The 57671-nt window shown below is 32.1% G+C and carries 38 protein-coding genes and 2 tRNA genes (2 of these 40 only partly in view); 18 read left to right on the top strand and 22 right to left on the bottom strand.

Annotated elements, in window-relative coordinates:
* The 8 genes from AC2GW8_RS12055 to AC2GW8_RS12020 form a co-directional block, all read right to left on the bottom strand.
* Positions 1 to 898 carry the 5' portion of a 2-hydroxyacid dehydrogenase gene (locus tag AC2GW8_RS12055; protein WP_440880119.1) on the bottom strand. Its footprint begins 50 nt before the window's first position, so 898 of the gene's 948 nt are visible here — the first part of the coding sequence; its start codon is at positions 896 to 898; its stop codon lies beyond the left edge, outside the window.
* Between the two features lie 6 nt (positions 899 to 904).
* Positions 905 to 1483, bottom strand: a complete 579-nt coding sequence (locus tag AC2GW8_RS12050) for a cysteine hydrolase family protein (protein ID WP_440880118.1) — start codon at positions 1481 to 1483, stop codon at positions 905 to 907.
* Positions 1480 to 1911 (bottom strand): VOC family protein, encoded by a 432-nt coding sequence (locus AC2GW8_RS12045; protein ID WP_440880117.1) that lies wholly within the window; start codon positions 1909 to 1911, stop codon positions 1480 to 1482. The genes AC2GW8_RS12050 and AC2GW8_RS12045 overlap by 4 nt, the downstream gene beginning before the upstream one ends.
* A gap of 381 nt (positions 1912 to 2292) precedes the next feature.
* Positions 2293 to 2679: a hypothetical protein gene (locus AC2GW8_RS12040; protein WP_440880116.1), complete on the bottom strand. Its 387-nt coding sequence runs from the start codon at positions 2677 to 2679 to the stop codon at positions 2293 to 2295.
* 460 nt (positions 2680 to 3139) lie between these two features.
* Positions 3140 to 3655, bottom strand: coding sequence for a hypothetical protein (locus AC2GW8_RS12035; RefSeq protein WP_440880115.1), 516 nt, complete (start codon positions 3653 to 3655; stop codon positions 3140 to 3142).
* Positions 3656 to 3892: 237 nt separating this feature from the next.
* Entirely contained in the window at positions 3893 to 23344 is a 19452-nt protein-coding gene (locus AC2GW8_RS12030) for a non-ribosomal peptide synthase/polyketide synthase (RefSeq protein ID WP_440880114.1), read from the bottom strand.
* Between the two features lie 441 nt (positions 23345 to 23785).
* Complete coding sequence (locus AC2GW8_RS12025) at positions 23786 to 24556, bottom strand: alpha/beta fold hydrolase (protein ID WP_440880113.1); 771 nt, start codon at positions 24554 to 24556, stop codon at positions 23786 to 23788.
* Positions 24557 to 24571: 15 nt separating this feature from the next.
* Positions 24572 to 25285, bottom strand: a complete 714-nt coding sequence (locus AC2GW8_RS12020; protein WP_440880112.1) for a pyridoxine 5'-phosphate synthase — start codon at positions 25283 to 25285, stop codon at positions 24572 to 24574.
* Positions 25286 to 25367: 82 nt separating this feature from the next.
* On the opposite strand from AC2GW8_RS12020, the gene AC2GW8_RS12015 reads away from it, so the two are divergent.
* The 8 genes from AC2GW8_RS12015 (at position 25368) to murI (ending at position 33348) form a co-directional block, all read left to right on the top strand.
* Positions 25368 to 26030: a CBS domain-containing protein gene (locus tag AC2GW8_RS12015; protein ID WP_440880111.1), complete on the top strand. Its 663-nt coding sequence runs from the start codon at positions 25368 to 25370 to the stop codon at positions 26028 to 26030.
* 35 nt (positions 26031 to 26065) lie between these two features.
* Complete coding sequence (locus tag AC2GW8_RS12010) at positions 26066 to 26962, top strand: NAD kinase (RefSeq protein ID WP_440880110.1); 897 nt, start codon at positions 26066 to 26068, stop codon at positions 26960 to 26962.
* A 106-nt stretch (positions 26963 to 27068) separates the two neighbouring features.
* Positions 27069 to 27749: a type IX secretion system protein PorG gene (gene porG, locus AC2GW8_RS12005; protein WP_440880109.1), complete on the top strand. Its 681-nt coding sequence runs from the start codon at positions 27069 to 27071 to the stop codon at positions 27747 to 27749.
* Between the two features lie 5 nt (positions 27750 to 27754).
* Positions 27755 to 28507, top strand: a complete 753-nt coding sequence (uppS, locus tag AC2GW8_RS12000) for an undecaprenyl pyrophosphate synthase (RefSeq protein ID WP_440880108.1) — start codon at positions 27755 to 27757, stop codon at positions 28505 to 28507.
* Complete coding sequence (gene bamA, locus AC2GW8_RS11995; RefSeq protein ID WP_440880107.1) at positions 28500 to 31073, top strand: outer membrane protein assembly factor BamA; 2574 nt, start codon at positions 28500 to 28502, stop codon at positions 31071 to 31073. The genes uppS and bamA overlap by 8 nt, the downstream gene beginning before the upstream one ends.
* 62 nt (positions 31074 to 31135) lie before the next feature.
* Entirely contained in the window at positions 31136 to 31927 is a 792-nt protein-coding gene (locus AC2GW8_RS11990) for an OmpH/Skp family outer membrane protein (protein WP_440880106.1), read from the top strand.
* A 39-nt stretch (positions 31928 to 31966) separates the two neighbouring features.
* Positions 31967 to 32476 carry an OmpH/Skp family outer membrane protein gene (locus tag AC2GW8_RS11985; RefSeq protein WP_440880105.1) on the top strand — a complete coding sequence of 170 codons (510 nt, stop codon included), beginning with the start codon at positions 31967 to 31969 and terminating at the stop codon, positions 32474 to 32476.
* Between the two features lie 74 nt (positions 32477 to 32550).
* Positions 32551 to 33348 carry a glutamate racemase gene (gene murI / locus AC2GW8_RS11980; RefSeq protein WP_440880104.1) on the top strand — a complete coding sequence of 266 codons (798 nt, stop codon included), beginning with the start codon at positions 32551 to 32553 and terminating at the stop codon, positions 33346 to 33348.
* On the opposite strand, the gene AC2GW8_RS11975 is transcribed toward murI, so the two are convergent.
* Entirely contained in the window at positions 33345 to 34325 is a 981-nt protein-coding gene (locus AC2GW8_RS11975) for a PorP/SprF family type IX secretion system membrane protein (RefSeq protein ID WP_440880103.1), read from the bottom strand. The genes murI and AC2GW8_RS11975 overlap by 4 nt on opposite strands.
* Before the next feature lie 165 nt (positions 34326 to 34490).
* Between AC2GW8_RS11975 and AC2GW8_RS11970 the strand changes: the two genes are divergently transcribed.
* Positions 34491 to 36137 carry an aldehyde dehydrogenase (NADP(+)) gene (locus AC2GW8_RS11970; RefSeq protein WP_440880102.1) on the top strand — a complete coding sequence of 549 codons (1647 nt, stop codon included), beginning with the start codon at positions 34491 to 34493 and terminating at the stop codon, positions 36135 to 36137.
* A gap of 152 nt (positions 36138 to 36289) precedes the next feature.
* Here AC2GW8_RS11970 and AC2GW8_RS11965 read toward each other — a convergent pair whose 3' ends face one another.
* The 5 genes from AC2GW8_RS11965 to AC2GW8_RS11945 all read right to left on the bottom strand — a co-directional run bounded on the left by AC2GW8_RS11965 (position 36290) and on the right by AC2GW8_RS11945 (position 42157).
* Complete coding sequence (locus AC2GW8_RS11965; protein ID WP_440880101.1) at positions 36290 to 37177, bottom strand: PorP/SprF family type IX secretion system membrane protein; 888 nt, start codon at positions 37175 to 37177, stop codon at positions 36290 to 36292.
* A 10-nt stretch (positions 37178 to 37187) separates the two neighbouring features.
* Positions 37188 to 38483, bottom strand: a complete 1296-nt coding sequence (locus tag AC2GW8_RS11960) for a T9SS type B sorting domain-containing protein (protein ID WP_440880100.1) — start codon at positions 38481 to 38483, stop codon at positions 37188 to 37190.
* Positions 38484 to 38675: 192 nt separating this feature from the next.
* A complete protein-coding gene (locus AC2GW8_RS11955) occupies positions 38676 to 39500 on the bottom strand; it encodes a T9SS type B sorting domain-containing protein (RefSeq protein ID WP_440880099.1) in 825 nt (274 codons plus the stop codon).
* 64 nt (positions 39501 to 39564) lie between these two features.
* Entirely contained in the window at positions 39565 to 41190 is a 1626-nt protein-coding gene (locus AC2GW8_RS11950; RefSeq protein ID WP_440880098.1) for a hypothetical protein, read from the bottom strand.
* A gap of 34 nt (positions 41191 to 41224) precedes the next feature.
* Positions 41225 to 42157, bottom strand: coding sequence for a hypothetical protein (locus AC2GW8_RS11945; protein WP_440880097.1), 933 nt, complete (start codon positions 42155 to 42157; stop codon positions 41225 to 41227).
* Between the two features lie 87 nt (positions 42158 to 42244).
* Here AC2GW8_RS11945 and AC2GW8_RS11940 point away from each other — a divergent pair, with 87 nt between their 5' ends.
* From AC2GW8_RS11940 to AC2GW8_RS11915, 6 genes are all read left to right on the top strand, one after another.
* Positions 42245 to 42694 (top strand): thioredoxin family protein, encoded by a 450-nt coding sequence (locus AC2GW8_RS11940; protein WP_440880096.1) that lies wholly within the window; start codon positions 42245 to 42247, stop codon positions 42692 to 42694.
* Positions 42695 to 42779: 85 nt separating this feature from the next.
* A complete protein-coding gene (locus AC2GW8_RS11935) occupies positions 42780 to 43676 on the top strand; it encodes an FAD:protein FMN transferase (RefSeq protein WP_440880095.1) in 897 nt (298 codons plus the stop codon).
* On the top strand, positions 43676 to 43888 hold the full coding sequence (locus tag AC2GW8_RS11930) for a DUF4266 domain-containing protein (RefSeq protein WP_440880094.1): 213 nt from the start codon (positions 43676 to 43678) through the stop codon (positions 43886 to 43888). The genes AC2GW8_RS11935 and AC2GW8_RS11930 overlap by 1 nt, the downstream gene beginning before the upstream one ends.
* Complete coding sequence (locus AC2GW8_RS11925) at positions 43879 to 45366, top strand: DUF3570 domain-containing protein (RefSeq protein WP_440880093.1); 1488 nt, start codon at positions 43879 to 43881, stop codon at positions 45364 to 45366. The genes AC2GW8_RS11930 and AC2GW8_RS11925 overlap by 10 nt, the downstream gene beginning before the upstream one ends.
* A 10-nt stretch (positions 45367 to 45376) precedes the next feature.
* Positions 45377 to 45850 carry a hypothetical protein gene (locus tag AC2GW8_RS11920; RefSeq protein WP_440880092.1) on the top strand — a complete coding sequence of 158 codons (474 nt, stop codon included), beginning with the start codon at positions 45377 to 45379 and terminating at the stop codon, positions 45848 to 45850.
* A 10-nt stretch (positions 45851 to 45860) separates the two neighbouring features.
* Entirely contained in the window at positions 45861 to 46577 is a 717-nt protein-coding gene (locus tag AC2GW8_RS11915) for a hypothetical protein (protein WP_440880091.1), read from the top strand.
* 82 nt (positions 46578 to 46659) lie between these two features.
* Here AC2GW8_RS11915 and AC2GW8_RS11910 read toward each other — a convergent pair whose 3' ends face one another.
* Positions 46660 to 48225 carry a protein adenylyltransferase SelO gene (locus AC2GW8_RS11910; protein WP_440880090.1) on the bottom strand — a complete coding sequence of 522 codons (1566 nt, stop codon included), beginning with the start codon at positions 48223 to 48225 and terminating at the stop codon, positions 46660 to 46662.
* A 153-nt stretch (positions 48226 to 48378) separates the two neighbouring features.
* Between AC2GW8_RS11910 and AC2GW8_RS11905 the strand changes: the two genes are divergently transcribed.
* Entirely contained in the window at positions 48379 to 49581 is a 1203-nt protein-coding gene (locus AC2GW8_RS11905; protein WP_440880089.1) for a Pycsar system effector family protein, read from the top strand.
* A 3-nt stretch (positions 49582 to 49584) separates the two neighbouring features.
* On the opposite strand, the gene AC2GW8_RS11900 is transcribed toward AC2GW8_RS11905, so the two are convergent.
* From AC2GW8_RS11900 to era, 3 genes are all read right to left on the bottom strand, one after another.
* Positions 49585 to 51993 carry a GAF domain-containing protein gene (locus AC2GW8_RS11900; RefSeq protein ID WP_440880088.1) on the bottom strand — a complete coding sequence of 803 codons (2409 nt, stop codon included), beginning with the start codon at positions 51991 to 51993 and terminating at the stop codon, positions 49585 to 49587.
* Between the two features lie 243 nt (positions 51994 to 52236).
* Positions 52237 to 53547 carry a ribosome biogenesis GTPase Der gene (der, locus tag AC2GW8_RS11895; protein ID WP_440880087.1) on the bottom strand — a complete coding sequence of 437 codons (1311 nt, stop codon included), beginning with the start codon at positions 53545 to 53547 and terminating at the stop codon, positions 52237 to 52239.
* A gap of 703 nt (positions 53548 to 54250) precedes the next feature.
* Positions 54251 to 55132 (bottom strand): GTPase Era, encoded by an 882-nt coding sequence (gene era / locus AC2GW8_RS11890; RefSeq protein WP_440882217.1) that lies wholly within the window; start codon positions 55130 to 55132, stop codon positions 54251 to 54253.
* 139 nt (positions 55133 to 55271) lie between these two features.
* Here era and AC2GW8_RS11885 point away from each other — a divergent pair.
* Positions 55272 to 55344: transfer RNA gene (locus AC2GW8_RS11885), tRNA-Met, on the top strand.
* 49 nt (positions 55345 to 55393) lie between these two features.
* Here the strand turns inward: AC2GW8_RS11885 and msrA are convergent.
* The 3 genes from msrA to msrB all read right to left on the bottom strand — a co-directional run bounded on the left by msrA (position 55394) and on the right by msrB (position 56859).
* Entirely contained in the window at positions 55394 to 55894 is a 501-nt protein-coding gene (gene msrA, locus AC2GW8_RS11880) for a peptide-methionine (S)-S-oxide reductase MsrA (protein ID WP_440880086.1), read from the bottom strand.
* 75 nt (positions 55895 to 55969) lie between these two features.
* A complete protein-coding gene (locus tag AC2GW8_RS11875; protein WP_440880085.1) occupies positions 55970 to 56242 on the bottom strand; it encodes a GNAT family N-acetyltransferase in 273 nt (90 codons plus the stop codon).
* Positions 56243 to 56379: 137 nt separating this feature from the next.
* Positions 56380 to 56859, bottom strand: coding sequence for a peptide-methionine (R)-S-oxide reductase MsrB (gene msrB / locus AC2GW8_RS11870; protein WP_440880084.1), 480 nt, complete (start codon positions 56857 to 56859; stop codon positions 56380 to 56382).
* Between the two features lie 307 nt (positions 56860 to 57166).
* Between msrB and AC2GW8_RS11865 the strand changes: the two genes are divergently transcribed.
* Positions 57167 to 57242, top strand: a tRNA-Met gene (locus tag AC2GW8_RS11865).
* A gap of 102 nt (positions 57243 to 57344) precedes the next feature.
* Here AC2GW8_RS11865 and AC2GW8_RS11860 read toward each other — a convergent pair.
* Positions 57345 to 57671: the 3' portion of a hypothetical protein gene (locus AC2GW8_RS11860; protein WP_440880083.1), read on the bottom strand. The gene runs 48 nt beyond the window's last position; 327 of the gene's 375 nt are visible here — the last part of the coding sequence; its start codon lies off the right edge, out of view — the gene reads right to left on this strand; its stop codon occupies positions 57345 to 57347.

Genomic DNA, 57671 nt, shown 5'->3' with positions numbered 1-57671 from the left:
CAACCTTCATTATCTGCCTCATTATCAATCCACAAGAATCTTCAGGGTTATTTAGAGCCGCTAAATGCGGTGTAATTCTTATTTTTTGATGGCTCCACAAAGGGGATTTTTTAGGCAAAGGCTCATTTTGAAAAACATCTAAAGTTGCTCCTTTTAAAACACCATTATTTAATGCCCAAAGTATATCATTATCTTTTTGTACTCCTCCTCGACCACATGAAATAAAAAATGCTCCTTTAAAGAAATTATTTTTGGGTAAGTCTTCTAGTAAATCTCTATTAACTAATCCTTTTGTTTCTTGTGTTAATGGTAAAAGTGAAATCAAGATATCACTCTTTTTAACCATATTTTTAAGCCCTGTTTTCCCTGAAAAAGTAGCTATTCCTTTAATCGCTTTTTTAGTTCTACTCCAACCTAAAACATTATATTTCATAGTCCCTAAAAAACTAGCTATTTCACTACCAATAAATCCTAATCCTAATATTCCTATATTTAGGTCTTCTGCTTTTGGTTCTTGTAAAGCAATCCAATTTCGTTGTTTTTGTGCTTCCTCTAATACATACATATTCCGATGGTAGTACAATACATTAAAAAGTATATACTGCAGCATAGAATCTTTTAAACCTTCAGGGACAATTCTTATTATCGGCACTTCAGATAGCTGACTAAACTTCATCAGGTTATCAACACCTGCCCCAGTATTAAATACAACTTTTAAATTCCTTAAATCTTCAAAAAAATGTTCTTTTGGCTTCCAAACGACAGCGTAATCAATCATTTCGGGATCATACGCATCTATCTCTGCTCTGTACACTTTATAACCAGGCAAGTACTTTTCTAAATACGTTACCCAAATACTCTCGTCTTTATTAAAAAGCGAAATTAAAATACTCTTCATTTATTGTTAAAGAAATAAATTATTCGAATTAATTACTTTTATATGATACTGATCATACAGATCTAATACTGCTTTATGTTCTGTAACAGATCGATCTCCACAACAATCCTCTAAAACATATACTTCATAACCTCTTAAAAATGCAGAGTTTGCAGAAAACATAACACAAGCCTTCGTGAGTACTCCGCAGAAATACAATCGATTTATTTGATGTTTTTGGGCATAAATATCAAATTCATCCCCCACACTGGCAAATAAATCAAAAGTATGCTTAGTAAGTAGTACTTCATTTGGCAAGGGTTTCGCAAAAGGAGCTATATCACCATGTCCATCACCAAAACCTAATGGGTGTAACGTATACCACCAAGGCATCCATTTGCTTTTTTCTTTATCATCTTTCTCATTCGCATGAATGATAAACATATTTCTATCTCTTGCTCTAGAGAGTAAATTTTTAACATTATTAGATAGTTGTGGGAATTGAGCATCAATACTATTGGGAAATTTCTCGGAAGTAGTATATAGATATTCTTTTTGAAAATCTATACATACGATAGCGGAATGTTTTTCAAAATTATCTATCATCTTGCAAATAATTGGTTTGCTATATCTTGAAAAGCTTTAAACTCAATAGCATTTCCTGACGGATCTAAAAAAAACATCGTTGCCTGCTCTCCTGCCTCTCCTTCAAAACGTATGTAAGGATCAATGATAAACTTCACTTCTTTATTTTTAAGGTTTTCTGCAAGTTTCTTCCAAATGGATATAGTTAAAACTACTCCGAAATGCGGAATAGGAACATTTTTACTATCTACTAAATTAGTCGTATTCTCTTCCTTTTTATCAAGATTCTCTTTTTTGTGAAGAACCAATTGGTGTCCAAAAAAATTCAAATCTACCCAAGTACTAGAGCTCCTTCCTTCAGAGCATTCCAGAACCTCTTTGTAAAAGTTTTTAGATTTCTCTATATCTTGTACAGGAATGGCTAAATGAAATGGTAAGATTTCTTTCATAATATGTTCGATTTTTAATTAATACAAATCTATCTATATTGAAAGCCATCTTTATTTCAAAAATAAATAGAAACTTTATTTTTCCTTTATAAAAAATTCTTTTCAACACATTAATCTTTAATTTTTAAAGTCTATGGCAAAAAGGATCTTGTGTGGATTTTTTATCTGTCCAAATAAACTAATTACAAATACCTTAAAACTCAAAATATCACTATTTTAAAAACAAAATGATTATTATATAGTTATTTAAAGTTCAAATCGATTACAGGTAAAATAAATATAGATTCTAAATAAAGATTATTGTATCTAAAAGTGTTTATTCAAATGAATAACTGTAAGATTTTTATACCAAAAACACGATAGAAAATTCAAATAAAATATTTAATTTTTTAAAATTTGATTAATTTTCTTCACAAGAAAATCAGCTATTTCTTTATTTTGTAGGATAGTTTCTACAATTTTTTCTTTGATAAGGAGATTTAATTCTGGATTCTCATAACTTATGGAAGGTTCATTAACAAAATTATCCAAGTTTTTTTCCAAAAAAATTGTTCCTTTACCTGTAAGAAGCCAAGTAGGATTTATTTCAGGAAACGAAATTAGAATTTTGTTTAGTACATTACTTTTAAATGATGCTTTTCTTCGAATAGCGGTACCTATCGAGTTATTTGAAACACTAATCCTTTCTTCAAAGGATCTTATGTTCATATTGTTTATCTGAATTATTTTCAGAACTCTCTTATAAGTATCATCAGTAAAATCAATCATTTAAAATAACTTTTTTCTTTAAAATTTAGAAATATGTTTGTTTTATATAATTTTGTTTGTATATTTGTATAAACAATTACTCAATCTAGCACAAATATAAATTAAAAGTACCGTCGTTCTTTAAAATAATCGACAGTTTTGGCATATGATAATTGTCTAATTAGAAACTTTTGTCTTGATTAGATATATTACAACATGTATAAACAAAATAAACAACTGATAAACAAACCAATAAGTAAAATCATCTTTATGAACCGCTTAAAAGAAAAACAAATTTAATTTTACATGTAATCTTACTCAATAAATAAACTTTAAAATATAATTATTTGCATTTTAGGGGGTGGAAATAAATCGGGGTGGAAAATATTAATTTCTGCCTCGTTTTCTACAAAACTAACTTTTTTCTAATTTTAATAAAGATCGTTTATAAAAACGATCTTTATTCTATGTAGTAGAAAAATTAATCAGCAAATAACAATAATTGAGCTGCTGCTCCTTTTGCTCCATCACTTCCTGCTTGACCTAGAACTCCTATTTCTTTTGCGCCTTCGGGGTTCCCTCTATGATAATCACTTGTTTTTTGATAAACGTGATTATTGGAATAGAAACCTAACTCTTTTGCGCCTTCAGGATTTCCTCTGTGATAGTCACTTGTCTTCTGATAAACCCTTTTATTTTTTATGAACCCCAACTCTTTTGCACCTTCAGGATTTCCTCTGTGATAGTCACTTGTCTTCTGATAAACCCTTTCATTTTTTATGAATCCTAACTCTTCTGCACCTTCAGGATTTCCTCTATGATAATCACTAGTCTTCTTATAAACTCTATCTTTAGCGATAAAACCTAGTTCTTTCCCTCCTTCAGGATTACCTGTGTAATAAACACCTGTTTTTTGATAAATCCTACATTGTGAAACAGCTTCTAAATAAAAAGATAAAATAAAGACAATCAGCAGTATTATTTTCCTTGTACTCATTTTTATAAATTTTGGTTAATATTTTCTAAAATACCCTAAAAGAATAACAAAAAAAACAAGTATTTATACTATAATTTAAACCAGTAAAAGGTGAAAACTACATGCCCTAAAATTGTATTAACTAAAATTTTATGCCCTACCAATTTTAAAGAAAAAAGATTTAACTTATGAATAAAATGATCCCGTCAAACAAAAATTAGAGGTCTGCAGCATGGTATTACTGCAGACCTACTATTTTTATTTATCCATCAAAACTGAATTACTTAATTCTCTCTTGTACTTATTTTCTTTTAGTTGTTCTGCTATCTTATAAACATGTGGTGGATTTAAAAGATTCATATGAGAAGCTGATAATTTATAAATAGTGACTTCTTTCTCTGTCATATGACTCCATCCATAATCCTCATCTTTTACACCAATAGCTCCCTCTTCTGCTCTGAATAAGGTAACAGGAACATGATATTTTCGATTCTCATTAGGCAAATATTCCTTCCAAATACCTTGATGCTTTAAAAACATATATACAAAATTATGAAACTCCATTTTACTCATAGCATCAAATCCTAAACTTACAAGTCGATAATAAATAAAATCTAACTGCTCTGATTCATTTAAAGATTTTAATTCTTCTTCCTCGATAGTACTCGTAAAAAATGACTCTTCTATAAATGCTTCAACAAGCATCTGATAAATACTTATAAGATCTTTGATAAAAGCAACCTCGATGGAAGTCTTCTCTTCGGAGCTCATAATCCCAGCGTTCGGCAAACCATCAAAAGAAATAATTTCACTCACCTCAAAGCCTTTTTCTTGAAGCTGAAGTGTCATTTCATGTGCCACACTGGCCCCCATGGAATACCCTGCCAAACGGTACGGCCCTTCTGGATCTACAGCTTGCATATCTTTAATATTTTGGGTAGCAATTTCCTTGATATTCGTATGAGATGCTGTTATACCATCCAATCCATATGCCTGAAAACCATAAACGGTGTAATCATTTTCCAATACTTCGGCCAAAGCATAAAAAGACACAATATTGCCTCCTGCCCCTGGAGCACAAAAAATCATTTCTTTTTTAACATTATCTTGCTTACTAATCTTCACCAACCCTGAAGGAATAATTAATTCTTCTGAATTTTCTATTAGACGAGACAAATCTTTTAGTACCGGAAATTGAAAAACTTGTTGAGCAGTTACTTTATGTTCGAACGAAACTTTAATTCTTGAAAGCAACTTAATCACTAATAAAGAATGTCCACCTAAGGCAAAAAAGTTATCATAAATCCCAACTTTATCAACAGATAGCAACTCTTCCCATATACCCGCCAATGTAATCTCAGTTAGGGTTGATGGCGCTACGTAACTTTCTCCCATAAATTCAATCGACTTTTCCTCAAAGTATTTTCGATCTTTCTTACCGTTGGATGTTAAAGGAATCTCTTCAACACTAATGATAAATTTGGGAACCATATAATCTGGTAATAGTGCTGATAATTGGTTCTTTATATAATCTCGATCAAAACTTAGCTCGTCTGAAACTAAACAATAGGCCACTAATTCTTTACCTCCTAAATCTTCTTTAACAACAACAACGCTATCCTCAATAAAAGACACGCTGTTTAACAGCACCTCAATCCCCTCCAACTCTATTCGTTGACCTCTTATTTTTACTTGATGATCTTTACGCCCCATAAACTCTAGGTTACCATCCTCTCTCCATCGAGCCAAATCTCCTGTTCGATATAAAACGCCCTCACCAAATGGATTGCGTATGAACTTATCTCTTGTCAAATCAGGATTATTTAAATACCCTCTTGAAACACCTCTACCACCAACGCACAATTCTCCATAAACACCTATTGGTTGCAATTCAAATTCAGTAGTTAAAATATAAACATGATCATCACTAATTGGCCTACCAATAGGGACATCCCCTGTAACTTTATCGATGGTATAAAATGTGGTAAATGTTGTATTCTCTGTAGGTCCATAAACATTGAGAACTCGCAAATTAACATGGCGGTCCTTTAACTTTTTTATATGATAGGGTGACATTCGCTCACCACCTGTTAAAAGAGTCTCAAGACTACTAAATATAGCTATATCGGTATCTATCAATTGATTTAACCAACTGGTAGTTAAAAAACAAATAGTTACTGAATGAGATTTCAATAACTTTGAAAAAGAATCACTACTTAATAAACTCTCTTTCTTTGATAACACTAGCTTACCTCCATTTAACAAAGCTCCAAAAAACTCAAAAGTAGTTGCATCAAATGATAATGAGCCTGTTGAAAGAATAACACTTGAAGAATCCAATACTGAATACTGACTATCTATAGCTAAACGAACAATACTCTGATGCTCAACCATCACTCCTTTAGGCCTGCCCGTAGATCCTGAAGTATAAAGAACATAGGCTAAACTACTTCCTACTAAAGATTCTTTTAAATTCCCTTCTGTATTGATAATAGTGCGATTAGCTGCCCATTCCTTTTCTATGACAACACTCGTCAATTTATCTTCAAATGATAATGATGGGAGTTCTAAATCTGATTGAACTAATATCAGCTTCAGAGCTCCTTCTTTATTACCCTTGAAAATACTATCCTCTATAAGGTAACTGAGCCTTTCTTTAGGATACTCCGTATTCAAAGGAACATAAGCTCCTCCTGACTTTAATATTCCGAAAATACTAATCATTAACTCTATAGATTTATCCATAAAAACACCAACAAGAGTCTCCTGTTCTACTCCTATACGTTGTAAGTATAAAGCTAACTGAGTACTTCGTTCATCTAATTCTTGATACGTCAACTCTTCTTCTTCAAAAACAATTGCAACGGTAGCTGGATGCTTTGCTACCTGACGACGAAACAGCTCACAAACACTAACCTCTACCTCTGAATAAAGAATACCTGAAAAAGCAAAATCTTTCAATAATAATGAGCTCTCCGAAGCAGAAACAATACTAAAATCTCTTAAACTTTGATGCTCTTTAGACACAAAATGCTCTAAAACATATACCAAACCATCTAGCATTCTTTCAGCCGTTGACTCTTTGTAGATATCCGTGTTGTAATTCAATAAAATAGCCAAAGAATTACCTGGATAATCCACAAACTCTATTTCTAAATCAAACTTTGAAATATTGTAATCAATAGACTCCCCACAAACATTTGTATCTCCTAGACGAAAACCTCCATCAAAAACAAGATAGTTCACAAGAACTTGAAAAAAGGGAGTCACTGAAGTATCTCTATCTGGTTGTAAAGCCTCTACTACCTTATCAAAAGGAATGCCTTCATATTCTCGATCACTTAGCAACCCCGTCAAAACTCTTTCAAAAATAACACGTATACTTTCTGATGATGAAAAAGATAAACGACTAACAAAAGTATTTACAAAAAAACCAATAATACTCTCAAATTCCTTCCTTGATCGATTCGCTGTTGGAATACCTATACAAATGTCTTCCTGACCACTGAATTTGTGCAGTAACAAGTAAACGCTACTTAATAGAACGGTAAATAAACTACCGCCTAAACCCTGGCTATAATCTGTTAATGATGACTTCAATTCAAAACTTATCTCTCGCTGAACAGTATTACCCGAACCACTCGCCATATTGGGTCTTTTATAATCTACAGGGAGTGATAAATTTATGTGACCTGATAAACGCTCTTCCCAATAAGACAAGCCTGAAGATAAGTAACCCGAGGATACATTTAATAATTGCCAGTTAGCATATTCTAAATACTGATAACGCAAATCAGGCAATACGGGTAAGGCGGATTCAAGAAACGATTCGTAAACAGAAGCTAATTCCTTCATTAAAATCTGTAAAGACCAACCATCAAAAATAATATGGTGAACCGATAAGCAAAAGATAAAATCTTCTGCTGATATACGAACCAGCATGCTTCTTATCAAATCATCCTGCTCTAAATCAAAAGAACGCATTAGAAAATCTCTACAAACATTCTTTACAAGTACTTCTTTATCTTCACCATCTAGATGAACCATATCTTTTTCTATGACAGATAATTGTAAAGCGTCACGAACTTCTTGAAATACCACCCCCGATTCATCTTTTCTAAATGTAGTACGTAAAGACTCATGACGTGCCACTAAATAATTTAGACTCTTCTCTAAAATAACGCTATCAATAACCCCACGAACCCTTAAAGAAATAGGAATAATGTATTGATCTGATTGACCAAGTTCTGATAAAAACCAAAGCCTTTGTTGTTCTGAAGATAAAGGAACCTTTAACCTATTTTCTAAAATAGGAACCACTTCGGTAAGCACCTGATCAGAAGCTTCAATAACAGCTGATAACTCAAATAAATTACTCGCAGAAAAAACATCTGATACAGACAAGGAAACAGCAAAGGAAGCTTTTATTCTTGAAAGCAACTTAATCACTAATAAAGAATGCCCCCCTAAAGCAAAGAAGTTATCATGAATTCCTACTTTATCAACAGATAACAAATCTTCCCAAATACCTACTAATGCTACTTCGGTTGGAGTCGATGGCGCCATGTAACTTTCTGTATCGTATGCCTCTAAATCTGGAGCAGGCAATAATTGCTTTGCAACCTTTCCGTTGGGTGTTAATGGTAATTCATCTAACTCAACAAACGCACTCGGTAGCATGTAATCGGGTAGAATGTCTTGTAAAGAACTTTTTAATTCTGAAAAATCAATTACTTCCTGAGATAGCACCAAATACGCTACTAGCGCTTTGTGAGCTTTATCATCTTCTCGCAATATAACAACAGATTGAGCAATCCCTTCCTGTTGGTCTAAAGCTGTCTCAATTTCTCCTAACTCTACTCGATAGCCTCGTATTTTTACCTGATCATCTTTCCTGCCTATAAATTCAAGCGTACCATCTGAAAACCATCTCGCTAAATCGCCCGTCTTATAAAGGCGTTCACCCTCCTTAAATGGGTGGGCAACAAACTTCTCTTTCGTTAACTCTGGTTTGTATAAATAACCATTTGCTAAAGAAATTCCTGAAACACATAATTCACCAATAACACCTACAGCAACAAGATCATGAGAATCATCTAATATTAAAAGCTCCGTATTTGAAATAGGTTTTCCTATTGAAGGCAGTGAATTAGCCGTTAAAATATTAGTAATAGAATAACTACTCACAACATGAGTCTCAGATGGACCGTATTGATTGATTAACTTACATCCTATCTCATCAATAAAATCCCTAATTTCAGAATGAAGACGTAGCTGTTCTCCTGCTGTAATAATTTCTTCCAAACTCTTCGGACACAATCCATTTGATCTTGCACTCAATGCTAAACTCTCCAAGACTACAAAAGGCACAAACAAATGCGTAATAGCATGTATATTAATTACCTGTATAAGTTGCTCCATATCTTTTCGCTCCTCTGAACCAATCATAACTAACTCATGTCCAAAGCAAAGCGTACTCGCTATCTCTTGAAAACTAACATCAAAATTAATACTTGCAAACTGTAAAACTTTACGACTCAACTTATTCTCAAACTGAGATTCCTGCCATTCTAATAAATTTACCAAAGAAGTATTACACATTGTTACCCCTTTAGGGACTCCTGTAGAGCCTGAAGTATAAAGAATATAAACTGCATCTTGTTCAGAATAAGGAATCTTTAAACTCAGTGATGATAACGCTTCTGCTAATAAAATTGAATCTATAGTTACTAAAGATATAACGTTAGAGCGAAGTTCTAAATCTAACTTAGTATCAACAGAAGTTAGTACCGTACTCAATCTAGATTCTGAGATAATTGTTTGCAATCGGTTTGATGGATAAGAAGGATCTAAAGAAACATAAGCACTTCTTGTTTTTAAAATCCCTAAAATACCAACGATCAAATCGATTGAACGCTCCATATAAACACCAACAATACTACCTTCTATAATTGATTCTTGTTGTTGTAAATAACACGCAACCTTATCAGAACATTCATGCAATTCTTCATAACTCATCGACTCTTCTCCAAAGGTAATAGCTGTCCTATCTGGAAACTCTCTTACCTGATTCAAAAACATACCTATAACTGATTTATGTTGATTAGGCACCTCCAAAGTATTGGAAAATAAGCTTAACTTATCCCTTTCATGAATAGTTAAATATGACAAATCGTCTATCAATACATTTGGTACTAGCATCTGCTTCATCAATTCTTGTAAATGACCTGCAATCATTTGAACAACACTATTCGATATCAAATCTTTATGGTACATTATCTTAAAGGATAATCCTGATTCATTCTCAGAAAAACTTAATGAAAGCGTGTAATTCGTAGCTTCTTCTCCCTTGATATTCTCTATACCAAAGCCCAATAACTCTTCTGTATTCAATGCATCTATAGGGTAATTCTCAAAAACAACTAGGCTATCAAATAATTCTCCTGAAACAGGACTCTCATCTATAATATCTCTTAAAGAAACATAACCATGTTCTTCTCTACAGATCGTATGTGAACTCTGAATTGATTGTAACCACGAAACAACATCTTGATCTGAACGAATACTCATGCATAGTGGAATCGTATTAATATAAAGACCTACTCGATCTGTGATATTGCTTAGCTTTGGATCTCGTCCTGAAATTGTAACTCCAAAACAAACCGAATCTTGACCTGTATACTTTGATAATAAATAACCCCAAGCTCCCTGAACAAATGTATTAACCGTTATGCGATGCTCGTCTGTAAAAGCGTGAAGAGAATCATTTAATGATAAAGGAACACAAAACTCCTCAAAGGAATTACCTGATACCTTATTGCGCTGGTTTACATCTCGTAAAAAAGGCAAGAAAGTAGGACTGACAATTGCTCCCATATAAGAGCGCCAATATGATAAGGACTCAAAAGGATTCTTTTTCGCTAAATAACGAATATAATCACCATAATGATCCGTTGCTCGTGATGGCAAATCACCTCCCTGGTAAAGCGCTTGGTAATTCTCTACAAAACAACCAAACAAACGTGATAAAGACCAACCGTCCCATAAAATATGATGATTCGTGAAAAACATACGGAAACGATCATCTGATAACCGAACCAAACTTATGCGGAATAAAGAACCCTGATCCATACTCAAACCTATCAATGATTGCTCTTCGACAGCAAATGACCTTAGCCTATCTTCTTGAGCAACTCCTGTTAAATCACGAAAATCTAACTCGTAAACAGGTGCTGTAGTAGACTCATAAACACATTGTACAGGAATACTTAACGAATCCTTGAAAATACCCGTGCGTAAAATCGTATGATCTGAAATAATACCTCGCCAAGAACTTAAAAATAAAGGAAACGATAAAGCTCCAACAAAATCACACGCAAGCTGAACAACATAAGCATTAGAGCCTTCATCGTATAAACTGTGAAATAACATGCCTTCTTGTAAAGGACTCAATGGATATATATCTGAAATAGCATACGGATGAATCGAAGATTTCTTAAAACTTTGTAACGACTCAAATGAAATATCCAATGGCAACGAATAATCAATCCTTGTTGGTATAGCCTCTGAAATACCATGACAATGGGCTACAATACAATTTAAAGCATCCTTAAAACCATCCGCTAGTCTTACAATCGTAGCCTCTTCATAATGATCCTTACTATAGCTCCAAGAAAATTGTAAACAGCCGTTTAATAAAAAACCATTAATCGCAATCTTATGTGGATTCTGATTAGACAAACCAATTGGTGAACCAATACTTTCAGTACTTAAATGAAAATATTCTGAGGAATCTGAGCTCATAGAAGATTCAAAGCTCCCTAAATAATTAAATACAATCGATTCAAAAGGTACAGATAAATCTGAACGAATCGATGCTGAATTAGATAAATATCGTAAAACACCATAACCGATTCCTTTAGCAGGAACCATTCGCAGTCGATCTTTGACGGTCGCTACTAAAGAACCAATATCCTCAGATTCACCTAAAAGAGGTAAACTAAAAGGATATAAACTCGTAAACCACCCAACTGTTCTGTTGATATCTAAGTGTGAAAATAATTCCTCTCGACCGTGTCCTTCTAAGGCGATCACGAAATCATCTCCTTCAACCAATGCACTCAATGTCATCGACAAAGCACTTAGTAAGATATCATTAATATCTGTTCCATAAACAGAATGGACTTCTTTAAGCAATGAATCACTCAATGAACTATCTATAACCTGATTATAATCCGTACTACGCGCGTAGGTAACCGATGATAAACATTCCTTATCTACAGAAAGTTCTCTGCACATAGATAAAACATCAGACCAATAACTAAACTCTCCCTCCAAACTCAAAGAAGATCCATAAAGCTCCAATGCAGTAATCCATTGTCGGTAAGAACTACCCTTAGAAGGTAGATTCTTTTCTACACCTAAATGATAATTAGCTAACAAAAAGTTTAAATCCTCTAATAGAATTCGCCATGAAACACCATCAATTCCTAAATGATGAACCACAATTAACAAACGATTGTATAAAGCTTCATCAGGAGTTTCTATAAAAACAAAACGAACCAAATCTCCTTTGCTGATATTCAAGGATGATTGATAGTTTGCCCCTAAAGTAGCCATTGCTGATAAAGTATCTATACGCTCTGAAACAACAACTGCCGAACAATCACCATAAAACTGAGTCGGTAAAAAAGAATCTTCAACAGCAGTATAACACAAACGAAGTGCATCGTGATGGGATAATAATGTGTTTGCTGCTGAAGATACTGATGCTAATGAAACATCTTTGGATAGGTTCAATAAAACAGACTGATTGTAATGATCACTATTATGAAACTTCTTCTCAAAAAACTGTTGCTGAATTGGATGAAGTGATAATACTCCGGATAACACTCCTTCTTCCCTGTTTATTACCTTTCCTGCCTGAGAAACATGCTTTGACAACTCCCCAATGGTCTGATACTTAAAAAGATCTTTTACAGTATAGTGAATTCCTTGAGACTTACTTAAACTAACTAACTGAATCGCTTGAATCGAATCTCCCCCTAATGAAAAAAAGTTATCGTTAACCCCTACTTTATCAACAGATAACAATTTCTCCCAAATACCTACTAATGCAATCTCAGTTGAAGTCGATGGTGCTACATAACTCTCTGTATTGTATGCATCTGAATCTGGAGCAGGTAACATATTTTTAGCAACCTTTCCATTAGTGGTTAAAGGAAATGCTTCTAACAAAACAAATGCACTTGGCAACATATAATCGGGCAGAATGTCTTGTAAAGAACTTTTTAATTCTGGAAGATCAATTGCTTCCTGAGAAGGCACCAAATACGCTACCAACTCTTTATGAGATTTATCATCTTCTCGCAATACAACAACAGATTGAGCAATCCCTTCCTGTTGATCTAAAGCCGTCTCTATTTCTCCTAACTCTACTCGATAGCCTCGTATTTTTATCTGATCATCTTTCCTGCCAATAAATTCAATCGTACCATCTGAAAACCATCTCGCTAAATCACCCGTCTTATAAAGGCGTTCACCCTCCTTAAATGGGTGGGCAACAAACTTCTCTTTCGTTAACTCTGGTCTTCCCAAATAACCTTTAGCCAGCTGCACTCCTGCCAAACACAACTCACCAACAACTCCTACAGGAACCAACCTCAATGCCTCATCTAAAACATACATTTCAGTATTGGGTAATGCCCCCCCTATAGTAACCATTCCATCTTCCCTAATAGGGTTCTTTGACCAAGTAGAACACACAGAATTCTCCGTAGGGCCATATGCATTGATTACCTTTACTCCTTTTGATTGCAAGCGTTGAGTTGATGATGCTAATAATGGCTCTCCTGCAGAAACCAAAAACCTAATAGACGATAAAGATGGTAATTCATCTTCTAATAATTGTTGGTAAGTAGGAGGCAGTGTTAAAACACTTATCTGATACTCTTTCAGCACCTGAACCATAGCTTCTTTTGAATGGATAGTCGCATCGGTTACCATGACAATCCTCGCACCTACTATCAAACTTGCATATATCTCAAAACCAAATACATCAAAGGATACCGAGGCAAACTGTAACAAACTATCTTGAGAACTTAGCTCCAAATCCCTTACTTGAGCCATGGCTAAATTGGAAACTCCGCGATGACAGCACAATACTCCCTTAGGAACTCCTGTAGTACCTGATGTATAAATAACATACATCAATTGGTCTAAATCAATTGTTATAGCAATCGGCGCTGATTCATAAATTGCTAGATCAAGCTCATCTAGTCGAACCATATGTCCTATAGACAAGCTATTCTCAAAAAGTTCCTCTAAAGAAGACGCTGTTAAAATAAGGGATGCTTTTGTGTCTTCTAAGATAAAATCAATACGACTTTGAGGATACTTTGGATCTATTGGAACATACGCTCCTCCTGATTTTAAAATACCTAAAATACCTATGACCAAATCAAATGAGCGCTCCATGCACAAAGGAATCAACTGCTCTTTAGTTACCCCTAATGATAAAAGATGATTTGCTAATTGATTCGAAGCTGCATCCAATTCCTGATAAGTCATGCTCGAATCCCCAAAAACAAGAGCTTCTGCTTCTGGATGCTTTGCTACCTGACGACGAAATAAATCCACCACAGTTTGCGTAACCTTATAACTAGTAGCAATGGATTGAAAATCTTTCAATAATAATGAGCTCTCCGAAGCAGAAACAATACTAAAATCTCTTAAACTTTGATGCTCTTTAGACACAAAATGCTCTAAAACATACACCAAACCATCTAGCATTCTTTCAGCCGTTGACTCTTTGTAGATATCCGTGTTGTAATTCAATAAAATAGCCAAAGAATTACCTGGATAATCCACAAACTCTATTTCTAAATCAAACTTTGAAATATTGTAATCAATAGACTCCCCACAAACATTTGTATCTCCTAGACGAAAACCTCCATCAAAAACAAGATAGTTCACAAGAACTTGAAAAAAGGGAGTCACTGAAGTATCTCTATCTGGCTGTAAAGCCTCTACTACCTTATCAAAAGGAATGCTTTCATATTCTCGATCACTTAGCAACCCCGTCAAAACTCTTTCAAAAATAACACGTATACTTTCTGATGATGAAAAAGATAAACGACTAGCAAAAGTATTTACAAAAAAACCAATAATACTCTCAAATTCTTTCCTTGATCGATTCGCTGTTGGAATACCTATACAAATGTCTTCCTGACCACTGAATTTGTGCAGTAACAAGTAAACGCTACTTAATAGAACGGTAAATAAACTACCGCCTAAACCCTGGCTATAATCTGTTAATGATGACTTCAATTCAAAACTTATCTCTCGCTGAACAGTATTACCCGAACCACTCGCCATATTGGGTCTTTTATAATCTACAGGGAGTGATAAATTTATGTGACCTGATAAACGCTCTTCCCAATAAGACAAGCCTGAAGATAAGTAACCCGAAGATACATTTAATAATTGCCAGTTAGCATATTCTAAATACTGATAACGCAAATCAGGTAATACGGGTGAGGCAGATTCAAGAAACGATTCGTAAACAGAAGCTAATTCCTTCATTAAAATCTGTAAAGACCAACCATCAAAAATAATATGGTGAACCGATAAGCAAAAGATAAAATCTTCTGCTGATATACGAACCAGCATGCTTCTTATCAAATCATCCTGCTCTAAATCAAAAGAACGCATTAGAAAATCTCTACAAACATTCTTTACAAGTACTTCTTTATCTTCACCATTTAGATGAACCATATCTTTTTCTACGATAGATAATTGTAAAACATTACGAACTTCTTGAAATACCACCCCCGATTCATCTTTTCTAAATGTAGTACGTAAAGACTCATGACGTGCCACTAAATAATTTAGACTCTTCTCTAAAATAGCGCTGTCAATAACCCCACGAATTCTTAATGAAAGAGGAATAATGTATTGATCTGATTGACCAAGTTCTGATAAAAACCAAAGCCTTTGTTGTTCAGAAGATAAAGGAACCTTTAACCTATTTTCTAAAATAGGAATCACTTCAGTGAGTACTTGATCAGAAGCTTCAATAACAGCTGATAACTCAAATAAATTACTCGCAGAAAAAACATCTGATACAGACAAGGAAACAGCAAAGGCAGCTTTTATTCTTGAAAGCAACTTAATCACTAATAAAGAATGCCCCCCTAAAGCAAAGAAATTATCATGAATTCCTACTTTATCAACAGATAACAAATCTTCCCAAATACCTACTAATGCCACTTCGGTTGAAGTCGATGGTGCTACATAGCTCTCTGTATTATATGCGTCTGAATCTGGAGCAGGTAACATATTTTTAGCAACCTTTCCATTAGTAGTTAAAGGAAATGCTTCCAACAAAACAAATGCACTTGGCAACATATAATCGGGTAAAATGTCTTGTAAAGAACTTTTTAATTCTGAAAAATCAATTGTTTCTTGAGAAAGCACCAAATACGCTACCAACTCTTTATGAGATTTATCATCTTCTCGCAATACAACAACAGATTGAGCAACCCCTTCCTGTTGATCTAAAGCTGTCTCAATTTCTCCTAACTCTACTCGATAGCCTCGTATTTTTACCTGATCATCTTTCCTACCAATAAATTCAAGCGTACCATCTGAAAACCATCTCGCTAAATCACCCGTCTTATAAAGGCGTTCACCCTCCTTAAATGGGTGGGCAACAAACTTCTCTTTCGTTAACTCCCGTCTTCCCAAATAACCTTTAGCCAACTGCACTCCTGCCAAACACAACTCACCAACAACTCCTACAGGAACCAACCTCAATGCCTCATCTAAAACATAGGTCTCTGTATTGGGTAATGGACTTCCTATAGTAACCATTCCATCTTCCCTAATAGAATTCTTTGACCAAGTAGCACACACAGAATTCTCCGTAGGCCCATACGCATTGATAACCTTTACTCCTTTTGATTGCAAACGTTGAGCTAATGGCGCTAATAGTGGCTCTCCTGCAGAAACCAAAACTCTAACAGATGATAATTCATCTTCTAATAATTGTTGATAAGAAGGAGGTAGTGTTAAAACATTTATCTGATGCTCTATCAACACCTGCCCCATGGCTTCTTTTGAATGGATAATCGCATCGGTTACCATGACAATCCTCGCGCCCACTATCAAACCTGCATATACCTCAAATCCAAACGCATCAAAGGATACCGAGGCAAATTGCAACAAACTATCTTGAGAACTTAACTCCAACTCCCTTACTTGAGCCATTGCTAAATTAGAAACTCCGCGATGACAGCACAAAACTCCCTTAGGGACTCCTGTAGTACCTGATGTATAAATAACATACATCAATTGGTCTAAATCAATTGTTATATCAATCGACGCTGATTCATAGGTAGACAGATCAAGCTCATCTAGTCGAACCATATGCTCTATCGACAAGCTATTCTCGAAAAGATTCTCTAAAGAAGACGCTGTTAAAATCAGGGATGCTTTTGTGTCTTCTAAGATAAAATCAATACGACTTTGAGGATACTTTGGATCTATTGGAACATACGCTCCTCCTGATTTTAAAATACCTAAAACACCTATAACCAAATCAAATGAGCGCTCCATACACAAAGGAATCAACTGCTCTTTAGTTATCCCTAATGATAAAAGATGGTTCGCTAATTGGCTCGAAACGATGTCCAATTCCTGATAAGTCATACTCGAATCCCCAAAAACAAGAGCTTCTCTTTCTGGATGCTTTGCTACCTGACGACGAAATAAATCAATCACAGTTTGCGTAGCACTGTAACTCGTAGCAATGGATTGAAAGTCTTCCAATAATAAAGAGCTCTCATTAACTGTTAAATATGACAAATCGTCTATCAATACATTTGGTACTAGCATCTGCTTCATCAATTCTTGTAAATGACCTGCAATCATTTGAACAACACTATTCGATATCAAATCTTTATGGTACATTATCTTAAAGGATAATCCTGATTCATTCTCAGAAAAACTTAATGAAAGCGTGTAATTCGTAGCTTCTTCTCCCTTGATATTCTCTATACCAAAGCCCAATAACTCTTCTGTATTCAATGCATCTATAGGGTAATTCTCAAAAACAACTAGGCTATCAAATAATTCTCCTGAAACAGGACTCTCATCTATAATATCTCTTAAAGAAACATAACCATGTTCTTCTCTACAGATCGTATGTGAACTCTGAATTGATTGTAACCACGAAACAACATCTTGATCTGAACGAATACTCATGCATAGTGGAATCGTATTAATATAAAGACCTACTCGGTCTGTGATATTGCTTAGCTTTGGATCTCGTCCTGAAATTGTAACTCCAAAACAAACCGAATCTTGACCTGTATACTTTGATAATAAATAACCCCAAGCTCCCTGAACAAATGTATTAACCGTTATGCGATGCTCGTCTGTAAAAGCGTGAAGAGAATCATTTAATGATAAAGGAACACAAAACTCCTCAAAGGAATTACCTGATACCTTATTGCGCTGGTTTACATCTCGTAAAAAAGGCAAGAAAGTAGGACTGACAATTGCTCCCATATAAGAGCGCCAATATGATAAGGACTCAAAAGGATTCTTTTTCGCTAAATAACGAATATAATCACCATAATGATCCGTTGCTCGTGATGGCAAATCACCTCCCTGGTAAAGCGCTTGGTAATTCTCTACAAAACAACCAAACAAACGTGATAAAGACCAACCGTCCCATAAAATATGATGATTCGTGAAAAACATACGGAAACGATCATCTGATAACCGAACCAAACTTATGCGGAATAAAGAACCCTGATCCATACTCAAACCTATCAATGATTGCTCTTCGACAGCAAATGACCTTAGCCTATCTTCTTGAGCAACTCCTGTTAAATCACGAAAATCTAACTCGTAGACAGGTGCTGTAGTAGACTCATAAACACATTGTACAGGAATACTTAACGAATCCTTGAAAATACCCGTGCGTAAAATCGTATGATCTGAAATAATACCTCGCCAAGAACTTAAAAATAAAGGAAACGATAAAGCTCCAACAAAATCACACGCAAGCTGAACAACATAAGCATTAGAGCCTTCATCGTATAAACTGTGAAATAACATGCCTTCTTGTAAAGGACTCAATGGATATATATCTGAAATAGCATACGGATGAATCGAAGATTTCTTAAAACTTTGTAACGACTCAAATGAAATATCCAATGGCAACGAATAATCAATCCTTGTTGGTATAGCCTCTGAAATACCATGACAATGGGCTACAATACAATTTAAAGCATCCTTAAAACCATCCGCTAGTCTTACAATCGTAGCCTCTTCATAATGATCCTTACTATAGCTCCAAGAAAATTGTAAACAGCCGTTTAATAAAAAACCATTAATCGCAATCTTATGTGGATTCTGATTAGACAAACCAATTGGTGAACCAATACTTTCAGTACTTAAATGAAAATATTCTGAGGAATCTGAGCTCATAGAAGATTCAAAGCTCCCTAAATAATTAAATACAATCGATTCAAAAGGTACAGATAAATCTGAACGAATCGATGCTGAATTAGATAAATATCGTAAAACACCATAACCGATTCCTTTAGCAGGAACCATTCGCAGTCGATCTTTGACGGTCGCTACTAAAGAACCAATATCCTCAGATTCACCTAAAAGAGGTAAACTAAAAGGATATAAACTCGTAAACCACCCAACTGTTCTGTTGATATCTAAGTGTGAAAATAATTCCTCTCGACCGTGTCCTTCTAAGGCGATCACGAAATCATCTCCTTCAACCAATGCACTCAATGTCATCGACAAAGCACTTAGTAAGATATCATTAATATCTGTTCCATAAACAGAATGGACTTCTTTAAGCAATGAATCACTCAATGAACTATCTATAACCTGATTATAATCCGTACTACGCGCGTAGGTAACCGATGATAAACATTCCTTATCTACAGAAAGTTCTCTGCACATAGATAAAACATCAGACCAATAACTAAACTCTCCCTCCAAACTCAAAGAAGATCCATAAAGCTCCAATGCAGTAATCCATTGTCGGTAAGAACTACCCTTAGAAGGTAGATTCTTTTCTACACCTAAATGATAATTAGCTAACAAAAAGTTTAAATCCTCTAATAGAATTCGCCATGAAACACCATCAATTCCTAAATGATGAACCACAATTAACAAGCGATTGTATGAGGCTTCATCAGGAGTTTCTATAAAAACAAAACGAACCAAATCTCCTTTGCTGATATTCAAAGATGATTGATAGTTTGCTCCTAAAGTAGCAATTGCTGATAAAGTATCTACACGCTCTGAAACAACAACTGCTGAACAATCACCATAAAACTGAGTCGGTAAAAAAGAATCTTCAACAGCAGTATAACACAAACGAAGTGCATCGTGATGGGATAATAATGTGTTTGCTGCTGAAGATACTGATGCTAATGAAACATCTTTGGATAAGTTCAATAAAACAGACTGATTGTAATGATCACTATTATGAAACTTCTTCTCAAAAAACTGTTGCTGAATTGGATGAAGTGATAATACTCCGGATAACACTCCTTCTTCCTTATCTACCACCTTTTCTGACTGAGAAACGTGCTTTGACAACTCCCCAATAGTCTGATACTTAAAAAGATCTTTTACAGCATAGTGAATTCCTTGAGACTTACTTAAACTAACTAACTGAATCGCTTGGATCGAATCTCCCCCTAATGAAAAAAAGTTATCGTTAACCCCTACTTTATCAACAGATAACAATTTCTCCCAAATACCTACTAATGCAATCTCAGTTGAAGTCGATGGTGCTACGTAACTCTCTGTATCGTATGCATCTGAATCTGGAGTAGGTAACATATTTTTAGCAACCTTTCCATTAGTGGTTAAAGGAAATGCTTCTAACAAAACAAATGCACTTGGCAACATATAATCGGGCAGAATGTCTTGTAAAGAACTTTTTAATTCTGGAAGATCAATTGCCTCCTGAGAGGGCACCAAATACGCTACCAACTCTTTATGAGATTTATCATCTTCTCGCAATACAACAACAGATTGAGCAACCCCTTCCTGTTGATCTAAAGCCGTCTCAATTTCTCCTAACTCTACTCGATAGCCTCGTATTTTTACCTGATCATCTTTCCTACCTATAAATTCAAGCGTACCATCTGAAAACCATCTCGCTAAATCGCCCGTCTTATAAAGGCGCTCACCTTCCTTAAATGGGTGGGCAACAAACTTCTCTTTCGTTAACTCCGGTCTTCCCAAGTAACCTTTAGCCAACTGCACTCCTGCCAAACACAACTCACCAACAACTCCTACAGGAACCAACCTCAATGCCTCATCTAAAACATAGGTCTCTGTATTGGGTAATGGACTTCCTATAGTAACCATTCCATCTTCCCTAATAGGATTCTTTGACCAAGTAGCACACACAGAATTCTCCGTAGGGCCATATGCATTGATTACCTTTACTCCTTTTGATTGCAAACGTTGAGCTAATGGTCCTAATAATGGCTCTCCTGCAGAAACCAAAACTCTAACAGATGACAACTCATCTTCTAATAATTGTTGATAAGTAGGAGGCAATGTTAAAACACTTACCTGATACTCTTTCAGCACCTGAACCATAGCTTCTTTTGAATGGATAGTCGCATCGGTTACCATGACAATCCTCGCACCTACTATAAAACCTGCATATACCTCAAAACCAAACGCATCAAAGGATACCGAGGCAAATTGCAACAAACTATCTTGAGAACTTAACTCCAACTCCCTTACTTGAGCCATGGCTAAATTGGAAACTCCGCGATGACAGCACAAAACTCCCTTAGGAACTCCTGTAGTACCTGATGTATAAATAACATACATCAATTGGTCTAAATCAATTGCTATAGCAATCGGCGCTGATTCATAAGTGGCTAAATCAAGCTCATCTAGTCGAACCATATCTCCTATCGATAAGCTATTCTCGAAAAGATCCTCTAAAGAAGATACTGTTAAAATAAGGGATGCTTTTGTGTCTTCTAAGATAAAATCAATACGACTTTGAGGATACTTTGGATCTATTGGAACATACGCTCCTCCTGATTTTAAAATACCTAAAATACCTATGACCAAATCAAATGAGCGCTCCATGCACAAAGGAATCAACTGCTCTTTAGTTACCCCTAATGATAAAAGATGGCTTGCTAATTGATTCGAAGCAACATCCAATTCCTGATAAGTCATGCTCGAATCCCCAAAAATAAGAGCTTCTGCTTCTGGATGCTTTGCTACCTGACGACGAAATAAATCCACCACAGTTTGCGTAGCACTGTAACTCGTAGCAATGGATTGAAAATCTTTCAATAATAATTGCTGTTCCGATTTAGGTACTATTAAAATATCATTTAAGGGATTCGCTAAGCTTTCTTCAAATTGTCTTAAAATAAAAAATAACCTATCTACAAAAAATACAATATCTTCTTTGCTAAAGTAACGCGTCATGTAATCAACCTTAAGCTCCAATGGAATCTCAGCTCCATAATCACACCAACGTATGGATAAAGGGTACTGTAAATGTTTTGTACTGGTCATATGCTTTATCTCAACATCTATACCTGAAGCTAATTTTTCCCTAAAACCAAGTGGTTCATAATTTACTATGACATCAAAAATATGTTGACGGCTTTCGGAGAGTATATTAAGGCTTCTATTTAAAAATGAAATTGGATAATTACGGTGCCTAATATCATTACGCTGTGTTTTTTTTATCTCAGCAAGACATTCTAAAACAGATTGCTCTGAATCATAATTCCCTTTATAAGCTAACACAGAGACGAACATTCCTAAAGTATTACGCTCTGTTCTCCCCCCCCTATTATGAATTGGTGTTCCTATAGAAATACCCTTCTCTGCTGTTGTTTTACCAAAATACAAAAGCAATGCAGCAATGGTAAGTTGTGACAAACTTGCTCCCGTATTTTTTGTTAATCGTTCAAACAAAGATCTATCTGAGGCTGAAACAGCGTATGAGAATCGTTCTCCTCCAGAAAATTCTTCTTTACCTATGTTCTTCGGGGTAACAAGGGTCTTGGGTACTTCTTTATATTTTGACTCCCAATACTCTTTATCAGTAATAAATTGCTTGGAAGACAAATAAGCTATGTTTTTATTGATTGCCTCTACATACGATGGATAATTTAATTCCTTGGCTGTTTCTTGAATCAACTGATCATATCTATCTGTTACATGATTTACCAATACAGTAAATCCAAATCCATCAATAATAAGATGATGAAAAAGCATCTGCCACCAATATTCTTCCTCTGATATTTTTAACAAAGCAAACCTGCAAAGCATACCCACTTCAATATTGAACGGGGTGTCAAACTCTTTTTGAATCCATTTTTTCCCTGATGCTACAGGATCTTCGTAATGTGACAAATCAACCTCTTCAACAGGAATGTTCTGTATTTTATCCTCTAAATGATAAGAGGGTCCTTTACTAGAACTACTAAACCTCATGGAAAATACGTCAAAAAAGCTAGGGAGTTCTTCTAAAATATTCTTAAATAACTCTACATTTAATTGTCCTTTTAAAACAGTATATCCTCCAGTATTATATAAAGGACTTTGGGGATCGATCATTTGACCTAAATAAATTTCTTGCTGAGCAAGGTGTAATTTCTTTTTTTTGGGCATCTGTGTTTGGTTTAGTTTGGTTAATATGTATTATACAAAAACACATACATAAATGTACTTTTGAGGATATAAACCAAACCCATATAAAACTAAACAGCTGGTAAACAACAAATAAAACCTACAAGTAATGATAAAATAGAGTAAAAAGAAAAACTCCAAATAACAAAAACATCATATTTATTAACTAGAACCGATAAAGCAATACATCAGGTTTGGTTTTTCATAGTGAATCTCGTAAAAAAAAGATGTTTTGTAAATGCGTAAAATTACTATGGCTTCCACCTCAAAAACCCTTTAAATACTTGATGTAGATAGATAAATTATTAGAGGATATTTAAAAAATTAGAAAAATACATGCAATTTTTAAAATTAAATAACATTTCATAGTTTTATTCAACGTTTTTTGAGTAGTAAAATAAGATAACTAATTCTACTAGCGCTCTATTTTTTTAAAAAAACTAGAGTTTGATTGAAAAAATCCGTTGGATTTTCTGCATGCAACCAATGGCCCGCATTGATTATTTCTTGCATTTCTGAATTTATAAAATGTGTTTTTATTAAGGGAATATCTTCAGAAGTAATATATTTTGATTTGGATCCAAATAAAAATAAAACACTCCCTTTAAATTCTGTATTTAAAGGCAAGGGTCGACCTACCTCCTGATTATTAGCAGTCAATACTTTTAAATTAAATCTAAAATCGAGTTCCTCTTTATTTTTTCTGTAAACATTTTTAAGTAAAAACTGACGAACTCCCATTTCTGGTATTAGTTCAGATAATTTTGAATCTACTAATTTTCTTGTATTTTGAATATTAAAATCAACAGAGTTAAGCGCTGTTAAAATATCATGATGATGAGGAGGGTATTGTCGTGGCGAGATATCTGCTATTACTAATTTACTTAACAAATCAGCATATTTAACAGCAAATAACATCGCTGTTTTTCCTCCCATTGAATGCCCCAATATATGCGGTTTTTGAATCGAATGGTATTGAATATAGTTTAATAAATCATTGGCTAATAATTCGTAATTAAATAAATCTGAATGAAAGCTTCTACCATGATTTCTTTGATCAATTAAGTGGACCTCAAAACCTTCGTTTGCAAATTTATTTGCATGAGACTTCCAATTATCACCCATACCAAAATATCCATGTAAAATCAACAAAGGAACTCCTTTACCAACTATTTTTGAATGTAAAATACCCATCTCTTTTTAACGAAGTTATTTGAGTTTATGCAAATACATATTTACCACATTTTCTAATCCCAGATAAATACTTTCAGAAATTAAAGCGTGACCTATTGACACCTCTGCTAAATTTGGAATATTTTGTTTGAAGAATTCTATATTTTCCAAATTTAAGTCATGACCCGCATTAATGCCCAAGCCTAAATCATTTGCTAAATTAGCAGCCTTCGAATATTTATCTACGACTTGGTAGTTTCCTTTCGCATATTCCGTAGCATAATCCTCTGTGTACAATTCAATTCGATCAGCTCCTGTAGTTGATGCTGCCTCTATAAGGTTCAAATTTGTATCTATGAAAATAGAAGTTCTTATACCGACTTCCTTAAACTCAGATATAATATCCTTTAAATAAGATTGATGCTTCACAGTATCCCATCCTGCGTTTGAAGTTAAAACATCATCTCCATCTGGAACTAACGTAACTTGGGTTGGCTTAACTTGATTAACTAAATCTTTAAACTTAGTAATTGGATTTCCTTCTATATTGTATTCTGTAGTGACAAGAGGCTTTAAGTCGATTGCATCTGCATATCGAATGTGCCTTTCATCTGGTCGTGGATGAATCGTGATGCCATCCGCTCCAAATTCTTGAATATCTTTAGCAACTTGTAATAAATTTGGAACGTTCCCTCCCCTTGAGTTACGTAACGTTGCTATTTTATTTATATTTACACTTAACTTTGTCATTGTAAAAAATACTTAATAATATTTAGTAAGATTTTGTTGAAGGCAAAGGTAAATCATTAAATCATTTTAACCTATATCCGTAATGATGAATATTAACGATTTTATACTAAACGAAATTCAAGAACTACACCTTGATAACACTATAGCGGATGCTCTTGAATTATGTAGGGAGTTGCCCATAACTCACATTCCAATAGTGAAAAATGGAAAATTAGTAGGCTGTTTACCTAGTAGTGATATTCAAACAATTGAAAATAAAAACGACGGGTTAAAAAACTACGACTATTTACTTGATCATTTTTATACTAGTGAAAAAGCAAGCTTATTAGATTTAATTTCTTTATTTGCCGACAATGATTGTAATTTAATTCCTGTCTTGGATAAGGAGTTAGGGTATATTGGATATTATGAATTAGGAGACATTTTAAATGCTTTTGTCGACAGTCCTTTCCTTCATCTAGATAGTGAAACATTGGTAGTAGAAAAAAATAATACAGACTATTCAATGAGTGAAATTTCTCAAATAGTTGAAAGTAATAAGGGGAAACTTTTAGGAATGTATATCTCCTTTGAACATCAAGAAACAGTTCAGATTACCTTAAAAATATCAACAGATATTATCAATGATATTATACAAACTTTTAGACGTTATGGTTACACGGTTATTACCCAACATGAAGATGATTCTTATTTAGAAGAACTCAAGGATAGAGCTAGATACTTAAGGAAATACCTTGACATGTAACTAAAAATTAAAATTTTAAAATTAGAACTAATATTTTGAAAAAAGTAGCTATTTACGGTCAATCTTATACTATATCTGCCGAAAAGGAAATCAAATTATTACTAACTATATTGAACCAACATAATATCGTTGTATTTTTTGAAAAGGATTTTTACGACCTACTTACAAAAGAACATACACTTGATAAAAAATATCCAACATACACCCATTTTAATGACTTATCAGATTCTTTTGATCTTTTTTTTACTATTGGTGGAGACGGGACAATTTTAAGGGCTATAACCTACATCAGAAATTTAAACATTCCGATATTAGGAATAAACACGGGGCGTCTTGGCTTTTTAGCAACTGTTCAAAAAAATCAAATTGATCAAGCGATCAAATTAATATTAAATGAAGAATATACAATTCATGAAAGAACCCTCTTAGAAATTCAAACCAACCCAAAAAATGAGGAGTTCACTGAGCTGAATTTCGCATTAAATGAAATAACTGTCGCCAGAAAGAACACCACTTCTATGATTGGAATTAAAACATTTTTGAATGGAGAATATTTAACAAATTATTGGGCTGATGGGCTTATTATAGCTACCCCAACAGGCTCTACAGGCTATTCACTTAGCTGTCAAGGCCCCGTAGTACTGCCTAATTCAAAAAGTATCATCATAACTCCAATTGCTCCACACAATTTAAATGCCAGACCAATGTTAATTTCAGATGAAACCTCCATTGAACTTGAAGTTAGTGCACGAGAAAAAGATTTTTTATTAACACTAGACTCAAGAATTACCACTGTAAATCAAGACACAAAAATACTCATAAAAAGAGCTCCGTTCACGATCAAAAGTGTGATTTTAAAAAACCAATCATATTTAAAAACACTAAGAAGTAAGTTACTTTGGGGAGAAGATACTAGAAATAAAGCACTTTAAGAAAAGTTCCTACAATAAATTAGCAAAAAAAAAGTTAATCAGAAAAGACAATTTATTAACTTTTTAAAGCAAATTCATTTTACTATATTTGCACGCCAATTTTATAATGAAAAAACGAGTTTTATTCATATTATCAGTAATAATTTCAACTATAACCCTTGCACAGAGCCATGAAGTGGGTATTTTGCTTGGCGGTTCTAACTTTATTGGAGATGTTGGAAGGACGAACTATATTTACCCAAATAAGCTTTCTGGTGGTATTATGTACAAATTTAACATAAACCCAAGAATAGCCCTTAGAGGGAACTATACCTATATTTCTCTTCAAGGAAATGACAGTAATTCAGATAATTCTTTCCGAAAACTACAAAACAGAAGCTTTTCAAATAATATTCATGAATTCGCAGCAGGGGCTGAATTTAACTTTTATGATTATAATATAAGTGACTATAGAACAACTTACACTCCTTATATTTTTGCTCAGTTAGCTGCATTTAATCATGGTACTGCCTCAAAAAGAGCTCTTGATGATGAAATATATTTTCAAAATAAGTTTTCTTTTGCAATTCCTTTTGGAATAGGAATTAAAGGTTTATTATTTGACTCCCTTGCAATTGCTTTCGAAATAGGAGCTAGATATACTTTTACAGATGAGATAGATTATAGCACGCCGAAAATTAACAATCTAGATTTTGGAGGAAATGGAAATGATTTATATACCTTTACGGGAATATCAATTGTTTATACCTTTGGAAGACCACAATGTTATAGTGGGTTAACTAATTAACATATATGAAAGAAAAATTACGAAGTATTAATTTACATAAAGTCCCTAATCATATCGCTGTTATAATGGATGGAAACGGTAGATGGGCAAAAGGTAAAGGAATGCAACGTATTTTTGGTCATCGTAACGCCCTTACTGCAATAAGAGAAACCGCTGACACCGCATCAGAATTAGGAGTTAAGTATCTAACAATGTATGCTTTTTCTACAGAAAATTGGAGTAGGCCAAAACTTGAGGTGGATGCGTTAATGAGTCTATTGATTACTACTTTGAAAAAAGAATTACCCGAATTTATGAAAAAAAATGTAAGGGTAAACGCTATAGGAAACACAAAAATTTTACCGAAAACTGCTCAAAAAGTCCTGAATAATGTAATTCAAGAGACTAAAAACAATCATAAAATTACACTTACCTTTGCCCTTAGCTACGGAGCTAGAGAAGAAATTGTTAATGCTATTAAAAACATATCTAAAAAAGTTGTTAATAATGAATTAGAAATAGAAAAAATTAACGATAAAATTATAAATAATCATTTATATACATTTAATTTGCCTGACGTTGATTTGATGATACGTACAAGTGGGGAACATAGAATAAGTAATTTTTTATTATGGCAAATGGCTTATGCAGAAATTTATTTTACGGATGTATTATGGCCTGATTTTAGAAAAGAAAATCTTTATAATGCCATATTAGATTATCAAAATAGGGAGAGACGATTTGGAAAAACAAGTGAACAGATTAAAACCAATGAATAGAAATTCATTTTTATTTGCACTCATAATTACTGCTTTTACGGTAATAAAAGTAAAGGCTCAAGAGACCAAAAACAATATTAAAAACACCTCCAATATTGTTAATTATGAAAAAGGGAAACAATATATTTTAGGGGGTATTACAGTGACTGGTTTACAAAAATTCAATGAACAAACTGTAAGAGTATATAGTGGATTAATAACTGGTCAACCAATCAGACTTCCTGGTGATAAGCTTACAAGTGCAATAAAAAAACTATACGAAAGTAAGCAATTCAGTGAAGTAGATGTTTACTTATCAAAACGAGACGGGGAAACAGTTTATTTACAATTTGATGTTCAAGAACTACCTCAACTGGCAAAAATTAAAATTAGTGGTGTTAGTAAATCCAAAGCTAAAGATTTGGAAAAAGAAACTGAGCTCAGAAAAGGAGTTATGGTTACAGATAATTTAATTGTAACGACAAGAAATTACATAAAGAAAAAATACACTGATAAAGGTTTTTTAAAAACAAAAGTCTCTGTTGACACAAAGAAAGATACTTCTGATGTGAATACAGTAAGTATGAGTATTTTTATAGATAAAGGTGATCGTATAAAAATAAAAGAAATAAATTTTTCTGGCAACAAAGCTTTATCAAGTAGATCGTTGAGAGGTGCCATGAAAAACACCAAGCGTAAATTTTTAGGACGCTTCTGGAAATCATCAAAATATATCGTAGATGACTATAAAGAGGACCTAGAAAATATACTTGAAAAATATAGTGAAAGAGGTTATAGAGATGCACGAATTTTGTCAGACAAGGTTAGCTGGAACAATGATAATACTATAAACTTAGACATAGAACTTGAAGAGGGACGTCAATATAGGTTTGCAGATATCGTTTTTGTCGGTAATAAAAGTTACTCTGACGAACAATTAAAAAATCGTTTAAAAATAGAAAAGGGAGATATTTACAATGGTAAAATACTAAAGGAAAGAATTTCAGGAGATGGAACTCCTACTTCTCAGGATATACAGACATTATATCACAATAGTGGTTTTTTATTTTCTCAAGTTAATGCAGTAGAAACAAAAGTGAAAAATGATTCAATTACTGTTGAAGTAAGAATAAGAGAAGATGAGCAAGCAACGATTAAAAAAGTAACAGTTTCTGGTAATGATAAAACAAATGACCATGTTATTTTCAGAGAACTTCGTGTAAAACCTGGTGATCTTTTCAGTAGACAAAATATTATTCGTTCAATTCGTGAAATTGGGCAATTAGGTTTCTTTGACACAAATGTTACTCCCGATGTAAAACCTAATTACCAGGATAAAACTGCTGATATTGATTTTTCTGTTGTTGAAAAAGGTGGTAGTCAAATTGAACTTCAAGGAGGTTATGGAGGAGGCTCTTTTATTGGGACATTAGGTTTGTCTTTTAATAATTTCTCAATAAGAAACATATTCAACAAAGAAGCATATAAGCCATTACCTATGGGAGATGGACAGAGTTTATCGCTTCGTTTACAAGCTAGTAGAACATTCAACACTTACAGCTTTTCATTTACAGAGCCTTGGCTAGGAGGTAAAACTCCTCAATCACTATCTTTTTCGATATATACATCAAACCAGTATAGGTTTAACTTTAGAACAAATACTGTAGATAGAGACCAGAGTCTAAGCATCTTAGGAGCTCAAGTAGGACTCTCTAAACGATTGAAATGGCCTGATGATTTTTTCAGTCTGTCTCAATCAATTAGCTACCAGCGAATAGCTCTTAATAATTATAACTATCCTGTTGGCTCTTCCAGAACTGATTTTATTAATCAAGGAGATCTCAATAACTTAGCTTATACAATAGCTTTTTCAAGAAATTCTGCTGGGCCTAGCTTAATTTTTCCAACCTACGGTTCTGAATTTACGATTCGTGCAAAAGCAACGCTTCCTTATTCACTAATAACTGGTAAAGACTATTCGAAACCAGATGATGCTTATTCTGGATCACCCGAAGAACAAGCCTATTTTGCAGACAAATATAAATGGCTTGAATACTACAAACTATCTGCAAAAGGTAAATGGTATAGTCAGCTAGCTAATAAGTTGGTTTTAATGTCAAACTTTGAATTAGGGTACTTAGGAACTTATAACAATGAACTCGGAATAACTCCAGTAGAGCGCTATTTTGTTGGTGGAGATGGTATTGCTCAAGGACAATTAGATGGAAGAGAAGTTATTGGTCTTAGAGGTTACGAAAATAATAGGATCTCATCTATTGATGGAGGCTCTATATACAATAAATTTCAATTAGAATTACGTTATTCTATAACAGATAAACCATCGGCTTCTATTTATACATTAGGATTTTTAGAGGCAGGTAATTCATATGACAATTTTAAAGAATATAACCCGTTTAATTTAAAACGTTCAGCAGGTCTTGGTGTTCGTATTTTTATGCCTGCTTTTGGTTTGTTAGGTATCGATTTTGGTTATGGATTTGATCCGTTACCAGGATTTGAAGATACTATTGACCCAACTCAAAATTCAGGTTGGCAAACACATTTTATAATTGGAAGACAGTTCTAAAATCAGTCATTTATAGTTTTTCTGATTTTTGGCACGATTTTTTCAAAATACATTATATCAAAATGAAAAAAAACATTTTTATAACAGTTCTTTTATTTATTGTAACTGTAGCTTTTTCCCAAAAAAGTCAGCGCTTAGCTTATATTGACATGGACTACATTCTAGATAATATTCCTGAATATATTGAAGCTCAAAATGCACTTAATGCTAAAGTTGAAAAATGGAAAAATAAATTAGATAAAGAAGCTCGCAAAATAGAAGTTTTAAAAACCGACTTGTCTAATGAAAAGGCTATACTTACAAAAGAGCTTATTGAAGAGCGTGAAGAAGACATTCAAGTAAAGCAAGAAGCGTTAAGACGTCTTGAATCTTTATACTTTGGCCCAAGAGGTGATATGTTTAACCTTAGAAAGCAACTTATACAACCTGTTCAAGATCAAGTTTATAATGCTGTTCAAGACATCGCCTCAAAAAAGAAGTATGATTTTGTTTTTGATAAATCTTCGGATTTAGTCATGCTATATTCTAATAAAAAACACGATATTAGCGACCTGATTGTTAAATTAATAAGAATTGATCAAAAACAACAAAACAAAAAAGAAAAAATAGAGGCTAAAAAAGAACTTTTAGCTAACAAAAATATAAGCGAAAAGCAAAAGCAACGAGAAGCACTCAAGCAAAAGAAAATAAAGGAAAGAGAAGAAAGAATAAAGAAAATTGAAGAACAAAGAAAGGCTCGTTTAAAAGCTCAGGCAGATAAAAGAAAACTATTAATGGAGAAAAAAGAGGCTTTAAGAAAAGCTAAGGAAAAAGAAAAAGCCGAAGAAAAGAAAAATCAAGAAGAAAACAAATAAATCAAGAATAAAGACAATTATTAAATCAAAACAACAAAAATGAAACATTTAAAGAAGTTATTATTAGCTGCAGTTTTTACAATTGGATTGGCTGGTGTTGCTAACGCTCAAAAAAATGCGCATATTGACACTGTTAAATTGTTAGAAAATATGCCAGAAACAAAGGCAATGCAAATTGAGCTTGATAAGTTAAAGAAAACTTACAGTGATGACATTGAAGGTATGATCAAAAAACATCAAGCTAAAATAGCTAAATATGACGCTGAGGGTAAAAGTCAAACTCAAGAAGAAAATCAAAAAAGAGTTATAGAAATTCAACAAGAAAGACAAAAAATAGCTCAAGCTGAACAACAAGCAACTCAGGAATTGTCAAAAAAGTTTCAAGAAAAAAGAGTTCCGATTATAAAAAAAGCTCAAGAAGCAATAAAAGCTGTTGCTGCTGAAAAAGGATTCATTTATGTATTTGACTCTGCACCTGGTAGTGGTCTTATTGTTTTTGAAAAAGGGGAAGATATTTATGAAAGTGTAAAAGCAAAATTAGGTTTCTAATACACGTTGTAAAGGATATAATTAAAAAACCTACTTTCATATAAAAAGTAGGTTTTTTATTTTTGTAAGTAACAATGAAACATTCTGAGTATCCTATTGGTTTATTTGATTCCGGAATTGGCGGAACGTCTATTTGGAAAGAAATACATTTCTTAATGCCGAATGAAAGTACTATCTATCTCTCTGATAGTAAGAATGCACCTTATGGAAATAAAAACAAAGAACAAATTATTGAATTTGCCATAAAAAATACAGAATACCTATTAAGTAAAAATTGTAAAATAATTATTGTAGCATGTAATACCGCAACAACCAATGCTATTGATGTTTTAAGAAATCGGTATAAAATACCTTTTATAGGTATTGAACCAGCAATAAAGCCCGCAGCTTTAAAAACAAGAACAAATGCTGTTGGTATTCTTGCCACCAAAGGAACTTTAAACAGTAAATTATTTGAAAAAACTTCTTCTAGCTTAAGTACTGAATTAGCTATAATAGAACAAGTAGGAGAAGGTTTAGTAAACTTAATTGAAAAAGGGAATATAAACTCAAAAGATATGGAAATACTTTTAAGAAGATATCTTAAACCTATGATTAAAGCGAATGTTGACCACATTGTTTTAGGCTGTACTCATTACCCATATCTAAAAAATCAAATACAGGATATTGTAGGCCCCTCTGTTATAATTATTGACTCAGGTAATGCTGTAGCTCTGCAAACAAAAAATATATTGGAATCGAAAAACTTAATCAATAAGCAAAAAGAAATTAAGCCATTCCACAATTTTTTTGTGAATAAAAAGGCTAGTGTACTAAAAAAAATATTAGAAAATTATAAATCCGAAATAGAAATCAAAGAGGTTTATTTTTAAAATAAACTACCATTAATATTAGGGCAAGCTGACGCTCTTCTTTTTCTGCATAGTACATTTATTCCAAATGACAATTGGTGGAAATTACCGTTACCAAATACAATGTCTCCAGTTTGTTTAGTATATGTATAACCAAACATAAGTTTATTATAATTTATCCCTATAAATGGTGAAATATAATTCGTATTTCCAAACACATCTCCTCCAAATCCTATTCTATAGGATATTCCACTCCATAATTGTGCTCTATTATTCTTTATTTTTTTGTAAAATTTCATATTCAAATCCAAAACTTTTTCCCCTGTATGGTCTTTATATTGTAACATCATCGTTGGTTCTAATTGAATTCTTTTTTCATTTCCGAAAAAATAACCTGCACTAATTATAAAATTTTTCAGGTTAAGAGATTCAAATTCTGAGTTTAATTGACCTTTTGCTGATAGCAAAATATTTTTTATTGTTATATATGATGAAAACCCTTTATAATGATATGCTATTCCAAAATCTGCATTATAATACATATTACTTTCTACAATTTGGCTTATAGTGGGGTCATTAAAAAAAGTAGTTTGATCAACCTGATTTTGAACTATTGACATTGAAAGTCCAAAAGACAACTGATTGAATTGATTTTCATTTCCTAACGGTAAATGATATGCATATGTTCCCTGAAATGCTTTTTGAGAATGAAATCCATTTTTATCATTAAATAACACAAAACCATATGCAGCCTTTGAGTCCATACCTGTTTTAGAATGGAAACTTAAAGTTTGTAATTCTGGAGCGTTTTTTACACCTGCCCATTGCTGTCTTGCTGTTAACCTTACCTTTCCACATTCTCCAATTCCTGCTGCTGCTGGATGGATTAAATACACATTATCTGAGAGATAATCAAAATAGATCGGAAGTGTTTCTTGAGCTCTCGTGTGAACTCCAAACAAAAACAACATCAACGGTAGAATTACATTAATCTTCATCAAAATATCTAATAGGTATCAAATATAAACAACAACAAGCTAAAAAATGTTAATTTTTCAAAAAACAAAAAATTATAATATTAACAAAAATATATATTTACTAAATAATTGACTATGTCTTATGTTTATTCATAAGTTACTATATTGCCTCATAAATTACAAGAAATGGCATCATATAAGTTTCATAACTCGAGTATTTCAGGTCAAAACTATGTAGGTTTTAAGCTATCCGCAAAAGGCACAAAAACATACAAAACCTATAACCCTGAACTACAAAAACAAAACGATTACATATTTTATGAAGCTTCTAACGAAGAAATAAATGAAGCTGTTAAGCTGGCTAATGACGCTTTTACAATTTTTAAAACCTTTTCTAGCACTAAAAAAAGTAGGTTCCTTAATAAAATAGCTGAAGAAATTTTGAACATTGGGAATCTACTAATAGAAACTTATTGTTCTGAAACAGGTCTTTCAAAAGAAAGAGCAATTAAAGAACGAACAAGAACTATATTTCAACTGCATTCCTTTAGTAAATTATTAAATGAAGGAAATTGGATTGAAGCTAGTATTCATAAAAGCAACACTCAAAGAATTTCATTACCAAAAATTGATTTAAGAAGGATGAATATTCCCATTGGACCTGTCCTTATTTTTGGTGCTAGTAACTTTCCTCTTGCCTACTCGACTGCTGGTGGTGATACGGCATCTGCACTAGCTGCTGGCTGTCCCGTTATTATAAAATCACACCCGATGCATTCCGGAACTGGTGAACTAATTTCATCCGCTGTTATAAAAGCTGCTAAAGAAACAGGTATGCCAAACGGTGTTTTCTCAAATTTAAACTCCAGTGGAATAGAAGTTGGACAAATACTAGCAAAACATTCATTAATTAAAGCTATTGGCTTTACAGGAAGCATTGAAGGAGGTAGATCTTTATTTGATATAGCTTCCAAAAGAAAAGTTCCAATTCCTGTATTTGCAGAAATGGGAAGCGTTAACCCTGTTATAGTACTCCCCTCAATACTTGCATCAAAAACAGAAGAAATATCTAAAATATATGCCAGTTCCATTACCACAGATGCCGGACAATTTTGTACAAAACCAGGTCTAATTTTTGGAATTGATAGCAAACATTTTGATCTTTTTATAGAAAAATTAGTACAAGAAGTTCAAAAAACCTCTCCAAAGTGCATGATAAATCCTGGAATAAGAAATGCTTATAATATCAAACGAAAAGAAATAATTTGCGGAGAGAATGTTTTAATAAAAACTACTTATAATAGTGAAATTGAAAATAAAAATTATGCTCAACAAACGATTGCAATAGTAAATGGAGACGATTTTATCAAGAATAATTTGCTTCAACAAGAAGTATTTGGTCCGTTCTCATTAATTGTAAAGTGCAAAAATATAGAAGAACTAAAGAATGCTATTAGCAATCTAAATGGGCAGTTAACTGGTACTATTCTTGGCAGCAAGAAAGAACTATCCGAACATTATCATTTACTTTCAATTTTAACAGATAAAGTTGGTCGTATTATTATAAATGACATCCCTACAGGAGTAGAAGTATGCTCCTCTATGGTTCATGGGGGTCCCTATCCATCATCAACTAACCCAAAGTTTTCGGCTGTTGGAACAACTTCCATAAAAAGATGGATAAGACCTATCAGTTTTCAAAATTGGCCTGATGATTTACTACCAATTGAATTAAAGGATGAGAATCCTCTTGGAATATTTCGCTTAGTTAATGATAAACTCACAAACCTACCTATTAAGAAAAACAACTTTAATAATAAACAGGATTTTTAATCTTCCTACAATAATATTTTAAAGTGGAAATAAACTTTAAAAAAATCCTGTTTATTTTAGCTTTGGGTATGAAAATTATTCTTATTTCAAAAACAAATACCGATCATTAGGTTCTATAACCCTATAATCAATAATTAACATCATTATTATTTTTATAAAATATTATCTAAATTAAATAAGGCTATAAATTCGTGAGTTCCGTTTTGTTCTGCTCTTAAATCGTTAGTGTATAAACGGTATCCATACCCCAATTGAATCCAATCAACAACAGGTAACAATCCATTGATATGAAAAGAATTATTCCAAGTATATGACAATCCAATATTATACTTTTTATTTATTTCTAACACTCCATTTATATCAAAAAATAGCGGAGCTCCTTCTTCAACTCTAATTAAAGTTGAAGGTATTAACATCAAATTATTATTTAGTATAAAACTGTAGCCTCCTCCAATAGATATATCTAGTCTATTGGCCTTTTTGGATCCAATTATTGTTTCATATTTATTGTCAATCAAAATATTATTTATTGATAAATGCATGAAGTAATCATCGGTAGTAATAGCAGCTCCTATTGTAAAATTAGGACTCACTTTATTAATTGCCTCAGCAAAAAGCTGATCGTTTTGCTCTTCTGTTTTTATCTTATTGATATCTCCATTATAAATATTCGCTAGTGCTTTGATTCCAAATTGCAGCTTATGAGTCTCTGCTAATTTCAATTGATAAGAAATATCTAAAGCTAATTTGGTTTGACTAAGTACAAATACTTTATCATTTATTACACTAAATCCAATACCTAATCCGTTTTTAAAAGGCATATTTAAAGAAAAAGTACTAGTTCTTGGTGCATCTTTTATACCCACCCATTGCATTTTTGAATTAACTATTAACTCAGCATTTTTTTGTTGTCCCGCAAATGCAGGATTTACCAAATTAAGACTATAATTATACAATGAATAATCTACATTTGTCTGCCCAAAAACAAAAGACCCCCAAACAATATTAATAACTATTATGATTATTTTTTTAAAATACATCTTATTTTTTTTAATAATTAACAAATACCCACCCCTTAAGTGTTATTTCTGTACCCGTATTTAAAATAAAATAATACGGGCCTACCGCTACCTTTGAATCACTAGAAAATGTGAGTTTACCTTCAGATATTCCTCCCCAATCATTATGATATGGTTTAGCTCGAAAAACTAAGTTTCCTTTACGATTAAAAATCTGTAATGAATTATTAGGATATTTGGTTGAAATATTAGGCAAAATTCTCCACACATCATTTTTACCGTCTCCATTTGGTGAAAAAGCCTGAACAAGATCTGACAACTTAATTGAGTCCATAGGCAAGCTCGGATCTATTGGATTATCTGTACTTTTCTTAAATTCTACCTCGACAGTAGTGTCTATATCCATGCCATTTAACTTGCCTGATAGCGTTGCTGTTCCAGGAAGAACACTACTCGTTAAATAAGCAACATAAGTTCCATCATTATTATCCACTATACTACTCAACTCACCTACTGTAGTATTTAGACTAACTGAATGCCCTCCATGATTTAAAATATCACCGTTCGCATTAAACAACTGCACTGTTATTAAACTAGAGGAGAATCCATTTGCTAAAATTTCGGTCGGACTAGCAGTAATTTGAGTTTTAGACGTAGATGGGGTAAAGTCATCTATATTTATGTTATCGAAATATAAACGAATAATTGGTAAGGCACTGTCATAATTTCCAGTTCCTGACTTTTGATCTTTTTTAAAATTTTCATATCGAAGTGAATTTTCTTCACCTGAAAAACATAAAAAAGAAGGAGACGAACCACAACCTATAAATCCACCTAAAGCTTGATTATTTTCATTTAAAAAATAAATAGCTAACGTTTTATTTCCTGAGTATTGAAAAGGAGTTTTAAATACTATTTGTGTTTTTGAATTTTCAACACTATTTAACCCTCTTTTCCAGGTAATATTACCATCAAAAACTAATGTATAAGTTGATAAATCTGGTTCTTGTGTTGATAAAAACTGAGCTGAATCAACCTCTTTTAGAAAAATTTTTTGATTTTTTGCTTCGTTAAATGTACAATTTGATGTTACCATGCAATCTGAAAAAAAAGCTATTCCCTTGATATTACCTGAGGCTCTAATTTTTGAGGAAGGGTAAAGCATATTTACCCAGCTATTTTTTTTGTCTAGTACAAAGTCATAATTAGCTGGTGCTATTGACGTAATTGATGTACCACAAATAGGAGTACCGACAGTAACTTCCTCTTGAGAGTGTAATTTTAGTGATGTAATTACTAAAATTGTAAAAAGTAATTTTTTGCTCATATTATCATTTTTAACTAAGTATAGGATTATTTATATTATCTTTTTTAAAATTCATTATCAATAAATTAAAAGCATACAATGCTAAAAACTAGAATGTAGGTAATATTTTATTCTCCATTTTTCAATGTAAACTTTGGTTAATTTTAATTAACCTCTAAACTATTTAAATGAAAATATGAAACCCACCCTACTCTAGTAGTTTATTTGTAACCAACCCTTTAAAGTGTTCTTATTTGAATCTTGGAGTTCAAGGATATAGTAATACGATCCAGGAGGAAGCTTTTTATTGTGATTAATAGTTAATTCTTCATTTGAAACTGCATTCCAATCATTTTTATAAGGACTTGCCTTGTAGACTTTATTTCCGTTTACACTAAATACAACTAATGAATTGTTTGGGTACCTTTTTTCTAGATCGGATATAACTTTCCAAGTATCATTGATACCATCATCGTTTGGGGAAAAACCATTAATTAATTTTATACTACGTTTAACAACTACTGTAGCTGTACTAAAAAAATTGCACACATTATTTGATTTTACAGTATAACGATATACATTTTCAGATTTAGTCCAATTGCCACCTAACTCTGGTGTACCTTCCAAAGCTTCAAACAATTCTTGCTCCGAAGGCTCTAAACCTTCTAATAATTCTAATGTAGAATCAATTCCTGCGTTAGGTTTAGGAATTATATTTACATTAATAAATGACATATCACTGCAATTATTAACTCTTACCTCCAATGAATACTTACCTGACATAAGTAATGTTGTGTTCATTCGAATTAAATCAATGTCATATATTACCTCGTTATCTGGTGTAACCCATTCGTAAGTCGCATTTGCTACTGGCTCTGCAGTTAATTGTAATATTTCTCCCTCACAAATGGTTATTTCAGTAATCCCTTTGTCAAACTTTTTACCTTTAGAATAAAATTTAGCACATCTAATATTATGTAATCCGAATATGGTTTGACAACTATACATAAGAATTAATATTAAAATATTTTTTTTCATGTTTTTTATAAATAAACTTTAAATAATATAAAAATGGTAGTTATTTTTCTTCGCATACCTCTTATTAACTCTTATTCTTTATTATTGCTATTGGTCGGGAGGTTACTTCTATATTCACTTTGTTATTTAAAAGTGTCTGGCAATCATCCAACGAAACACTTTTCAAATGAATCTCTTGACTAGTCTCTACATTTGATACTTTAACAATTGCACTTCCTTCAAATAATGTTACTTTTTTTAAAGCTCCTGAATTAATAGCGTAAGTTACGATTGAGTTTTTCATACCTTCAATAATAAAATAAGCATCTTCACCTTCACAAAGCTGTTCATCTTTCCCTTCTATTTTATTAATATAAGGCGCTCTTTTCACTTTAATTGTAGATTCTAAGCTTTCAAAACTACAACCAGATTTATTCCAAGCTTTTACTTTTACTTTATCTCCGTTATTTAAAGAAGCTGTCTTAAAAATATGACTAGTTGATCTTAACTGTTTCTTGATACCGTTTACCATGAATTCATACTCAATACCACCACTAGCTGTAAACTCTACTAATGCCCCATAACAAGTCGTATCTGATGACAAATTGCTTGTCAAAGTAGGTAGGGTCATATCATTTACAATTAGCTTCTTTTTAACTTTACATCCTTTTTTATTTTCGTAACTAATAAAAGTAATCCCTGATTTTATAGCCTTTACAACTCCTTCATCTGTAACAGTAGCAATATTTTCATCAGAAGAAAGAAATATCCCTGAAGTAGATTGGGATCCAAAATCAATTAAATTTAGTTCTTGCCCTACGCATACTTCAAATTTAGATAGGTTGAAGACGGGTAATTTATTTACTTTTAGTTCTAATAATGCCAAATTTGAACATCCTTTTTTTACTACCTCTAAAATGTAAATACCTTCATGAGACTTTGAAAGATTATTAATTGTTAAGTCTTTATTTTCTATTATTGAAGCATCTGGAAGTGTCCATAAATATGTAGCTTCAGTCCCAGCATCTTCTGCTGTTAACTCTAAATTATCACCTTCACAATATTCAAATAACGATTGTTCCATTGATGGCGAACCAGGCATTATTTCAATATCAACTGCAGGAACCGAATTTACTGCTGTTCTTATTCTTGAAGAAGAATCATAAAAAGCCTCTACATTACTTGATGTTATAATTCCTCTCTTTTTTGAAAATTTATTATTTATCTTAAAAAATATATTATTAGTTTCTCCATCTGCATATTTGTAAACTTCAACTAGAAGGTTTTTAGATTTGTGATAAAAAAAAGGCTTCTTAAAAACAATTTTAACGGTCTTATTTTTTGGATCATAAAAAACATAATCGTTATAAACTTCTACCAAGCCTTCATAAGGTTTATATAATGGAGCTAACCACGGATTTGTCTGTGTATTTGAAAAATCATCATTAATTATTTCTGCAAGATTGACTTTCCATAATTGATTAATCAGTGTTGCTGGCATTTTACCTAATAACTTAAATGTTATACTTCTTATCAATCCTGAATAGTTGATTTCATCTCCCAAATAAATAAATTGACTATAACTATATTTTTCAGTAGCATTTATTGGAATATCAGGTCTACTTGAATCTCCATTTATAGTGACAGTTTGTGAACTAATAGAAAATATACAAACTAGCGTTACAATTAGTGTTAAAAATATTTGCTTCATTCTTCAATATTAAGGTGTATCAATCATTTTAAAATCATCTTCTTTTTATGGAAGCTATTGGCTTTTTTTTAAAGGTTAAAATAACACTCTTTGTTACCGTTCCACTTCCTCCTTCAGCAGTCAGTTTTAAAATTATATTTCCACTTTTAATATCAGCACTACTTGCTGAGTATTTTGGATTTAATATTGAATTATCTTCAAAAGTACCAGAACCTGAACTTGACCAAAAAAGTGTGTGATAATTCATTGCTGAAACTCCTGAAAATTCAAAAATATCTCCTGCGCAAACTGTTTGGTTATTAGGTAATTGTATAGCAGGCTGTGATACTGAAAATTTAAAATAGGTTATGGGTAAAGATTTTTCTATATTCCCTGTAGATTTAGCCTTTTCAGAAAGCTTATATATTGCATAAACACCTCTGTCAGTTCCATGGTAAGTAGATAAAAAAGGAATACTTCCCCACATCTCAACATTAACACCTGACTCGTTTTCAAAATAAACTAATAAGTTTTTAATCTTATTGTAATTGAACGATTTATCTAAAACAATATCATTCCTAACTGTATTAAATGTAGTTTTTCTTTTCCAATTAATATCTCCTTCAAATACCAACGTATAAGTAGTTAAATCAGGTTTTGAAACGTCAGTTATCTTATCATCCAATGTTTCTTTAAAATAAATTCTCTGTCTTGAAACAACTGGATAATCTAGATTTCTATTTTTACAATTAGGGTAAAATCCAATGGTGCTTATATTTCCTGATTGTTTTAATTCAGCTCCTTTGAAAAGCATAAGAGACCAGCTATTGTTTTTACCACCATTCCAAGCACCGTTATCATATTTTACAGGCATATTTTGAGTTTGAGAAGAACCGCAACTTCCTGAACCAACAACAACCTCTTGGCCATAATTATTCCTAACCAAGCAAACTAGAACAAAGAACTTTAGAATAGTTAATCGAACCATAAAACTTTAAGTTTTTATCAAAAATTTCGGCAAAACTATATTAATTTATTCTAAATAAAAACTACTTTTGCCGAAATTTTTGATTTTATGATAAAAAAAATAAGTACGCTGGTATTTCTTCTACTTGTAGCTACAGTCAATTCACAAGCGGTTAAATCCAAAGCAGTTTGGTATAAAAATATTGAGCAAGCAATAGACAAAGCTCATAGAGAAAACAAAAAGACGTTTGTTTATTTTTCGGGATCTGATTGGTGTAAACCTTGTATAGAACTAAAAAATGAAGTTTTTGAAACAAAAATATTTAAGGATAAAGCCAATAAAGAATATATTTTAGTCAATATTGATTTTGTATTAAATAGAAATAAACTAACTAGAAATGAGCTATCGTACATTGAAAAATCAGCTGAAAAATACAATAAAAAGGGAATATTTCCCCTAGTTATTGTTCTAAACGAAGAAGGTAAAATACTCACTTCAATTGACGGGTATAAGAGTGAAACAGCTGAATATTATATTGAAAATTATTTAAACGATTAGCTAAATGATCCACTTCATTATCACGCTATTTTTGACAACTTTATTTGTACAATCACAAAATTTGTATCATCGAAAAAAACTTCTAATGGGCGTCGACTTTGAATTTACAGTGGTAGCTCAAAACAAAATAGAAGCTGACAAATATCTTGATAAAGCTATCGAAGAAACCATTCGAATTGAAAATTTAATCTCTTCTTGGAAAGATAACTCACAGACTACTAAAATTAATAAAAATGCAGGTTTAAAACCTGTCAAAGTTAACAGAGAATTGGTACAGCTTATAAAAAGAAGCAAACGAATTTCTGAACTTACCAATGGCTTATTTGATATTAGCTATGCATCTCTTGATAGAATCTGGTATTTTGACAAGGTAATGCCAAGCATACCTGATAGTATGACAATAAAAGAATCTGTATCTAAAATCAACTATAAAAATATCATTATCAATGAATCAAAGAGTACTATTTTTTTGTCTAAAAGAAAAATGAAAATAGGTTTTGGATCAATTGGTAAAGGGTATACAGCTGAGCGAGTAAAATATATTTTAAAAAAAATGGGAGTTAAAGCAGGGTTGATAAATGCTGCAGGAGACATAACTACATGGGGCATTAATCCTATTACAAAAAAATGGGTTATTAACATTGCTAATCCAGATGAAATACAGAATAAAATTGGCAAATTCAATTTACTTGATAATTCCGTTGTAACGTCAGGTAATTATGCTAAATATATTGAATTTAACAACAAAAGATATTCACATATAATAAACCCGAAAACAGGATGGCCTGTAAGTGGACTAAAAAGTGTTACTATTTTTTGTAAAAACGCTGAATTAGCAGACGCTATAGCTACCGCTGTTTTTGTTATGGGTAAAGAACTCGGACTCTCTATGATCAATAAGCTAAAGGGTATTGACTGCTTATTAATTACAAATGACGGTAAAATTCATTCATCTAACAATTTAAAACTAAACTATAATTAATGATTTATAGAAAATTTTTCATGCTACTTCTTCCTATAGTATTTGTAAACTGTACAACGATAAAACCTTATCAAAAGATGTACTTAAATAATGAAGATATGGCTTTATCTGCTCGAAAAATAGAGCAATACGAAGTAAATTCACAAAACTATCGTGAGGGAGCCGCTGGCGCCAATGGTAGTAAAGCGGGAGGAGGTTGTGGATGCAACTAAAAAAAGTAACCTTTACAACTATTTTTTTATGGTCTTCATTTATTTTATTTGCTCAAAAAAACATAAAACAACTCGATAAAACCCAGGTAAACATTCTATATAACTACTATGAACAAGATGGAAATAATGGGGCTGTAACAGGTGGTCTCGGTACCGAAAAGCTTGACAATAGCGCTCCACAAATAACTATCTCTATTCCTGTTAATAAAGTATCTACTTTTGGCGCTTCTATAGGGCTTGATCACTATACATCTGCTAGTACTGCCAATATTGATAAATACGGAAACGAATCAACAACAAGCGCTAGTACTAGCTCAACAAATATTGAAAGAGGTAATAGTTTAGCTAGTGAAGATACTCGAAAGTATTTTTCTTTAAACTTTAACAGAAACATTCCTGATAAACAAACTATTGTATCTGTTTTATATGGTCATTCAGAAGAATTTGACGTAAATTCAAATTATGGAAAAATTACATGGCAAAAAAACTCAAAAGATGGCAATAAATTTTTAAGCATTAATGCTGGTATTTTTATTGATAAATGGCTATTGATATATCCTGGTGAAATTAGAGCTGGAAGAAATAAAGGTGTTGTAAACTATTCGGATGATGACGATGATGATGATGATGATGATGATTTTTTTGATTATTTTGATTATTTTGATAAAAACAACAATAACTATAACTTTTTTGATGACGATGATGATGATGACCATGACGATGACGACGATGATGATGATGACCATGACGATGATGATGATGACCATGACGATGATGACGATGATGATGATGATGATTATAGAAACCCCAAAAGTTTAACAAAAACAGATTATGAATCTGATACTCGTTTTACTTATAACATTGGTATTACATTTGGTGGAAATATCAACCAACGCCTTAATGCTTCTTTAACTGCAGAAATAATTATTCAAAGGGGCTTACTAAGCACCCCCTTTCATAGAGTATATTTTAATGACGGTATTTCAGTTGAAAAAAACAAATTAGTTAAAATTGAACACTTACCTAAAAGGAGAATCAAAAAAGCATTAGGTATCAGAGCAAACTATTATTTAAATAATTTTTTAATTACTCGGTTCTTCTATCGCTTTTATAATGATGATTTTGGTATTACAGGTCATACTTTAGAATTAGAAATACCTTTAAAATTAGGTAGTGGATTAACATTTTATCCGTTTTACAGATTTCATACACAAACAAAAGCAGACCACTTTCAACCTTATGGACAACATGACTTGAGTGCTGAATACTACACATCTGATTATGATTTATCTTCTTTTGAAACCAATAAAACTGGTATTGGCCTCAAGTTTTCCCCTAGTGACGGTGTTCTTAGTTTTAACATAAATAAGAAAAAAAAGTTTCAATTTAAATCTTTAGAATTCAGAATCTCTAACTTTTCAAGAACAACAGGTTTAAACGCTACCTCAGTTACACTTAACAATGTCTTTACCTTTTAAAGTAACGAAAATGAAAAATAAAATAATAATACTCTCAATTAGCATTATTCTTATTGGATGCTATAAATCCATAGATATTAGCTATACCGAAATACATTCACAAAGCAATAATCCATTAATTGGTCTATGGGATGGCATAATAAACTGTCCTGACTGTGAAGATGATAAATATAGATTCACTGTAGCAATAGATAATATAAACGACAACAATACTAATGGTACCTTAAAAATTACTAAAATACCCGAACAACACAGTTATATTTTATTTAAAATAAAAGTAACTACAAATAATAATCTTATTGATATAAAAACAGTTGGAGTAATAGAAGAGATTACAGATATCTCTGGCACTTTTTGGTGTAAAAAAAATAATTACCACCTGAATTTTCTATCCAATCAAAAAATGCTTACAGGAAAATGGGTGTCTTCGAGTAATTGCTCTGTATTCAATAGACCTAATACCATTGAAATAATCAAACAATAAAATTCATATAATGAAATTAGACGAAACCTATTTTTTAATAATAATACTTTTAGTTCTGAATGTAACTGCTCAAGAAAAATATACGCACAATGGTATTTATATTACAAGTGGTTATGAATTTGGATTTTTAGATACTAAAATTGAAGATACAAACCTTACATTTCAAAATAGTAATATTAAAAAAAACTACAATCATTCATTCATTTTAAATGGCATATACAGAACCGCTTTTAGAACAAATATAAAACTAGGATATTCAGTATCTATTAATACATTAATGATCGAAGGGTTAGATAAGAATAGAGCATTCTTAATTGATCATAATTATATTAACCATACCGCTACCATAGGAGCAGGTTATAGTTTTAACTTGAAAAAAAACCTAGATCTAAGTTTAGGTATGGGCTCTGGGCTTACTTTTACAAAAAAAGTCGATATTTATGCTAAGAAAGGTGAGATCACAGATCAAATAACAGCAACAAACAGCTCTTTAAAAAGTGGTAATGTATATTTAATACCTGAGATAAGCATTACTCTTTATTTGAGAAATGAAAACACGCTTACTTTTGGGAGCAGATACTTTTATTCATTGAATGATCAATTTTTAGAAGGGATTATACAGAACTCAAGTAGTAATGATGTATCAAACAAAACAAGCTTTACTACTCTAAACAATCAATTAGGTATCTACCTCTGCTATGGCTTTAATCTCAAAAAGCTATTTTAAAAAGAAAAGCCATAAAAACAGTTTTTATGGCTTTTCTTTTTGAAATTTCAATATAACATTAGTATGAGAAGACTTACTTAAATCAAGAGCTACAAGAAAGCATTGAGCATCCTACCTTATTTCTGGCCCAATCTGGTCTTTTTGAAAACCACTTTTGAAACTCTGGTTGTTCATTATAAGGTTTTTTAAGCATCATATAAAATTCTTCAATCAATTGATAATCGCCCACTTCTGCCCTATCGATCGCTAATTGTGCCATATAATTTCTAAATACATATTTAGGATTTACTAAATTCATATTTTGTAGCTTTCGCTTATTTGAAATCTCTTCTTTTTTTAATCTTTTTAAATAAAGTTCCAACCAAGCTATCCACTCTTGTTTTACCTGATTCTTAAAATCAGTAAAACTATAGAACGCATCTTTAATTATTTCAATAGCTTCTGAAGCCTTAAACTCTTTATTAACAAGCCCTAAATTTCTAAAAAAAATAGTCATATCTGTCTCTATCAATTGAAGTGCTATCTCGAGTTTATTAATAATTTTATTATCTTCCTCTAATGCCATTTCAAACCCCAACTTTTTTCGCATCATATTTACATACCGCTCTTCATACAAATCATTATACGAATCTAGTATATTTTGTAAAGATTTAGTTTCTTCTATCAGGGGATAAATTGCATTTGCAAGCTTAAACAAATTCCAAAGCCCAATATACATTTGATTTCCAAAACGATAACGTCTTTGTTGCGCATCAGTAGTATTTGGGGTCCAAGTATGATCATAACCTTCAAGCCATCCGTACGGGCCATAATCTATAGTTAATCCTAAAATAGACATGTTATCTGTATTCATGACACCGTGTACAAAACCAACTCGCTGCCAATGAATAATCATATCGATTGTTTTATTACATACTACTTTAAAAAACTCAAGATATTTATCCTTACCTGTAATTGTAATTTTTGGAAAAAAATGCTTGATTGTATAATCTGTTAATTTTTTTAGTAATATATGGTTTTTTCTTGCTGATTGTATCTCAAAGTTTCCGAATCGAATAAAACTTGGTGCAACTCTACAAACGATAGCCCCTTTTTCATAAGCAGGATTTCCATTGTAAAGAATATCTCTTAAAACTTGATCACCTGACTGACATAAAGATAATGCTCTGGTTGTAGGAACCCCCAAATGATGCATCGCTTCACTACATAAATATTCTCGAATAGACGAACGTAAAACAGCTAGTCCATCTGCTGATCTTGAATAAGGCGTTTCTCCTGCCCCTTTTAATTGAACAGCCCATTGTTTATCATTATGATTTATTTCAAATAAATTGATAGCCCTGCCATCGCCTAACTGCCCTGCCCAATTTCCAAATTGATGCCCTCCATAACACATAGCATATGGTTTTGACTCAGGATAAACTTTGTTACCAGTAAAAATTTCTATAAAATTAGTCGAAAGAGAATCTTCTTTAGAGATACCTAACTCATTCAACATTTCATCAGATACGTGTATTAGTTCCGGAGCTTTTGTCTTTTTAGGATTAACGTAAGAAAAACACGCTTCTAAAACTTGTCTTCTGTCATTCTCTCTATTTTTATCAGCTGGAAGCTCTAAATTAAAGGTATTGCTAACATTAATCTTCATAAAAACAAAAATTTTAAATACTCAAGTACAAATATAAGGAAGGTTTATAATTTTATCAAAACTCATAATTTTATATTATTAAAACAACCTACTACCTTCTTATCCATCTTATTTAATAAAGATTAACTACTTTTACAAACTAAACTACAAGAAATGAGTGTTTTTTTAGAAGAAGTAGAAGGTTATGTCTTAAATTATTTAAAGAATAACTTAGATAAAAAATTTGTTTACCACAGTATTTCTCATACGCTTAGAGTTGTTGAAAAAACTATTGAACTTGCTACCTTAGAGAAAGTAGTAGATGAAGACTTAGAAATTCTACTTATTGCTACTTGGTTTCACGATACAGGCTACTCAAAAGACATAAAAAAACATGAAAAAAAAAGTACAGAAATTGCTTCAGATTTTTTGAGTAAAAAAAACAAAAAAAATCTAATTTCCAAAGTCAGCGAAACTATTTTAGCTACCCAGATTACTGTTGAACCAAAGAACTTACTTGAAGAAATATTAAAAGATGCAGATAGCTCTCATATTGGGAGTAAAAATTATAATGAATTTTCTGAATTATTGAAAAAAGAGTTTCAATTGACAAAAGACATCTATTACTCAAATTATGAATGGATTGAAAATAATATTAATTTTTTAAGTTTAGAACATCAGTTTTACACAAATTCAGGAATTAAACTATGGGCTAAGCAAAAAAATAAAAATTTAGTCCAACTATTTAAGGAACAAGAAAAACAAAAACAAGAAATTTCAAAAACGAAACAGAAGAAACGTGAATTAGAATTTAAAAAAAATAAAACAAAACTTCCTGAAAGAGGTGTCGATACAATGTTCAGAGTGGCTTTAAGAAATCATATCACCCTAAGCAATATTGCTGACACAAAAGCCAATATTCTACTTTCCGTTAATGCAATTATCATTTCAATGGCTTTATCTACATTGATTCCAAAATTAGACAATCCATCAAACTCTTACCTCATAATCCCAAGCATTATTTTTATAATTTTCACTGTTATATCGATCATTCTTTCCATACTTGCAACAAGACCTAATGTTACTAAAGGAAAGTTCACAAAAGAAGATGTCGCACAAAAGAAAGTTAATTTAATTTTCTTTGGTAATTTCCACAAAATGAGCTTACCTGAATTTGAATGGGCTATGGACGAAATGCTTAAAGACAGAGACTATTTATATGGAGCATTGACTAAGGATCTTTACTTTTTAGGAATTGTACTAAACCGAAAATACAACATTCTACGAACGACTTATGTTGTTTTTATGATTGGAATTATTACAAGTGTTATTGCTTTTGCAATAGCTTTTTACTCAGTAGGGCACGTTATTAAATAACGCCTATTCTTTTTTTAATGACTCTTTAAACTCATTCAATAATAATTCATCAATTGTTATTGTTTCTTTGGTATCGGTATCTGATGAATAAACGACTTCTACTCGAAGTGCCTTTAGTCCAGAGACTCCTTGAAGCTCTTCCAATTCCAATACTTCAACAGCACCTAACATATTCTTAGACTGTAAGAATCGGATGTATTTTAAATATTCAACCGCATCCTTATCTTGAGAATACACAATAGCTATTTTTCCTGGAACAGTCAAACGTTCATTCGTATTTTTTATTAGAGACTTATCTATTCTTTTCTTTATGATTTCATACCTAATATTATAAGCACCATCCACATCGAACTTTTTTTCTTCCATTCTAAACTTTATGGCAAGCGAATTACTGTGAACTAAAATCAATGAAGCAACCTCTAAATCATGTGAAAGCGTTTTCCTCATACCGTGCGCTATATTTTCCATTTCGCACATAGTTATTAATTGCCATAGACGCAAATTATAAAGGTATAAGCTATCGTACTTCTTTTCATTGGTAATAGACTGACCTATATAAATATTGTACTCAATACCATCTGTTTTATATCTTTCGAAATAATGAGGAAACATCTCCTGAGCTTCTTCTTGCCGTTTATCTAAAATCTTTGCGAGCTTATCATTAATTTGCGAAACACTTTTTTCGTATGATTTTCTTTTATCATATACGACATGAAGATTATTATCTAAAGTAGCCGTATAACTGTTAACAAGCGCTTTAAAATCGTCATTGATATTCTTGATATGCTTAAAAACAGGATAAATATCTTTTTTTAAAAAATCTAATATTCCAACCTCATCACCCGCTTTAAGTCCTTTTTGAACATCGAGTAAATACTTTTCAATTCGAAAAATTAACTCCTCATAAATCGTTAGTTTTTCGGTTTGACATGCCTTGTTTAATACGTTTATAGCCGATGTAAGTTGCGTGATAAGATCTTCTTTTATCGCCTTATTTCTAGCAATAGAGGAATCTTTAATATCTATCTGACCATACAAAGGAAATACATTTTCAAAAATAATTTGCTCAATTTTAGCGTCTTCTTCATTCATATAAACTGCGTTCTGATAATTTTCAGCAGCTTCATAAAAACGCCATTTAACCGATGAATGAATAGATGTATAATATTCTTGTATAGTTGCTTCTAATGTATTCATAAATTCTTCTGAACTTCTTTCTGAAGCAGCCTTAAAAACAGGAATAATATCCTTTAGCTTTTGTTTGTTAACAGAATTTAATTCATAAGCTCTCGGTGATGCTATTTCCAAGAGTATTAAATTCTTATTACTAGACGCTTTAATAGGAATAAGGATTATACTCCCTATGTTTGTCTTTTTAAGTCGTTGATAAAATTGGTTTTTATTTGATTTCTGACCATACTTTTCAATATCAGATATTACAACATCTTCATTCTCTTTAAAAACTTTAGATATTATCGTATCGCAGAAAAAATCATTAGGGTTTATCGTTGCCCCCTCATCAACTAAAATACTATCTGACTTCTTAAGTCGAGGTGGCTTTGTTTCCAAATTACTAATATCAAACTGAGAAAAACCTACTTTTAAATCATTTATTGAATAAAACTCGCTTAAGTTAGTTCTCAACTTATCAATTATATTAATATCTTCTTTCTTTAGAAGGTTTGTTCTAATTGATGTAATAGCTTCGTCTGAAGTAACATCAAAAAGATTCATTATACCAAATCCTTTGAAAATATATGAATTTGGAGGAAATTTCTCTCTCCAAATATCAATGTTATCAAAATTATCTAAGAGTAACTTTATATCTTCTTTATTTATTTTCGGGGCGTTTTCTGTAGGATATACTTCTACAAAATCTGCGTTGAAGGTAGCCCTATAATGTTTCATTATACCGAATCTTTGATCAGGGATATCAAAGAAAAAAGGACGCTTTAGATCTACGGGGGTGTCATAAACACTTTCCAATATAAAAGTACAAGCATAAATATACATCAAGTTATTTTCAAGATTTCTAACTTTTAAATTATACTTTTCACCTGCATTATTCAAAATGCCTTTAAAACGCTCTGTAAACTTAAAAGAAACAAAAGAAAATGGAATGGAGGCTATCTTTATTTCATTATTTGTGAGAATTTCAGGAAACAAAGGATCTAATAATAAACTTATTGTATCAAAATGCTTCTCTATTAAAGAAATATCTGTAAATCCATTAATTAATTCTGGATATTTTTCAATTTCATTAATCATCACCTTTGATGATTCATGAAAAGGATGGTCTTTCATTGCTTCACTACCATACTTTACATATAAATCAAGTACTTTTCTGAAACTTACTTGTAATTGCAAAGGAAGCTCTATGTTATGAGTTCCATTTATATTTCTGATATTCATGATTTAAGTTTTCCCCTGAATACAAAATTACAAAATAGTTTTTGTTTAACCATAACACATTAAGCAAGGCCTCTTAAAATGAAATACTTCCCCCTTACGTAATTAATAAAACTCTTTTAATAAACAGTACCTATTAAAAAAACTTCTTTTTACCGAAGTTATAGATATTAAAAAGTGTTCGATCTTTCAATAGAATCATACATCTAAGCTTAATATAAAATATTTTAGTGAGATTTTCTTCGTTTATTTTTGCCTAAAATAGATACTTATAGGAACTCCTGTAAAACGATAATGTTCTCTTAATTTATTTTCTACAAATCTTCGATAAGGATCTCTTATATATTGAGGCAGATTCGCAAAAAAAGCGAATTGTGGCGTTTGTGTTGGTAATTGCATACAATATTTTATTTTCACAAACTTACCTTTGATTGCTGGAGGAGGATTTTGTTGAACAATATCCAACATTACTTCGTTTAACTTACTAGTTTGAATTCTACGTTTTTTATTTTCATATATTTCAACAGCCGTTTCTATAGCTTTAAAAATTCGTTGCTTAGTTAATGCTGAAATAAAAATAACAGGAACATCAGTAAAAGGTGCTATTTTTTCTTTGATTTGACGCTCAAAATCGCGCATTGTATTAGTTTCTTTTTCTATCAAATCCCATTTATTTACCAGTACAACAACCCCTTTTCTATTTTTTTCAGCAAGCCAAAATATCTTCTCATCTTGCCCTTCAAAGCCTCTTGTTGCATCAATTACCATAAGAGCTACGTCACAGTGTTCTATTGCTCTTACAGCTCTCATCACAGAATAAAACTCAAGATCTTCCTTAACTTTTGATTTCTTTCTTATTCCTGCGGTATCAACCAGATTAAATTCGAATCCAAAACGACTGTATTTAGTATCAATAGTATCACGGGTTGTTCCCGCAATATTCGTTACAATATTTCTATCTTCCCCTATTAATGCATTTATCAAAGATGACTTACCCGCATTGGGTCTTCCTACAACAGCAAATCTAGGGAGATCATTTTCTGTTTCTGCACCTTCTTCAACTTGAGGTATTTCTTCTGCAATAGCGTCAAGTAATTCTCCTGTCCCACTTCCATTAATTGATGAAATTGTATAATAATCTCCTAGTCCCAGATTATAAAATTCTACAGCATCAGCGTCTCTCATAGCATTATCAACCTTATTTACAACCATAAACAAGGGCTTTTTTACCTGACGCAAAATCTTTGCTACAGCATCATCCATTGGAGTAATGCCTTGTTCAACATCTACAACAAACATAATAATATCAGCTTCATCAATAGCCAATTGGACTTGCTTTCTAATTTCTTCTTCAAAAATATCATCAGAACCAACAACATAACCTCCTGTATCAATAACAGAAAACTCTTTACCATTCCACTCTGACTTTCCATAATGTCTATCTCTGGTTACACCACTTACAGAATCAACAATGGCTTCACGACGCTTTACTAAGCGGTTGAATAGTGTTGATTTTCCTACATTTGGCCTTCCTACTATTGCTACTATATTGCTCATTTTGCAAAGGTAGTATTTCTGTAAAACAAAACATTAAAAAAAGCTGTCTATTGCAAAATAAAATAAAATATCCAACTGAAAGAAGTCAAAACGTTTAGCCTAAATAAAATTTTTCTTACGATATCAAAAAACGCTGATTAAAATATAAGAATCTATAAAAAATTTCTGCTAAGGGTAAACAATCTCATTCTTAAAGATAAGAATCCAAAATTTAAATAAATTTTAGATTTGAAAAACTTGTACGGTTTTTAATTCATTTATTTAGTTTACGGACTCTTTTATTCACAAAACCTGTCAAAAGTTGTCTTAAAACTAAAACTTTTCCAACACACTCTTCAACATTAATATGAATGTCCAAAAATATTTTCCGCGACAATAAAAAACCATTAAGGCAGCCTTGTTTTTTGTCTACAACTTTAGATTTCTTTTTCTTCTAACCTATTACTTTTTAAAGTTTATTTAGTAATACTATTTCCATAAAAACCAACTAATATTTATCGGTTCAATATTCTACATTGTCAATATCTGAAATAAAGCCTAAAAAATCAAGCATTTAAACAAAACCTTACAACTAAGAGCTAGTTATGCATTACATTTTAACATTAAAAAAACTTAAAACCTCAAAAACAAAATGCTAACTACAAAAAATACTAATATCTTAATTAAATTAAACAGTTACTTGATTTAATTTAATAGGTTATGCTTAATCTTTGTACCCAAAACGCTTTAACTGACGATCGTTTGACCTCCAATTTTTATTGACTTTTACATATAAATCAAGAAAAACTTTTTTATCAAAAAATCGTTGTAAATCTTTTCTAGCATCTGTACCAACTCTTTTAATGGCACTTCCTTTATGGCCTATTATTATACCTTTTTGAGTATCACGTTCAACCATAATTACCGCTCTTATTTTTATGATGTCTTGTTCTTCAATAAAACTTTCAGTTTCTACTTCTACTGAATAAGGGATTTCTTTTTTATAGTGTTGCAATATTTTTTCTCTTATTGCCTCATTCACAAAAAAACGTTCTGGCTTATCAGTCAACTGATCTTTAGGATAAAAAGGCGCTGCTTCTGGTAACAATTCTATTATTTTATAGAATACGGTCTCTACATTAAATTTTTCCAATGCAGATATTACATATACAAATGAACTAGGCACCTTTTTCTTCCAGTAATCTACTTTTTCTTCAACTTCTTGCTGAGTTGACTTATCAATCTTATTCAAAAGCAGTATCACTGGAATTTTACTATGAATTATCTTTTTAAAAAACTCTTCATTCTTCAACTCTTTCTCACCAATTTCTACCATGTAGATAAGAACATCAGCATCTTCAAAAGCGGATTTCACGAAATCCATCATTGACTCTTGCAATTCATATGCTGGTTTTATGATTCCTGGAGTATCTGAAAAAACGACTTGATAGTCATCTCCATTGACTATTCCCAAAATACGATGTCTTGTGGTTTGTGCCTTTGAAGTAATAATCGATAATTTTTCACCTACCAAGGCATTCATTAATGTTGATTTTCCAACATTGGGATTACCTATAATATTTACAAATCCTGCTTTATGTGTCATACCGCAAAGATACATGCTTTTAAAGTAAGAAAACACCTTTACAATCCATTGATAACGTAATGATTGCATTTTTTTCACAAAAAAAGCCTCTTTCATTTGGAAAAAACAAAGAAAAATAGCTATATTTGCACTCACAAATCGCGGGATAGAGCAGTAGGCAGCTCGTCGGGCTCATAACCCGAAGGTCACAGGTTCGAGTCCTGTTCCCGCTACTAGAAAAGTTTCGTTTACACGAAGCTTTTTTATTTTAATAAATATTAGTTAATCACCTATAAAGGAAGACTCAAACCTTTCAAAATGACAGGTATAGCCATTTGGGTTTTTCTTTAAATAATCTTGATGATAATCTTCTGCTAACCAAAATTTTGTAAAAGGCTCCAAAGTAGTGACCACTTTATTCCCCCACCTTTCAGATGCATCAACTATTTTAATAAAATCTTCAGCAACTTTTTTCTCCTCATGGTCTTGATAAAAGATTGCAGATCTATAACTCGAACCACGATCATTTCCTTGCTGATCAATAGTTGTTGGATTATGAATTCTATAAAAATAATCCAATATTTCTCTAAAATTTGTTTTATCGTGATCGTACGTTAACTCAACTCCTTCAGCATGACCTGGATGATCATTATATGTAGGAAATTCATTCAAACCTCCCAAATACCCGACTTCTGTATCTATAATACCGTAACGACCCCTAAACAAATCTTCCATCCCCCAAAAACAACCTCCTGCTATATATGCTTTTTTGATATTTTTCATTTCTACGTTTTTACAAAATTGCTTTTTATCTTCTTAACTAGGATATTCTTTTTAAATAACATCTTCTAAAACTTGCTATTCAATAATTTTATTCCAATAAGCATCTTTACTTTTAACATGTTTTACGTAAGGACATACAGCAACAGCCTTATACCCCTCTTCATTAAGCTTTTCAAATGTTTCTAAAACAAGCTTTTTTCCAATTCCTTTTCCCCTCAATTTTTCAGGAATTTCAGAATGAATCAAAAACATTTTCCCCTCTTTGTATTCATATTCTACTTTAGACTCCTCTCCATCAACCTTAAGAATAAACTTTTTCTCTTCTTTATTATGTCTTATCTCTGCCATTATATTTTTTTATTATAGTTTAATATTACGGATGTTTTCTAATAAAAATATTGATTGTGTTTATTTTTCTTACATATGATTAGTCGGAGTTAATAACGTTTCATTTCATTAAAGTTTTTAACAATTTAAGAGAATAATCACCCCCCTTTTCCATTACTATTATTTTTTTCAAGAATCATTGATTCGGAATTAATACAATACCTAAGTCCACTAGGCTCTGGACCATCAGGAAAAACATGCCCTAAATGTGCATCACAGGTATTACAAAGCACCTCAACCCTAATCATACCAAAGGAAATATCCTTAATGTACTGTATTGCGTTCCTCTTAATAGGTTGCGTAAAACTTGGCCAACCTGTTCCTGAATTAAATTTAATACTAGAATCAAATAACGGAGCCTTGCAACATACGCAATTATACTTTCCAGATTCATAAGCTGTACACAGTGCTCCTGAATGCGGCCTCTCAGTACCTTTTTCTCTTGTTATTCTGTATTGCTCTGGTGTTAAAATTTCAATCCATTCAAAATCTGTTTTTTCTACCCTTCTATCAGGTATTAGATTTCCATTAACTGTAAAACCTATGATATCCTTCCAAACTAATACTTCTTTTTTCATCTACTATACATTTTTACTTTTTACAAAGATAAAAAAGAGTTTTCTCAAGTCCTATTGATTGAAAACCTCTAATTCTTTTCTCAATAAACATTCATTCAAATACGTATTATTATACTTACAATCAATTCAAAATTGACTATTCAAACAAATCAACACCTATAAATCATAAATAAACAGACTAAGCACAAACCAACCGAAACAAAAACCTAACAAACAGCACGTTAAAAATAAACAGACTAAAAACATTAAAATAAACCAAAATAAAAGCTGTTCTTTTAAAAAAAAGATTAAATTTGCACCCACAAATCGCGGGATAGAGCAGTAGGCAGCTCGTCGGGCTCATAACCCGAAGGTCACAGGTTCGAGTCCTGTTCCCGCTACCAAAAAGGAAAAAAGCTTCACAGAAATGTGAAGTCTTTTTTGGTTTTAGAGGTACAACATAGGTACAACAAATAGCGATTTTACTTGACCCTTTTTAACTTAATTTAAAACTTCATCGGCTTAATTCTTTTATGTTTTCGCAATATATTATATAACTGTATTTTTGTTTTTTGAGTTTTAATTCGATTTTGTGTTCTTTTTTTATTACGTTGTTTAAGTTCCTTTATTTTTTGTTGTTCCACTAAAGCTAAAAGCATTTTAATATCACCAATCATAGCGTTTTTATCAATTAAGTATTGTTCCTTTAGTAACGCTAACAAAAAAGAAGTTGCTTTTTGTAGTAAAATAACAGCTCCTTTTCCTAGTATGGTATCTTCCTTTTCGAATTTCTTCATCATGAAAATTTTCCCTCCAATACTTCCTGTGATAAA

The organism is Tenacibaculum profundi (genome assembly GCF_057162725.1).
The sequence above is the reverse complement of the archived record's forward strand: the minus strand, read 5'-3'. Positions and strand labels throughout refer to the sequence as shown.

Excerpts from the sequence above, each read along its gene's own strand:
- AC2GW8_RS12050 (WP_440880118.1), bottom strand. The coding sequence starts at position 1,483 with ATGATAGATAATTTTGAAAAACATTCCGCTATCGTATGTATAGATTTT.
- AC2GW8_RS12045 (WP_440880117.1), bottom strand. The coding sequence starts at position 1,911 with ATGAAAGAAATCTTACCATTTCATTTAGCCATTCCTGTACAAGATATA.
- AC2GW8_RS12040 (WP_440880116.1), bottom strand. The coding sequence starts at position 2,679 with ATGATTGATTTTACTGATGATACTTATAAGAGAGTTCTGAAAATAATT.
- AC2GW8_RS12035 (WP_440880115.1), bottom strand. The coding sequence starts at position 3,655 with ATGAGTACAAGGAAAATAATACTGCTGATTGTCTTTATTTTATCTTTT.
- AC2GW8_RS12030 (WP_440880114.1), bottom strand. The coding sequence starts at position 23,344 with ATGCCCAAAAAAAAGAAATTACACCTTGCTCAGCAAGAAATTTATTTA.
- AC2GW8_RS12025 (WP_440880113.1), bottom strand. The coding sequence starts at position 24,556 with ATGGGTATTTTACATTCAAAAATAGTTGGTAAAGGAGTTCCTTTGTTG.
- AC2GW8_RS12020 (WP_440880112.1), bottom strand. The coding sequence starts at position 25,285 with ATGACAAAGTTAAGTGTAAATATAAATAAAATAGCAACGTTACGTAAC.
- AC2GW8_RS12015 (WP_440880111.1), top strand. The coding sequence starts at position 25,368 with ATGATGAATATTAACGATTTTATACTAAACGAAATTCAAGAACTACAC.
- porG (WP_440880109.1), top strand. The coding sequence starts at position 27,069 with ATGAAAAAACGAGTTTTATTCATATTATCAGTAATAATTTCAACTATA.
- uppS (WP_440880108.1), top strand. The coding sequence starts at position 27,755 with ATGAAAGAAAAATTACGAAGTATTAATTTACATAAAGTCCCTAATCAT.
- bamA (WP_440880107.1), top strand. The coding sequence starts at position 28,500 with ATGAATAGAAATTCATTTTTATTTGCACTCATAATTACTGCTTTTACG.
- AC2GW8_RS11990 (WP_440880106.1), top strand. The coding sequence starts at position 31,136 with ATGAAAAAAAACATTTTTATAACAGTTCTTTTATTTATTGTAACTGTA.
- AC2GW8_RS11985 (WP_440880105.1), top strand. The coding sequence starts at position 31,967 with ATGAAACATTTAAAGAAGTTATTATTAGCTGCAGTTTTTACAATTGGA.
- murI (WP_440880104.1), top strand. The coding sequence starts at position 32,551 with ATGAAACATTCTGAGTATCCTATTGGTTTATTTGATTCCGGAATTGGC.
- AC2GW8_RS11975 (WP_440880103.1), bottom strand. The coding sequence starts at position 34,325 with ATGAAGATTAATGTAATTCTACCGTTGATGTTGTTTTTGTTTGGAGTT.
- AC2GW8_RS11970 (WP_440880102.1), top strand. The coding sequence starts at position 34,491 with ATGGCATCATATAAGTTTCATAACTCGAGTATTTCAGGTCAAAACTAT.
- AC2GW8_RS11965 (WP_440880101.1), bottom strand. The coding sequence starts at position 37,177 with ATGTATTTTAAAAAAATAATCATAATAGTTATTAATATTGTTTGGGGG.
- AC2GW8_RS11960 (WP_440880100.1), bottom strand. The coding sequence starts at position 38,483 with ATGAGCAAAAAATTACTTTTTACAATTTTAGTAATTACATCACTAAAA.
- AC2GW8_RS11955 (WP_440880099.1), bottom strand. The coding sequence starts at position 39,500 with ATGAAAAAAAATATTTTAATATTAATTCTTATGTATAGTTGTCAAACC.
- AC2GW8_RS11950 (WP_440880098.1), bottom strand. The coding sequence starts at position 41,190 with ATGAAGCAAATATTTTTAACACTAATTGTAACGCTAGTTTGTATATTT.
- AC2GW8_RS11945 (WP_440880097.1), bottom strand. The coding sequence starts at position 42,157 with ATGGTTCGATTAACTATTCTAAAGTTCTTTGTTCTAGTTTGCTTGGTT.
- AC2GW8_RS11940 (WP_440880096.1), top strand. The coding sequence starts at position 42,245 with ATGATAAAAAAAATAAGTACGCTGGTATTTCTTCTACTTGTAGCTACA.
- AC2GW8_RS11935 (WP_440880095.1), top strand. The coding sequence starts at position 42,780 with ATGGGCGTCGACTTTGAATTTACAGTGGTAGCTCAAAACAAAATAGAA.
- AC2GW8_RS11930 (WP_440880094.1), top strand. The coding sequence starts at position 43,676 with ATGATTTATAGAAAATTTTTCATGCTACTTCTTCCTATAGTATTTGTA.
- AC2GW8_RS11925 (WP_440880093.1), top strand. The coding sequence starts at position 43,879 with ATGCAACTAAAAAAAGTAACCTTTACAACTATTTTTTTATGGTCTTCA.
- AC2GW8_RS11920 (WP_440880092.1), top strand. The coding sequence starts at position 45,377 with ATGAAAAATAAAATAATAATACTCTCAATTAGCATTATTCTTATTGGA.
- AC2GW8_RS11915 (WP_440880091.1), top strand. The coding sequence starts at position 45,861 with ATGAAATTAGACGAAACCTATTTTTTAATAATAATACTTTTAGTTCTG.
- AC2GW8_RS11910 (WP_440880090.1), bottom strand. The coding sequence starts at position 48,225 with ATGAAGATTAATGTTAGCAATACCTTTAATTTAGAGCTTCCAGCTGAT.
- AC2GW8_RS11905 (WP_440880089.1), top strand. The coding sequence starts at position 48,379 with ATGAGTGTTTTTTTAGAAGAAGTAGAAGGTTATGTCTTAAATTATTTA.
- AC2GW8_RS11900 (WP_440880088.1), bottom strand. The coding sequence starts at position 51,993 with ATGAATATCAGAAATATAAATGGAACTCATAACATAGAGCTTCCTTTG.
- der (WP_440880087.1), bottom strand. The coding sequence starts at position 53,547 with ATGAGCAATATAGTAGCAATAGTAGGAAGGCCAAATGTAGGAAAATCA.
- era (WP_440882217.1), bottom strand. The coding sequence starts at position 55,132 with ATGACACATAAAGCAGGATTTGTAAATATTATAGGTAATCCCAATGTT.
- msrA (WP_440880086.1), bottom strand. The coding sequence starts at position 55,894 with ATGAAAAATATCAAAAAAGCATATATAGCAGGAGGTTGTTTTTGGGGG.
- AC2GW8_RS11875 (WP_440880085.1), bottom strand. The coding sequence starts at position 56,242 with ATGGCAGAGATAAGACATAATAAAGAAGAGAAAAAGTTTATTCTTAAG.
- msrB (WP_440880084.1), bottom strand. The coding sequence starts at position 56,859 with ATGAAAAAAGAAGTATTAGTTTGGAAGGATATCATAGGTTTTACAGTT.